We start from the raw sequence: 54,759 nt of genomic DNA, 5'->3' as shown, positions 1-54,759 counted from the left end.
CTGGCGGCCATAGGTGGCTGCGGCGTCCAGCGGCGCGGCTTGGTAGTTGAGCACGAAGCGCGGGCCCAGTTCCTCGAAGGCCTTGGCCTGGCCGGTCGTGGTGCGGCCGGCGCGGCGCACATAGCTCTTGATGGTCTTGGGATGGGCCACGCCCTCGGGCGGCTGGCCGCTACGCGCGGCCGCAGGCGTGGAGGGTGAAGGGCAATCATGCGGCGTGCCGGAGGCAGCGGGCATGGTGTTCGGGATGTCGCCGTCCAGGGACTGCTCGGCGTGGGAGGAAGGAATTGGGTTCACGGGCTCAATTGTATGTATGGCGCCAGCTCCGTACCCAGAACTGCAGCGCTTCGCCCAATGCGGTCTGTGGAGAAGGCTGGGGCAGGCCCAGGTGGGTGGCGGCGGTGCGAAGCGTGGCCAGGGGGACGCTCAGGTCCAGGGCGGGGGCGCCGTGCTGCTTGGAAAGTTTCTCGCCGTCAGGCATGAGCACCAGCGGCGTATGCAGGTACTGCGGGGCGGGCAGGCCCAGGGCGCGCTGCAGCAGCATCTGGCGGGGCGTATTGTCGGCAAGGTCGGCGCCGCGCACCACATGGGTGACGCCCTGCAGGCCGTCATCGACGACCACGGCCAGCTGATAGGCCCACAGGCCATCGGCCCGGCGCAGCACGAAGTCGCCGACGCTGTGGGTCACGTCCTGCTGCTGGGCGCCCATGCGGCGGTCCTGCCAGTGCAGCACGGGGTGGCGGCCGGCAAAGTGGTCCAGCGCAAAGCGCCAGGCGCGGGGGCTCTTGCCATGCAGGCCGTCGCGGCAGGTGCCGGGGTAGGGGCGCTCCACATGGCGTTCATGGATCCAGCCCAGGCGGTCCCAGGCGGCCTCGATGTCCTTGCGTGTGCAGCCGCAGGGATAGGCCAGGCCGCTGGCCTTGAGCTGCTCCACAGCGGCCTCGTAGAGGGCGCCGCGGCGGGATTGCCAGACCGGCTCCTCGTCGGGCAGCAGGCCGCAGGCGGCGAGCTGGCCCAGGATGGCCATGTCGGCACCGGGCTGGCAGCGCGGGGGGTCTATGTCCTCGATGCGCACCAGCCAGCGCCCGCCGTGGGCCCGGGCATCCAGCCAGCTGGCCAGCGCTGCCACCAGGGAGCCTGCGTGCAGCAGGCCCGTGGGCGAGGGCGCAAAGCGGCCCACATAGGGGGAGGCCGCGGTGGCAATGCCGGGATCGGGGGACTGAGGGACGGCGCAAATCATCGGGGCCGGATGTTAAAGCCTCGCGCCGCCCCTTGCCATGACCTGGGAGCCGGACACTGCCCCGGCTCAGTCCGCAACCATGGCCAGCGCCATCTCCAGCCCCGAGACGAAGGCATCCTCGACACGGCGGCCAATGCACCAGTCGCCGCACAGGCCCAGGCCGGCGTCCTTGTTGCGCAAATGGCTGCTGCCCAGCGGCGACAGGGTCTGGGCATGGGGCCAGAGATAGACGCTGGCATGGCGGGGGGGGATGCGGATGCGCGTGATCTCGCCAAAGGCCTTCTGCATCTTGGCCAGCACGCGGGGCGCGTCGTCGGAGCGGTGCTCCTGGGACCATTGGGGGCTGGCCAGCACGGTCCATCGCTCGCTCTGGGAGCGTCCCGGCTTGGACGATTCGCGCGCCACCCAGACTGCACGCTCATGGGTGGTACGGGCTGCATTCCACTGTGGGCCCAGGGTGGACAGGCCGGCCTCGGTGGCCATGGGATAGGACAGCGTCAGCGCCCAGCAGGGTGCCATCTCCACGGCCGCCATGCCCTGCACCAGCGACAGGGCCAGGGGCGTGGTCTGCAGCAGCTGGCGCGCCTGGGGCGCGGGCAGGGCGAGTATCACTTCATCGAATCCCGTGCGGATCTGCGTGGTCGGCTCGGTCGTCTCCACATGCAGGCTCCAGCCGCGCGAGCCGGGCTGGCGTTCGAGCTTGGTCACGCGCTGGCCCAGATGCAGGCGGTCGGCGTCCCACAGCGGCGCGGCCCAGGCCATGGGCAGGGCCTGCATGTCGGGCGTGGCCACCCAATGGGCCTCGGTGGGTGCGGGTGCGGCGCTGGACTGGCGACCCTGCGCATCCAGCACGCGCAGCGTGCTCACGCTCCAGGGGCGGCACAGGCCGGGCACGGTCTGCAGGGCCAGCTCGAAGCGCTTGTCGCGCACGGTGAAATACTGCGCGCCGATGTCGAAGGCGCCATGCGCGGCGTTGACGGAGCGCATGCGCCCGCCCACCTGGGGCAGCCGTTCGTAGACATGGACATCGTGGCCGGCCTGCATCAGCGTGCGGGCGCAGGCCAGGCCCGCCATGCCGGCACCGATCACGGCGATGCGGCGCGCGCCGGCCTTGGGGCGCGCCTTGGAGGCTTCGGGGGGCTTGGTGGCCTTTTTCTTGACCGTGGACTTGGAGGCGGCGCGGGAAGCGTTCATGGAGCAGACCTTTGCGGGCAGTGGCAGATTCCGGGAAGCATGTCCTTGCCGGCCTGCTTCGCCGCAGCGGCGGAGCAGGCCGGGACCTGTAACCACTCTACACCCGCACAGACCGCCCGGCGGCGTGCGCCAGCTCAATGTCGGTGATGATTTTCCATGAGAGCGCGGCGCGTGGCGGGGCTTTCCAGCTGCTGCAGCCACCACTGCAGCGCGCGCGGCGGGTCCTGCTGCGGCGGGCAGGACCATGCGTAGTGCATGCGCACATTGCGCGAGGGCCGGGCGACCTGGCGCGTTACCAGCAGGCCGGCCTGCACATAGACGTCGGCCATGAAATGGGGCAGGAAGCCGCAGCCTATGCCGCGCACCTGTGCCTCGATCTTGGCCTGCATGGAGTCCACGGTGAAGATGTCCTGGCCGCTGAGCAGGCCCATGCTGGCGCTGTCGCGCAGGCCTGAATCGGCCACGGCGATGATGCGGTGCTGCAGCAGCGTCGCGTCGGTGATGGGCTCGGGCGCCGTGGCCAGCGGATGGTGGGGCGCCACGGCAAAGACGAAGTCCAGCTCGCCCAGTTCGCAGGCCTGCAGGCCCGCCACGTTGCTGGAGTTGACGGCCACGCCGATGGCCAGGTCGGCGCGGCCCGAGGTCAGCGTCTCCAGCGTGCCGGTGAGGATGCCGTCGCGCAGCTTCAGCCGCGTGGGCGGCTGCATGGCGTAGAAGGCCTCGACCAGTTCCAGCATGGGCGTGCGCGCCACGGCGCCGTCCACCACGATGGTCAGATGCGGCTCCCAGCCCGTGGCCACACGGCGCACGCGGTGGGCCACGGTGTCGATCTCATGCAGCAGCCGGGTGCCTTCGCGCAGCAGCTCCCGGCCGGCCTCGGTGGGCTGGGCGTGGCGCGAGCGGCGGTCGAACAGCAGCACGTCCAGCGCATCCTCTATCTGGCGCACGCGGTAGGTCAGGGCACTTGGCACCAGGCCCAGCTGGCGTGCGGCGGCGGCAAAGCTGCCGGCCTCGGCAATGGCCTGGAGCATGGCCAGGCTGTCGGGAGTGAGCACGTCGCGGGGGCTGGGCATGGGGCGTTATGGATTCAAAAGCTTTGAATGATGCCATCAATCCCGCTGTGCCTGGCCTGCTACAGCGGCTTCTACAGTGGAGTCACCGACGCAAGAGTTTTGAAGATCTGACCAGTTGAAAGGGACATACACATGATCGCCCTGCGCAAATCCCGCGAACGCGGCCATGCCGACCACGGCTGGCTGCGCTCGCACCACAGCTTCTCGTTTGCGGGCTATCACGATCCGCGCCACATGGGCTTTGGCAACCTGCGCGTGATCAATGAAGACCATATCGCCCCGGGCACGGGCTTTGGCGCCCATGGCCACAAGGACATGGAGATCATCAGCTACGTGCTCGAAGGCCGGCTCTCGCACAAGGACAGCATGGGCAATGAGCAGACCATCTCGCCGGGAGAGGTGCAGCGCATGAGCGCCGGCTCGGGCGTGGTGCACAGCGAGCACAACCACGCACCGGGCCAGACCACGCATTTCCTGCAGATCTGGCTGCTGCCCAGCGAGACGGGCATTGCGCCCGGCTATGCGCAGAAAGCCTTTGCCGACGAGGAAAAGCGCGGCCGCCTGCGCCTGGTGGCCTCGCCCGATGGCGCGGATGGCTCGGTCACCGTCCATGCCGATGCCCGGCTCTATGCCGGCCTGTTCGACGGCGATGAGCACGCCGAAATGGAGCTGCCCCCCGGCCGCAAAACCTATGTGCACCTGGTGCGCGGCGCGCTGAGCGTCAATGGGCAACGGCTGACAACGGGCGATGCGGCCCTTGTGGAGAATGAACCGCGACTGCGCCTGCACGACGGGGAACAGTCCGAGGTCCTGGTGTTCGATCTGCAAGCCTGAGCATTCACGAGGAGTAACCATCATGCTGAACCGTCTGAGCAACCCGCTGGCGCTGGCCGGCCGCATCCTGATCGCGCTGATGTTCGTGCCTGCGGGCTTTCAGAAAATCGGAGGCTTCGCCGGCACGGTGGGCTATGCGGCCTCGGTGGGCATGCCCATGCCGCAGATCGGCGTGGCCGTGGCCCTGGTGGTGGAGATCGTCGGCGGGCTGGCCCTGCTGCTGGGCTGGTGCACGCGCTGGGCGGCCCTGGCGCTGGCCTTCTTCACGCTGGTGGCCAGCTTCTTCTTCCATGCCTACTGGAGCGTGCCGGCTGACGCGGCCATGATGCAGCAGCTGCTGTTCTGGAAGAACATCGCCGTCACGGGCGGCCTGCTGGGCTTTGCCGCCCATGGCGCCGGTGGCTGGAGTGTGGATGCACGGCTCCATTGAGTGGCCCGCGCACTGCCGCCAGCTCCTTTATTTTTGTTAGGCTACCGGCCTGAGTGGGCCCCGCAGCAGCGCTGTGGGGCCTTTTGGCGTGGATGATCGATGAATGTGGCGCCTGCCGGCCTGGAGCCGTGGCCGGCGCCCGAGGATTTCTTGTATGGCAGATATCGTGGTGGTCTACCACTCGGGTTACGGGCACACCCAGCGCATGGCCCAGGCCGTGGCCGATGGCGCGGGTGCGCGCATGCTGGCCATAGACAGCGACGGCCAGCTGCCTGCCGGCGGCTGGGAGCTGCTGGCGGCGGCAGATGCCATCATCTTCGGCTCGCCCACCTACATGGGCGGGCCCAGCTGGCAGTTCAAGCGCTTTGCCGATACCTCGTCCAAGCCGTGGTTCGTGCAGGCCTGGAAGGACAAGCTATTCGCCGGCTTCACCAACAGTGCCAGCGTCAACGGCAACAAGCAGACCACGCTGGACTATCTGTTCCAGCTGGCCATGCAGCACGGCGGGCTGTGGGTGGGCAGCGGCATGCTGCCGTCCAACGCGCGCGCCGCGCAGCGCAACGACCTCAACTGGATAGGCGCCTTCAGCGGCGCCATGGCGCAATCGGCCTCGGATGCCTCGGCCGCCGAGATGCTGCCGGGCGACCTGGAGACCGCGCGCCTGTTCGGCGAGCGCGTGGCGCAGCAGGCGCTGCGGCTGGTGCGCCAGGCCGGCGCGGCTTGATCGGCCGGCTCCACTGAACCTCACGCACCCAGCCGATCCAGCAGGCTGTACCAAGCCACCCCTGCCGCTATGTACAACCGTTGCAACCCATGCAGCGGTATCGGCTGAACCGGCGTTACCGGAAAGGGGCAGGCCGGCGCATTTCCGCCGGCCATCAGCGCGGCCGCCTCCCGCCCCAGCAGGGTGGCCATGGCAATGCCGCGGCCGTTGTAGCCCAGGGCCATGGTGATGCCGGGGGCAGGCTGGTGCAGGTGGGGCATGAAGTCGCGTGTGACGGCGATGCGCCCTGCCCAGCGGTACTCGTATTGGAGGGGGCCCAGTCCGGGGAACATCAGCGCCACGGCGCGTTCCAGGTGGGCATAGTCGCCTGCACCCTGCGGGTCCGCAAAATGTCCGCGCCCGCCCATGAGCAGACGGCCTTGTGCGTCCTTGCGAAAGTACAGCAGCAGGCGCTGCGAGGTCGAGCCTGTCTCGCCCCCGGGCAGGATGTGCGCGCCCGCCTTGCCCAGGGGCTGTGTGGCCACGATGAAGCTGTTGGCTGCCAGTACCGTGCGCGCCAGGCCAGGCCACAGACCATCGGTATAGCCGTTGGTGGCCAGCAGCACCTGCCTGGCCTGTATGCGTTGACCCTGGGCCGTGGTGGCGGCCCAATGGTCCGTGCCCTGCCGCTCCAGTGCCAGCACGGGCGATCCGCTGTGGACCTGCGCGCCCAGGGTCTGTGCGGCGCGCACCAGTCCGCGCACGTAGGCCAGGGGCTGTATGGCGCCGGCGCGGCCGTCCAGCCAGCCGCCGGCAAACGCGGGCGTGCCGGTGCGTGCTGCCGTGGCAGTGCGGTCCAGCAGTTCCACGCGCACGCCGCGCCGCTCCCACTGCCGGGCGCGCGCATGCATGCCGTCCACCGCCTGCTGGGTGTATCCGACCTGCAGCCAGCCGGCGCGCACGGGCGCACAGTCGATGCCGTGGCGTTCGATCAACCCGTACACAAGGTCGGCCGAGCGGGAGACGGCGTCGATCAGCCGCTCGCCACGAGCGGCGCCGTGGATGCGCTGCAGTTCGTCGGGGTCGTACTTGAGGGTGGGGTTCACCTGGCCGCCGTTGCGGCCCGACGCGCCCCAGCCGGGAGCATGGGCGTCAAGCACGCACACGCTGGCGCCGCTTTCGGCCAGGTGCAGTGCTGCCGACAGGCCGGTATATCCCGCGCCGATCACCAGCACGTCGGTGGTGGTCAGCGCTGCTGCCAGCGGTGGCGTGGGCGGTGCGGCGGGTGCAGTGGCCGCCCACAGCGATGGCGCTGACGGGTGCGACAGCACGGGGCGTACCGACGAAGACGATGCGATGGAGGCGGTAGCTGCCATCCTCATGCCGCACCTTCTGATGGCGCACAGTGCTGGTGCAGCACGCGCCGCAGGAAGTCCTGCGTGCGTGCATGGCGCGGTGCGCCCAGCAACTGGGCCGAAGGGCCTTCCTCCACGATGGTGCCGCCGTGCAGAAAGCACACGCGGTCGGCCACCTCGCGAGCAAAGGCCATCTCGTGCGTGACCACGATCATCGTCATGCCTTCTTCGGCCAGCTGGCGCATCACGCCCAGCACGTCGCCTACCAGTTCGGGGTCCAGGGCCGAAGTGGGTTCGTCGAACAGCATGGCCTCTGGCTTCATGGCCAGGGCGCGGGCAATGGCCACCCGCTGCTGCTGCCCGCCCGAAAGCTGTGCGGGCCAAGCCTGTGCCTTGTCTGCCAGACCTACCTTGCGCAGCAGCTCCAATGCCTCGGCATGGGCCTGGCCGGGCGCCTGGCCCTTCACATGGATGGGGCCTTCCATCACGTTCTGCACCACGGTGCGGTGCGGGAAGAGGTTGAAGCGCTGGAAGACCATGCCCATGCGGCTGCGCAGCGCGTGGATGGACGGCGCGCGTGTGTCCACGCGCTCACCGAAGGCGCGCACCTCGCCGCCCTGGTACGACTCCAGGCCGTTGATGCAGCGCAGCACCGTGGACTTGCCTGAACCCGAAGGGCCGATCAGACACACCACCTCTCCACGTGCCACGCGCAGGTTGACGCCCCGCAGCACGCGATGCTCGCCGTAGGCCTTTTCCAGGTGATCGATCTCGATCATGGCGACTTCCTTCCCGCTCCAAAGCGCTTCTCCAGACGCCTGAGCCCCCATATCAGCGGCAGGCTCATGGCCAGGTAGAGCAGGGCGACCAGGGTGTAGACCGTCATGTTCTGGAAGGTGGACGCTGCGATCAGCTGGCCCTGGCGCGTCATCTCGGCCACGGTGATGGTGGAGACCAGGGACGAGTCCTTGAGCATCATCACCAGGGTGTTGCCGTAGGGCGGCAGCGCTATGCGGAATGCCTGCGGCAGCACCACGCGGCGCATGAGCAGGGCCGGTCGCATGCCCATGGCCAATGCGGCTTCCCGCTGGCCTGGGTCCACCGCCTCGATGCCGGCGCGGAAGTTTTCTGCCTGATAGGCCGAATAGGCAATGCCCAGGCCGATCACCCCGGCCTGGAAGGCGGTGAGCTGGATGCCGACCTCGGGCAGCACGAAGTAGATGTAGAACAGCTGCACGATGATGGGCAGGCCCCGTATCACATTGACCACGGTCGACGCGGCCCACGAGACGGCGCGCACGGGTGAGAGCTTGCCCAGCGCCAGCACCAGTCCGATCGCGCTGGACAACAGGAACGACAGCGCGGTGACCTGCACCGTGACCACCGCTCCTTGCAGCAGGATGGGCAGGAACTCTCGCGCGTGCTGCACAAATGCTTGCATGGCGTACTTTCCTCGAAGGTGTCATTGCCGTGCATTGCGCGGCAAAGGGGGTGATGCGCGAGGCGATCCGACGGGCGTCCGATGTCCTCAGATGCCCCACTTCTTGACGATCTGGGCCAGGGTGCCGTCTGCCTTGATGGTGGCGATGGCCTTGTTCAGGCGGGCCAGGGTTTCGGTGTCTCCCTTGCGCACCACCAGGCACACATCCCCCACGTTGGAGGGCTTGTAGCTTTCGGCCAGCTTCACGCCCTGGAAGCTGTGCTGGCGTATCTGGTAGGCAATGATGGGCTGGTCACCCAGCCCTGCCTTGATGCGGCCAAGCGCCAGGTCGCGCGTCATGTCGGCTACCGAGTCGTAGCTGCGCACTTCCCTGAAGATGCCCTTTTTCTGCAGCAGGTCGTAGAACACCGTGCCCACCTGGGCACCGACGACCTCGCCCTTGAGATCGTCCAGTGATACATAGGCCTTGGCATCGTCGGCCTTGACGATCAGGCCCTCGCCGTAGGAGTAGACCGCATCGCTGAAATCGACCACCTGCTGGCGTGCGGCGGTCTTGAGCATGGCCGCCGAGATGATGTCGATCTTGCTGGATGTGAGCGAGGGGATCAGCGCCGCAAAGCTGGTCTGCTGCACATGGGCCTGGAAGCCTCCGGCCTTGGCCACGGCCTGCATGGTGTCGACCATCATGCCCTGGATGCTGTTGCTCTTGACGTCCAGAAAGGTGAACGGAATGCCTGTGGGCGTGGCGCCCACGTTGTAGCTGGCCGGGGCGCTGCCGCCTTGCGCCGCAGCCAGCGCGACGGCGCCGGCGGCACACAGGCCCAAGGCGAGGTGGAGGACGCGGTGGACAAAACCTGGCATTGCCTGACTCCTTGGCGTGAACGACGGAAGGAAAGAGCAGGGACAGGTCACCTTGGGGGCTGCCCCTCGCCTGCAGCGGAGAATTCTCGGAAACGTGCCAATGATCAATGTGGATGAATCTTCAAGAAATAAGAGAAAACCACTAAGCAATTCAAAGAAATCGATATGCGATTCTTTTGATGTGGATGCCTATACTTGCCGCCATGCAAGCACCGTCTCAACCCGCTTCGTCACCGATGGATGACGACGCCAACCCCCTGTTCAACCAGTCGCTGGAGAAGGGCCTGGCCGTGCTCTGCGCCTTCAGCGCGCAGCACCGGAGCATGACGCTGGCCGATGTGGCCGCCGCTGCGGGCATCAACAAAAGCTCGGCGCAACGCATGGTGTTCACGCTGGAGCAGTTGGGCTACGTCCGCAAGCATCCGCAAACCCGGCGCTACCAGCTCGCGCCGCGCGTCATGCGCGTGGGCTACAACTACCTGGCGGCCAACCCGGTGATCGACCTGGCCAATCCGTATCTTTCGGAACTGACCAAGATCACGACCGAGACCACCTGCCTGACCGAGCCCGACGGGCTGGAGATGGTCTATGTGGCACGCTTCATCAGCGCCCAGTTTGTGCCGGTGCACATGCCCATTGGAAGCCGCATCCCCATGTACTGCACTGCCTCGGGGCGTGCCTGGCTGAGCGCACTGCCCGATGAAGAAGCCCTGGCCCTGCTGCGCCAGAGCGAGCGAACCGCGCACACACGTTTCACCATCACGGACGAGGCCGCCATCCTCGATGAGCTGGCCCAGGCGCGTCAGCGCGGCTATGCCGTCAACCGGGAGGAACTCTTTCTGGGCGACATGACGCTGGGCGCGCCCGTCATCGGCAGCCATGGCCGTCCCGTGGCCGCCGTGCACATCGTCGCGCCGACCAGCCGATGGACGGTGGAGGAGGCGCAGGCCCGCCTGGGCCCAGGGCTGCTGGCCTGCGCCCGCTCGCTCAGCAACTCGGTGCGTGCTCTGGGTTGAACGGCAGCCGATGCTGCAGCCGGTATGGCCGCATTGGTGGTGCACGCCGCAAGCGTGGCGTGCATGCCCCGGGCTTCAGGTCAGGGCTGGGGGATCGGCCTATGCAGACGGAGTCTCCTGGGCCTGCGGATGCTCCAGCTGGGGGGCGGCCGCCAGGTCCGCGTCCACGGCGCGGCGCTCGTCGAAGACGAAGCAGCCGCCGTCATAGAAGGCGCCGTCGGTCTCCTCGAAGTACTTGAGGATGCCGCCCTCGAGCTGATAGACATGGTCCAGGCCTTCGTCCTGCATGAGGATGGCGGCCTTCTCGCAGCGTATGCCGCCCGTGCAGTAGCTGACCACGGTCTTGCCGGCCAGTTCGGCCTTGTGGGCACGCAGCGCGGGCGGGAATTCGGTGAACTTGGTGATGCGCCAGTCGATGGTGCCCTTGAAGGCGCCGGCATCGACCTCGAAGTCGTTGCGCGTATCCAGCGTCACCACCTCGCGGCCCTCGTCATCGTGGCCCTGCTGCAGCCAGCGGCGCAGCGTGGCGGGGCTGACAGAAGGCGCGCGACCCTCTGCCGGGCGGATGGTGGGGTGGTCCATGCGGATGATCTCGCGCTTGACCTTGACCAGCATCTTGCGGAAAGGCACGGTGTCGGACCAGCTTTCCTTGGGGGCCAGGTCGGCAAAGCGCTCATCGCTGCGCAACTGATCGACGAAGCTGTGCACCGCCTGGGCGGGGCCTGCCAGGAAGAAGTTGATGCCTTCCTCGGCCAGCAGGATGGTGCCCTTGAGCGCAAGGGCCTGGGCGCGTTCGGCCAGGGTGTCGCGCAGCGCCGCTGCGTCGGGCAGCGGCGTGAACTTGTAGCAGGAAATATTGAGGATATCGGGCACAGGCAGGCAGGCGGGGGGCGGCAAGGGCCGCAGGTTGGATCGGGTCGCCGGCGAGGGGCGGCCCGATCAGCCGCCCGACACCAGCAGGGCCTTGATTTTATTGGCCAGCTGGGCCACGGCCAGCGAAGCCGGTGCACCGGGCATGGATTGCAGCAGCAACTGGCGTCGCATCACGGCCTCGCGCACGGCCGGGTCGGAGGGAATGTCGCCCAGGTGCGTGAGCCGCAATGGCTCGCCGGAGGCCGTGCTGACAAAGCGGTTGAGCACCTGCTGGAGCTGACCCGTGATGGCGCGGCCATCGCCGGGACGCGCGGCCTGGTTGATGGCCAGGCGGATCTGCTGGCGCTTTTGCTGAATGGCAAGCACCTTGATGGCTGCATAGGCGTCGGTCAGCGAGGTGGGCTCGGGCGTGGCGATGACCAGCACTTCGGTGGCCATGGACACCGAGAACAGCACCACGTCGGAGATGCCCGCGCCCGTGTCCAGCAGCACGATGTCGTAGCGAGGAGCCAGCGTCTCGATGGTGTGCGTGAACTGCTGGCGGATCTCGGGCGTGAGCCGCGAGTACTCGATCATCCCCGAGCCGGCCAGCAGCACCGAGTAGCCGCCGGGGGCGGGCAGGATGGCTTCCTCCAGCGTGGAACGGCCGGTGAACACATCGTGCAGCGTGACCTTGGGGTAGAGGTTGAGCACCACGTCCAGGTTGGCCAGGCCCAGGTCGGCATCGAGCACCAGGACCTTGAGGCCATGGCGTGTCAGCGCTGCGGCCAGGTTGGCCGAAACGAAGGTCTTGCCCACGCCGCCCTTGCCGCTGGTCACGGCGATGATGTGTCCGCGCGGCTTGGCGCGCACGGCATCGCTCATCGAAACGGCAGCGGGCAGGGAGGGGTGGGGAATGGCGTTGTCGCTTACCACCGGGCTATCAGCGGAGTCCATCTTCGGGGTCCACATCGGTTGCAATATCTGGATTCAGCCCATTGTCAAACGGGGAGGGGGCATACAAAGGTCCGAAAAGCAGGCTTTTTTCCTCCGCGCTTACCGTACTGTCTGGTTGTTCTTCAATGTGCACGCGGTTGCGGCCGGCAGACTTGGCCAGGTACAACTGTTTGTCGGCACGCTCGGTCCACAAGGTCGTGGTGCTGCGTATCCACTGCAGCGCATAGGCGCCGCCGATGCTGATGGTGATCTGCAGTGTCAACGTGGGTGAGATGACCACCGGCATGCGCTCGATGGCGCTGCGTATGCGCTCGGCCACAGACAGGCCGAACGTCGCAGGGCAGGCCGGCAGCACGATGGCGAACTCCTCGCCTCCGTAGCGGGCCAGCGTGTCCATGGGGCGCACGCAACTGGTCAGGGTTCGGGCCACCGACTGCAGAACCCGGTCGCCGACGATATGGCCGTGCTGGTCGTTGATCTGCTTGAAATGGTCGATGTCCAGCATCAGCATCAGCGCCGCTTCGCCCGAGCGCGCCACGCGGTCGATCTCGCGCTCGGCAATGGTGCGGAAATGGCGGCGGTTGGCCAGCCCCGTGAGCGGGTCGCGCAGCGACAGCGAACACAGTTCGTCGATCAGCGCCTGCAGGTAACGCGTCGGCGAATCCGTGGGCAAATGGACCGCCCCGCCAGCGTGGGTAACCAGCGCGTGGGCTGTGGCCAGGCGCAGGTCGCGCAGGTATACGGATTGGTGGGAGGCGGGGGCAGTCACAGAGGGCTGAATCAAAAGCCGGTGAAGTGTATCAGTGTGTAGGCTCAATTGTCGCCGCGCCGGCGTCGACTTTTGCACCATCGCTGGTAACAGATGTTGATCCCGGCCGAGATATGAAGGGCGGCAGGGCCAGCGCGGCGAGGAATTCCGCATCGGTGCGGTACAGCCGCAGGTGCGGCCCGCGGTGCAGGGCGCCGGCGCGCAGCAGCACCTGCTCGGCCGGCAACTTCAGGCCCACCACGTGCAGCACGCCGCTGCGCTTGGCCACCAGCAGCTGCAGGCGCACGAAGGTCTCCACGCCCGTCACGTCGATGCGGTTGATGGGCTGGGCCAGCAGGCACAGGTGGTGCGTCTCGGGGCGCAGCGCCCATTCGTCGCCGATGCGTCGCTCCAGGGCCGAGGCCGAGCCGAAGTCCAGCTCGGCATCCATGCGCAAGGCCAGCAGGCCCGGCGCCAGCGGTGGCAGCTGCCAGAGGTTGCGGTCGCGCAGACTGCCATCAGGATGCTGGCCCACCTCGATGATGCGCGGGTGCAGGCGCTGGTAGAGGAAGTAGCCCAGGCTCAGCACGATGCCCGCGAACACGCCCCAGTACATGCGCGGCGCCGTGACGATGGTCAGGAGCAGCGTGGCCAGGGCAATGCTGCCCTCCACGCGCGACACCTTGAACAGCTGCAGCAGCACACGCGGCTTGACGAGGCTGACCACGGCCGTGATCACGATGGCCGCCAGCGCCGCCTTGGGCACGTGGTACAGCGCCGGGATGAACCACATCACCACGATGACCACCAGCAGGATGGAGAACACGTTGGACCATCCCGTCTTGGCGCCGGCCAGCAGGTTCACGGCCGAGCGCGAGAACGAGGCGCTGGTGGCAAAGCTGCCGAACAGGCCCGCACTGATCTTGGACAGGCCCTGGGCGACCAGGTCCTGGTTCTCGTTCCAGCGCGTGCCGGCCTGCTGGTGCTCCACCTGGGCGCTGGAGGCCGTCTCCAGAAAGCTCACCAGCGAGATCACCAGCACCGGCATCACCAGGGCGCCGAACTCGTCCCAGCTCAGCAGCCCCGGCAGCTGGAAGCTGGGCAGGCCCGCGGGCAGATGGCCGACCACGGCGCCGCCGTCGTCGGCAAAGTCCGTGGCCCAACTGATCACGCCGGTCAGCGCAATGATGAAGATGGCCGAGGGAAAGGCCGCACGCCAGCGCTTGGCGAGCACGAGCAAGGCAATGCTGGCCATGCCGTAGACGATGGACTGCCAGTCGAAAAGCTGCAGCGACGGCGTGTTCCAGACGGCACCCCAGGTCGAGCGCAGGCCCAGCAGCGTGGGCAGCTGCGAGGCCAGGATCAGCAGCGCCGCAGCCTGCGTGAAGCCGGTGAGCACGGGCGAGGTCACCAGGTTGAGCAGCCAGCCGGCGCGCATCAGCCCCAGCGACCACTGCACCAGGCCCGACAGAATCGCCATCCATGCGGCCAGCGCCACCCAGTGCGCGGAGCCTGGCTCGGCCAGGCCTGTGAGCGAGGCGCCGATCAGCAGCGCGCTCAGGGCGGTGGGTCCCACGCCCAGACGGGGCGAGCCGCTGAACAGCACGGCCACCAGGGCCGGAACGATGGATGCGTAAATGCCCGTGATCAGCGGCATGCCCGCAAGGGCAGCATAGGCCACGCCCTGGGGCAGAAGCATCAGACCAACGGTGAGACCTGCCCAGAACTCCCCGCGCAGCACGGCTGCCGAAGGTTTGGGCCATGCCAGGAAGGGAAACCAGCGCGCCAGGGAATGCATGGCCGCTATTGTCATGCTAACTGGATGGTGCCGGGATGTTCGGGCTTGTCCTACAGGCGCTTGCGTCGGCGTCGTATGGGTTTGTCCCAGGGCCATAAATAAAGTCGAGGCCTGTGTTGACCGCCTCACAACTATTCAAGGAGTAACCGCATGACTTTCATCACCCAACGCTGCTGCCAGATCCTCGCCGTGTCTGCCCTGGCCTTCGGCCTTGCCGCCTGCGGCAAGACCGAAGACACTGCGGGCCAGAAGCTCGACTCTGCGGTTCAGCAGTCCCAGCAGGCCGCGCAAAGCGCCGGCCAGAAGATCGACAACGCCATGAGCAGCGCCGGCACCAAGATCGAGGAAGGTGCTGCCAAGGCCGAAGCGGCCACCAACAACGCCATGAGCCAGGCAGGCGCCGCACTCGACGACGCCGGCATCACCGCCCAGATCAAGGCCGACCTGATCAAGGAGCCCGATATCTCCGCCCTCAAGATCGACGTGGACACCAAGGCAGGCGCCGTGACGCTGACCGGCTCGGTCCCCAGCGAAGCACTCAAGATGCGCGCAGGCGACATTGCCAAGTCCGTCAAGGGCGTGAACAACGTCAGCAACATGCTGGAGATCAAGGCCAGCTGATCGCAGCCACCGGCTCCGTTGCCCTTGTGAAAACCAGGCGGATTCCCCGCCTGGTTTTTTTATGCCTGAACGCTGCAGCCCAGCGCATAAGATGCGCTGCATGACCACACCCGACCTGCAGATCAGCACCCATCTCATCCACCATCCCTACCAGCCGCCCGAGGGCTTTGTTGCGCCGCAGCCGCCCGTGCACAAGGCCTCGACGGTGATCTTCGAGAACGTGGCGGCCATGCGCCGGCGCCAGTGGCTGGACAAGAGCAGCTATACCTACGGCCTGCACGGCACGCCCACCACCTTCTTGCTGGAAGAGCGCCTGAGCGCGCTGGAAGGCGGCCTGCAGTGCCTGCTGGTACCCAGCGGCCTGGCTGCGATTGCGACCACCTCCCTGGCCCTGCTGCGCACCGGCGACGAGATGCTGCTGCCCGACAACGCCTACGGCCCCAACAAGACCTTGAGCGAGGGAGAGCTGGCCCATTTCGGCGTGCGCCACCAGTGCTATGACGCCATGGATGTTGCCGACCTCGAAGCCAAAATCACGCCCAAGACGCGTTTGGTCTGGCTGGAGGCGCCGGGCTCGGTGACCATGGAGTTCCCCGACCTCATCGCCATGGTGCGCCTGTGCCGCGAGCGGGGCGTCACCACCGTGCTGGACAACACCTGGGGCGCGGGCCTGGCCTTCAATCCCTTCGATCTGCTGGCCGATGGAACGCACAGCCTGGGCGTGGATGCCACCGTGCATGCGCTGACCAAGTACCCCAGCGGCGGTGGCGACGTGCTCATGGGCAGCATCATCACGCGCGACCAGGCGCTGCACATGCGCATCAAGCTGGCGCACATGCGCCTGGGCCTGGGCGTGGGCGGCAACGACACCGAGGCCGTGCTGCGCTCCCTGCCCAGCATCGCGCTGCGCTACCACGCCCAGGACCGCGCCGCGCGCGAGCTGGCGCGCTGGCTGCAGCAGCAGCCGGCCGTGGCCCAGGTGCTGCACCCGGCGCTGGAAGGCGCTCCGGGCCACGAGAACTGGAAGGCGCTGTGTGGCGCAGCCGCAGGCGGCGAGGGCGTGGCCGCCGGCCTGTTCAGCGTGGTCATCGATCCGCGCCACGGCCAGCAGGCCGTGGACCGCTTCTGCGACAGCCTGCGCCTGTTCAAGATCGGCTACAGCTGGGGCGGTCCCATCAGCCTGGTCGTGCCCTATGAGCTGTCGTCCATGCGCAGCTGCCCCACGCCCCAGCTGCGCAGCGGCACCGTGGTGCGCTTTGCCATCGGCCTGGAAGCGGTGCAGGACCTGCGTGCCGACCTGGAGCAGGCCCTGGCCGCCGCGTTTGCATAGTTGAGCGCCAGGCGCAGGTGACATCTGCCTGTCACCTGCGCCGCCGATGCTCGCTGGCTTCATACCACCCCACGGAGGCCTTCGGGCCCCGGTCCAGCATGAAGCACAAAGAGAGCATCACCAACATCCTGCAGCAGGCGAAAGCCGGCTCCCGCGAATCCGGCCTCGTGGCCAGCCGCCGCCATTTCGTGCGCGGCATGGGCGCCTCGGCCCTGGCGCTGCCACTGGCCGGCTGCGGCGGGTCGGATGGCGACAGCCGCATTCCCGTCGAGTTCCGCCACGGCGTGGCCAGCGGCGACCCGTTGAGTGACCGCGTCATCCTCTGGACCCGCGTGACGCCGCCGCAGGGCCATTCCAGCGACATCGAGGTGGAGTGGGAAGTGGCATCGGACGCCGACTTCAAGACCCTCGTGACTTCGGGCAAGGCCATGGCGCGCGCCACCCAGGATTTCACCTTCAAGGCCGATGCCACGGGCCTCAGGCCCGCCACGCGCTACCACTACCGCTTTCGCTGCCAGGGCATGACCAGCGCCACGGGCCGCACGCGAACCCTGCCCGTGGGCGCCGTGCAGCAGGTCAAGCTGGCCGTGTTTTCCTGCGCCAACTACCCGGCCGGCTACTTCAATGTCTACGCGCATGCGGCACGCCAGGGCGACCTGGACGCCACCGTGCATCTGGGCGACTACATCTACGAATATGCGCGCGGCGGCTATGCCAACGGCAAGGCCGAAGCCATGCAGCGCCAGAGCCTGCCGGCCAACGAAATCGTCAGCCTGGCCGACTACCGCCAGCGCCATGCCCAGTACAAGAGCGATGCCGACCTGCAGGCCCTGCATGCGGCAGCGCCCATGATTGCGGTCTGGGACGACCACGAAGTCTCCAATGACACCTGGATGCACGGCGCCGAGAACCACCAGCCGGCCACCGAAGGCGACTTCGAGCTGCGCAAGGTGGCCGCGCTCAAGGCCTATCACGAGTGGATGCCCACGCGCAACGCACAGCCCGAGATCATCTACCGCAGCTTCGCCTTCGGCGACCTGCTGGCGCTGCACATGCTGGACACGCGCGTCATCGGCCGCGACGAACAGCTGGACTACGCCGACTATTTCACGGCCCAGGGGCTGGACGCGGCGCGCTTTTCCTCCGACATGTCCAATCCCGCACGCCAGCTCATGGGCGCCACGCAGACCCAGTGGCTTGGCCAGCAGATGGCGGCCTCGCAGGCCACCTGGCAGGTGCTGGGCCAGCAGGTGCTGATGGGGCGCATGGAGCTGCCGGCGCCCTTGCTGATGGACATCCTCAGCCCCGGCAGCGGTGTCTCGCTGCCGGCCTACGCGGCGCTGCTGGCCAAGGCCCAGGCCAACCCGGCCAGCCTGACGGCGGCGGAAAAGGCCATCCTGGCCCAGCCCAGCATTCCCTACAACCTCGATGCCTGGGACGGCTACGCCGTGGCTCGCGAGACCGTGCTGGCCACGGCGCGCAGCCTGGGCAAGAACCTGGTCGTGCTGGCCGGTGACACCCACAACGCCTGGGCCAGCGAGCTGCGCGACCGCAGCGGGCAGGGCGTGGGCGTGGAGTTCGCCACCTCGTCCGTCAGCTCGCCCGGCTTCGAGGACTACCTGCCCGGCCAGGATCCGGCCCAGTTGCGTGGCGCGCTGCTGCAGTTCATCAACACGCTCAAGTACTGCGATACCTCCCGCCGCGGCTACATGATCGTCACGGCAACCCCCCAGGCCTGCCAGGCCGAATGGATCTATGTGGATACGGTGTTCAGCCGCCAGTACCAGACCGTGCGGGACGCGGCCTGGAAGGTGCTGCCCGGCCAGCCGGGCAAGCTGGTGCAGGCCTGAGGGCGGACCGGGGTGCGGGCCTGCGCGGTCTGGGCGGGGGCCCTCGGTAGTTTCCGCCATGGCAGCGCGGCCATGGCTGCGCTAACTTGGGGCTCGCTGATCCAGGAGGTCCAGGCATGCAGGCATCCCCCGCTCCCGAGAAAGCTTCCGACCACCCGGCTGGCGCGCTGCAGGTGCAACCGCTGCGCATGGCCGATCCCTGGCGCTGGCTGGCGCTGGGCTGGCGCGATCTGCGGCGGGCGCCGGGCGTTGCGCTGTTCTATGGCCTGTGCTTCTGGGCCATGGCCCTGCTCATCGGCTGGGTGTTCCGTGCCAGCCCTGAATACAGCATGGCCATGGCCAGCGGCTGTCTGCTCATCGGCCCCTTCCTGGCCATGGGCCTGTACGACACCAGCCGCAGGCTGGAGCGGGGATTGCCGCCGGAGCTTGGCAGCTCGCTGACCTGCTGGGACACGCAAATGGGCAGCATGGGCATGCTGGTCATGGTTTTGCTGGTGCTGGAAATGCTCTGGGCGCGCGCCTCCATGGTGGTGTTTGCCGTGTTCTTCGATACCGGCATGCCCACCACGGCCGGCATGATGCAGGCCGTGGCACGGCCGGAGAATTGGGAGTTCCTGGCGATCTACGTGCTGGTCGGCGGCGCCTTCGCGGCCCTGGTGTTCGCCAGCATGGTGGTGGCGCTGCCGGCCATGCTGGACCGGGGCAGCGATGCGCTGACGGCCTGCATCACCAGCATGCGCGTGGTCGGCCTCAACCTGGCCGTCATGCTGCAATGGGCCGCGATCATCACCGTGCTGGTGGCTGCTGCGCTGTGGTGGCACGGCGTGGGCCTGCTGCTGGTGGGGCCTTTGCTGGGCTGCGCCAGTTGGCATGCTTACCGCTGCAGCGTGGGTGAATCTGCCGACCCTGCGTCCCCCCTATCCTGAGGTTTTACGGCCGGGCCCCGTCTTGCGGCTACAGTGGGGCTTGCAACAACAGAGGAGTCCACCTGTGGCGACACCCAACTACGCCTATGAAAAACGCCAGCGCGAACTGGCCAAGAAGCAGAAGAAGCTTGAAAAGGAGAAGGCCAAGGCCGAAAGAAAACCCGACGACCATGAGGGCGGCGGTATGGCGGGTGAAGACCAGGCATCCCCCGCAGCGGCGCATTCCGGCGAGGAAGGCCGCAGCAGCTGACAGCCTGGCTGCCCTGTGCTCAGGGCAGCAGTTTGCTGAGCTGTGGCCAGACGTTGTCCAGCATGCGCGGCTGGGCCTTGGCCGTGGGGTGGATGCGGTCAGCCTGGAACCACTGGGCCGAGTCGGCCGCATCGCCTATACCGGCCAGCAGGAAGGGCACGAGCGGTACCTTCTGCTCTTGCGCCACCTTGGAGAACAATTGCTCGAACTGGCGCGTGTAGCCGCTGCCGTAGTTGGGAGGCACCTGCATGCCCACCAGCAGCACCTTGGCCCCGGCATCACGGGCCGCGCGTACCATGGCGTCCAGATTGCCCTGCGTGCTTTGCAGCGGCAAGCCGCGCAGCGCATCGTTGCCTCCCAATTCGATCACCACCACCGACGGCTTGTGCTGCTTGAGCAGGGCCGGCAGGCGCGAGCGGCCGCCCGAGGTGGTCTCGCCGCTCACGCTGGCGTTGACCAGCGGCACATTTTTCTGGCTCTCCTGCAGGCGCTTTTGCAGCAGCGCCACCCAGCCCGTGCCGCGGGCCAGACCGTACTCGGCACTCAGAGAATCGCCCAGCACCAGCAACGGGCCGGCGTCTGCAGCCCGGGCGGGCATGGCCGTCCAAGTACCCAGCAGACCGAAGGCCAAGCCGGCCGAGATAAAGTGGCGGCGTCGGCGCATTGCGCGCAGCTTGTCTTGCATCGTCTTCCCATCCTCCATGTCACAAAGCACTGCCCAGCCCCTGATCGAAGTCGAGCATGTCTTCAAGTCGGTCAGCGATTCGACCGGAACACTGGATATTCTGAGGGATATCGATCTGCGCTTCGCGGCAAGGGAAACCGTGGCCATCGTCGGTGCCTCGGGCTCGGGCAAGAGCACGCTGCTGTCCATACTCGCAGGCCTGGATACGCCCACGCGCGGCACGGTGCGGCTGCAGGGCCAGGACATGTTTGCGCTGGACGAGGATGCGCGCGCTGCCGTGCGTGCGCAGAAGCTGGGCTTTGTCTTCCAGAGCTTCCAGCTGCTGGGCAATCTGACGGCGCTGGAGAACGTGATGCTGCCGCTGGAGCTGGCCGGCAGCCGCGACGCCCGCCGCCGCGCCACCGAAATGCTGGAGCGCGTGGGGCTGGGCCAGCGCCTGGGCCACTATCCCAAGCTGCTGTCGGGCGGTGAGCAGCAGCGTGTGGCGCTGGCCCGCGCCTTCGTGGTTGAGCCCGCCGTGCTGCTGGCCGACGAGCCCACGGGCAGCCTGGACTTTGCGACCGGCGAAACCATCATGGAGTTGATGTTCGCGCTCAACCGTGAGCGCGGCACCACGTTGGTCATGGTCACGCATGACCGAGCCATCGCCGCGCGCTGCGAGCGGCGCGTGACCATCGAGGCCGGCCGCGTCGCCAGCATCGAAGAGGGGCAGGCGCTGGCGGCTTGATCTCAGGCGGCGACAGCTTCGCGCCGCCCGGCCGCCTCGCAGGCCGCGGCCGTGAAGATCACGTCCGTGGAGGAGTTGAGTGCGGTTTCGGCCGAGTCCTGGATCACGCCGATCACAAAGCCCACGCCCACCACCTGCATGGCCAGATCGTTGGAGATGCCGAACAGGCTGCAGGCCAGCGGAATCAGCAGCAGCGAGCCACCGGCCACGCCCGAGGCGCCGCAGGCGCACACCGCGGACACCACGCACAGCAAGATGGCGGTCAGCAGATCGGCCTGGATGCCCAGGGTATGGGCCGCAGCCAGCGAGAGCACGCTGATGGTGACGGCGGCGCCGGCCATGTTGATGGTGGCGCCCAGCGGGATGGAGACGCTGTAGGTGTCCTCATCCAGGCCCAGGCGCTTGGCCAGCGCCAGGTTCACCGGGATGTTGGCGGCCGAGCTGCGCGTGAAGAAGGCCGTGACCGCGCTCTCGCGCAGGCAGGTCAGCACCAGGGGATAGGGATTGCGGCGCGTCTGCGTCCAGACGATGAACGGATTGACCACCAGGGCCACGAAGAGCATGCAGCCCAGCAGCACGGCCAGCAGGTGGGCATAGTCCAGCAGCTTTTCCAGGCCCGACTGGGCAAAGGTGCCCGCCACCAGGCCGAAGATGCCCAGCGGCGCCAGGCGGATCACGCCCTGGATCACGCGGGTGATGGCCTGGCCCAGGTCATGCATCACGGCGCGCGTGGTCTCAGAGGCGTGGCGCAGGGCCAGGCCCATGGCCACTGCCCAGGCAAGGATGCCGATGTAGTTGGCATTCATCAGCGCGCGTACCGGGTTGTCGAAGGCGCTTTGCACCAGGGCCATCAGCACTTCACCAATGCGCCCAGGCGCGCCCTGGGCGGGGGCGGCGTCCTTGAACTGGATGGTGGACGGGAAGGCCATGCTGGCCACCACGGCCACCACGGCCGCGGCAAAGGTGCCCAGCACATACAGCCACAGGATGGGCCGTATCTGCGTGGCGTGGCCGGGCCGGTGGTTGCTGGTGGCCGAGACCACCAGCAGCAGCACCAGGACAGGGGCAACGGCCTTGAGGGCGGAGATGAACAGCGTCCCCAGCAGGGATACGGACTGGGCGGCCTCGGGCCAGAGCCAGGCCAACAGGCCGCCGGCGACCAGACTGATGGCGATCTGGCCCACCAGGCTGGTGCGGGCAAGCCAGGCAAGAAAGGCTTTGAGCATGATGGTTGAGAAAGAAATGGAAAAACAGGGCGATGAAAAATGCAAAGCGGCATGCCCGTGGCTTCGGTGCATGCCGCAATGAGAGGGGCCCGCTGGAAAGCGGCCAACCCGCGCAGTGTAGCGGCTACGTAAAAACCACAGGAGCCGTTGCGTGCAGACGGGCTTCGTCCGGCGGGTGCCGGGGCTGCGCCCAATTGGCGGGATAATCGCGCCCCATGTCGTCCCCCAAAGTTCTCTTCGGCTTCCACGCCGTCGGCGTGCGCATGAAGACCGCGCCCCAATCCATCATCGAGGTCTACTACGAGGCCACGCGCCGCGATGCGCGCATGCGCCAGTTCCTCGACCGCGCCAAGTCGGCCGGCGTCCGGCTGATCGAGGCAGACGGCGAACGCCTGGCCAAGCTCGCCGGCAGCCATGGCCACCAGGGCGTGGCCGCGCGCGTGGAGGCGGTGGCCCAGGTGCATTCGCTGGATGAACTGCTGGAGCAGCTGGAGGCCGACGGCGTCAGCAACCCGCTGCTGCTGGTGCTGGACGGCGTGACCGATCCGCACAACCTCGGCGCCTGCCTGCGCGTGGCCGATGGCGCAGGCGCCCATGCGGTGATTGCGCCCAAGGACCATGCGGTGGGCGTGAACGCCACCGTGGCCAAGGTGGCCAGCGGCGCGGCCGAGACCGTGCCCTATTTCATGGTCACCAATCTGGCGCGCACGCTCAACGAGCTCAAGGAGCGCGACATCTGGATCATCGGCACCAGCGACGATGCGCCCAAGACCCTGTACGAAGTGGACCTCAAGGGCCCCACGGCCCTGGTGCTGGGCGCAGAAGGCGACGGCATGCGCCAGCTCACGCGCAAGACCTGCGACGAGCTGATCGGCATTCCCATGATGGGCGCCGTCTCCAGCCTCAATGTGTCCGTGGCCAGCGGCGTGTGCCTGTACGAGGCGCTGCGCCAGCGCGGCCTGGGCACCACGCCTGCCGTATCCGCCGCCCCGGCCGACCAGATCTAGGCTGGCGCGCCGTCGGCGCCCAGCTCCACCACGCTCTCGAAGCCGCCCCAGAACATGCGCTTGGCGTCGAAGGGCATGGTGGCCGGGTCCATGGTGGCAATGCGCGGGTCCTTCATGACGGCGGCATTGATGCGGTCGCGCTCCGCGCGCGAGGCATAGACGATCCATGAAAAGAACACGATCTCGCCTTCCTTGAGCTGCACGGCCTGGGGAAACGAGGTCAGCTTGCCCATGGGCACGTCGTCGCCCGCGCATTCCCAGTACTGCAGCGCTCCGTATTCCATCCAGACCTTGCCTGCGGCCTCGGCCACCTCGCGGTAGGCCTGCAGGTTGGCCCGGGGAACGGGCAGTACGAATCCGTCGATGTAGTGCATGGTGCTCTCCTGGTGAAAACCGGCGTCAGAGCCGGGCTGCGAGTTCCGCCAACTGGTCTGCGCACTGGCCCCAGCCGCTGTGAAAGCCCATGGCCTCGTGCTGGGTGCGGTCGGCGGCATTCCAATGGCGCACCCGGGCGGTATAGCGGGTCTGGCTGCCTTCGGGGTCGAAGGTGACGATGCCCGTCATGAAGGGCTTGTCGGCTGGCACCCAGCCTTGGGTGAAGGCGTCGGTGAAGACCAGGCGCCGGTTGGGAATGACTTCCAGGTAGACACCGCTGCCGGGCATCTCCTGGCCTTCGGGGCTGCGCATGACGATGAGGCTGTGGCCGCCGGGCCGCACGTCGTTGTCCACCCGGGCCACGCTCCAGGGGCTGGGTGCAAACCATTGCTGGATCAGCGCCGGCTCGGTCCAGCAGCGGTAGAGCCTGTCGGCGGGGATGTCGAACAGGCGCGTGAGCACCAGGTCGTTGGCGTGTTCGGGAAGGTCTTGTGCTGTCATGGTGCTCCTCATTGCATGGAGTGCAGGCCGATGCGGTTGCCCTCGGTGTCCACCACGACGGCGCAGTGGCCGTGGGGGCCGATGGAGAATTTGGCCTGCTCGATGCGCCCGCCTGCGGCCTCGACGCGGCCCTGTTCTATGGCGCAGTCCTCGCAGCCGAAATAGACCAGCGTGCCGCCGCCGCCGGAAGGTGCGCCGTCCATCCGCACCAGCATTCCGCCCGCGCCGGGGCCTGTCATGTCCATCGGAAAGGACAGCATCTCCTGGCTGTCGGAGCCATCGGGCGCGGGCAGGTGCTCCAGCTTGCCCTGGAAGACGGTTTCATAGAACCGGCGCGCACGCGCCATGTCCTGCACATGGATCTCGAACCAGACGACGGGATTGGCGTTCATGAGGACTCCTTCTTGGGTGACAGAGGCAATGTGTCGGCCGGCCTTGTTCAGGCCTCGCCCTTGACGTTGACCATCCAGGGTGTGTTGAAGCGGTCCGTCACCATGCCAAAGCCCGGCGACCAGAACGTGGCCTGGAAGGGCATGGTCACCTTGCCGCCTTCGGCCAGCGCGTTGAAGATGCGGCCGCCTTCGGTGGCGTCGTCCACGCCGATCGAGATCCACATGCCCTGGGCCTGCTGGTAGCCGCCGCCACCGCAGTTGTCGGTGGCGTCCGAGGCCATCAGCGCCTGGTCCTTGATCTGCAGGTGGGCATGCATGATCAGGCGCTTGTCGGCCTCGGGCATCTGCTCCATGCCCGGCGTCTCGCCAAAGGTGCTCTGGTGCACGATGGTGCCGCCGAACAGCCTGGCGTAGAAGGCGAAGGCCTCGGCGCAGTTGCCGTTGAAGTTCAGATAGGGGATGAATTGCATGGAACGCTCCTGGGAGGGACGGTGGCGAGGGGAGTGGAGGAACGGGAGGACGGGAGGAGGGGACCAGGAGGCTTCAGCCGCCGTCATGCGCGCGCTCAAGAGCGGCGATGTCCAGCTTTTGCATGCCCAGCAGGGCCTGCATCACGCGCTGGGCGGCGGCCATGTCGGGGCCTCCCATCCAGCTCGCCATCTGGGACGGAACGATTTGCCACGACAGGCCATGGCGGTCCTTGAGCCAGCCGCATTGACGCGCCGCCGGGTCGCCGCCCTCGGACAGGGCGCCCCAGTAGTGGTCTATCTCCTCCTGTGTATCGCAACTGACCATCAGCGAGACGGCCTCGTTGAAGCGGAACATGGGGCCGCCGTTGAGTGCCAGAAAGGGCTGGCCTTCCAGCTCGAATTGCACCGTCATCACGCTGCCCGCCGGCCTGCCGTGGATGTCGTGGCCTGCTTCGCCGTAGCGCGCAATGGCCGTGATGCGGGAATCGGGAAAGACTTCGGTATAGAAGCGCGCCGCCTGCTCGCCCTGGTTGTCGAACCAGAGGCAGGGCTGTATGCGGCCGGTGTGCAAAGCCATGCTTGTCTCCTTGGTGACGGTGATAACCGTTTTATGCCGTTCGATGCCGGCTTTTTATCGATTTCTGCCCGGCGTGTGTACGCCGTTCACATATGCTAGGGACTAAAATGGACGCTGTCCACATCAGGCGCTGTCAGCTTCGGTGTCAAGCTGTAAATCGGCGGGGCAGGGCTGTCTTCCCTCTCGGGTGATGTGGCCACGCAGAAAAAAGGAAGCAAAACAGTGACGCAGCGACGTGTCAGGCGTGAGTCATATCACCACGGCGACCTGCGCCAGGCCCTGGTCGAGGCTGGCCTGGCGCTGGCGCGTGAAGGCGGTCCCCAGGCGATCGTGCTGCGCGAGGCCACGCGCCGGGCGGGCGTGGCGCCCAATGCAGCCTATCGTCACTTTGCCAACCGCCAGGCGCTGTTTGATGCCGTGCGCGCCGCGGCCCTGGGCGCACTGGCCGCAGCCATCGAGGCCGAAATGGCCCAGGCGCGCACCCTGCCCGATGTGCTGCAGCGCTCACGCGCGCTGCTGGCTGCCGTGGGGCGCGGCTATCTGGGCTTTGCCCAGACGGAGACCGGCTGGTTTCGCACGGCCTTTGCTTCGGTCGAGTACGACGTGGACCTGCCGCCCGACACCACGCGTGCAGCGGCCATGGGACTGAACCCGTTCGAGCTGCTGGGCTATGCGCTGGACAGCATGGCCGAGGCCGGCGTGCTGCCTGCCGAGCGCCGGCCCCAGGCCGAGTTCCTGGCCTGGTCCGCGGTGCACGGCATGGCCTTGCTGGTGATAGACGGGCCGCTGCGCCACGCCACCGCCGAGCAGCGGCGCGCGCTGGCGCTGCGCCTGCTGGAGATGGTGGAAAAAGGCATTTGATGCGTGGCGGGGCGACACTGCCTCACAATGGCCTGCCATTTTTTTCCATCGCCGCCCCGATGCCCGACGAACATTCCCTTTCCTCGCCTTCCCCCGCCGAGCCTGAACTGGCCGGCCAGGGCGAGCTGCGCGACCGCATCGCGCGTGCAGCCCATATCGCGGTGCTCACGGGCGCAGGCGTCAGCGCCGAATCCGGCGTACCCACCTTTCGCGACGACAAGAACAGCTACTGGGCACAGTTCAACCCGCAGGACATGGCCAGCGAGGCAGGCTTTCGCGCGCATCCGCAGCGCGTCTGGCAGTGGTATGCGCACCGGCGCGAAGCCGTGGCTGCGGTGCAGCCCAACGCCGGCCACCATGCGCTGGCGCAATGGGCCTTGCGCCACCCGGGCCGCATGACGCTGGTCACGCAGAACGTCGATGGCCTGCACCAGCGCGCAGGCAGCCCCGGCGTGCTGTGCCTGCATGGTGAGCTGATGCGGGACCGATGGCTGGAAAGGCCGCGCGCATGCTGCGATCTGGCCCAGGTGAAGCCGGGCGAGCCGCCGCAGTGCGCCGTCTGCGGCAACCTGGTGCGCCCGGGCGTGGTCTGGTTCGGCGAGTCCCTGCCCATGGGCGTGTGGCAGGCCGCCGAGGCGGCGGTGCAGCACTGCGATGTGCTGCTGGTGGTGGGCACATCGGGCGCCGTGTACCCGGCTGCAGGGCTGGCGCGAATCGCACGCAGGGCGGGCGCGCATGTGGCCGTGATCAATCCCGCACCGTCCGAGCTGGATGACGCGGCCCACCAATGCCTGCGCGGCCCGTCGGCACAGGTGCTGCCGCTGCTGCTGGGCGACTGAAGGCGGAGGGGCAGGCCGCCCGACGCGGCCCAGGGGGAGGGAAGGGGCTTGCGCCATGGCGGCTCCTTTTGACCCACAACCGGGGCAGTCCCCTCCCTCTCGCGCATCCGCTCAGATCCAGCCCAGCGCTCCCAGCGCCGCGCCGGCGCCCAGCAGCCACAGCAGGTGGATGCGCGTGCGCCAGACCAGCAGGGCGCAGACCAGGGTCAGCAGCCACAGGCGCCAATCCTGGGCGGGGCGGCCGCTGCCCGTGCCCAGCAGCCAGCCCGTGGCCAGCAGCAGGCCGATGACCAGAGGGCCCATGCCCTGCTTGAAGGCCCGCACGCCGCGCCGGTTCCTGTTGCGCTGGCCCCAGCGCGATGCCTGCCAGGCCAGCAGCGAACTGGGCAAGAGGATGCCCACCATGCAGATGGTCACGCCCAGTGCTCCAAAGGCCCAGGCCAGCAGGCCCGTGCCTCCGCCTGCGTTCAGGCCCAGGTTCCATCCCAGCAGGGCGATGAACAGCACATTGGGCCCGGGCGCCGCCTGGGCAATGGCGATGGAGGAGCTGAACTGCGCCTCACTGAGCCAGCCATGGCCATCGACCAGAAAACGGTGCATGTCGGGCGCCGTGGCAATGGCCCCGCCCACGGCCATCAGCGACAGCGTCAGGAAATACAGCAGCAACTGCAACCAGTCGGCGGGCTGCAGGCTCAGTGCAATCTGGTGGGCAGCATTCATGGCGTGAGCTTTCTCCAGGTCAGCACGCAACCCGCGCCGCCGACCACCAGCAGCACCCAGGCCAGCGGAATGCGCATCACCGCCATGGCAATGAACGAGGCCAGCGCCAGCCCCGCGCTGCACCAGCGCCCCAGCGGGTGGCGGCTCAGCGTGCTGGCCAGCTTCAGGCCCATGCCCGCCACCAGGCCGGCTGCGACGGCGCCCATGCCGCGCAGCGCGCCGGCCACGGCGGGGTGGTCGGCCAGCTGGGAATAGATCACGGTCAGCGTCAGCACCAGCAGCATGGGAAAGCACAGCATGCCGCACACGGCCACCACGGCACCGCGCCAGCCGAAGTAGCGCTCGCCAATGGTGATGGACAGGTTGACCACATTGGGGCCGGGCATGATCTGGGCCACGGCCCAGTCCTCCACAAACTCTTCATTGGTCAGCCAGCGCTTTTTCTCGACCAGCTCGCGCTGTACCACGGCCAGCACACCGCCAAAGCCCTGCAGGGCCAGCCATGTGAAGGACCAGAACAGATCGCGCAGATTGGCGGGGGCGGGGCGCCGGGCCGGCACATCGGCGGGGTCGTGTGGCGGGTGGGCCTGGGGCGGCGATGCGGGCATGTTCTGGCTTGTGTCTGAGCCGCCCGGGCAGGGCCCCGGGAGGGCATCGCTGTTGTCGTGGGGGGAACCGCGCGGGCCGGTCCTGTCTTCGTGCCTGCCGCCGGGGCGGCACGCACGGAATGTTAATCCTGCGCAGCGGCCTTGTCGGCAGCGGCCCCATCGGCAACGGCGATGGGGGCATTGCAAGCGCAGATGGCTTGCTGCCGGCATGCGCCCAGGCCTGCCCGCCGGCCTGTCTGAACAGGAGTAGATTCTCTCCACCCACACAACCCGAGGATCTCCGACATGGACATGGATTGGAGCAAGGCGCTGCAGGAAAGCCTGGTCTGGCTGGCGGCGGCCTCAGTGATCACCGTCGTGGCTTTCGCGGCCGTGGCGCTGCTGGTGGTTCGATTCACCCGCTGGGGTCGGCAGTTCTGGCAGCTGGCCGGCCCGTTCCTGCACCCCAGAAACAGTTGGTGGCCGCTGCTGGTGTTCACGCTGCTGCTGGTGCTGGCCCTGGTCTCGGTGCGCATGAACGTGCTGTTTTCCTACTGGTACAACGGCTTCTACAGCGCGCTGCAGGAACTGGACCAGAAGGGCTTTTGGCGCTTCCTGGGTATCTTTGCGGTGCTGGCCACGGTCCACATCCTGCGCGAGCTGTTCAATTTCTATGTGAACCAGGCGTTTCGCATCCGCTGGCGGGTCTGGCTCAACGAGCGCGTGACCACCGACTGGATGCGCGGCGATTCCTACTATCGCAGCCACTTTCTGGACGAGCCGGTGGACAACCCCGACCAGCGCATCGAGCTGGATGTGAACACCTTTGTCTCGAACTCGCTGACCCTGGCGCTGGGTGCCGTCAGCGCCGTGGTCTCGCTGGTGGCGTTCACGGGCATTCTCTGGGGGCTGTCCGCGCCCATCGCGGTGGCGGGCGTGGAGGTTCCGCGGGCCATGGTGTTCGCGGTCTACCTCTATGTGATCGTCGCCACGCTGATCGCCTTTCGCCTGGGCCAGCCGCTGATCCGGCTGAACTTCCTGAACGAGAGGCTGACTGCCAACTTCCGCTACGCCCTGGTGCGCGTGCGCGAATACGCGGAGAACATCGCCTTCTACCAAGGCGCCGCCATCGAACGCAACACGCTTTTGACGCGCTTTTCGGCGTTGATCGCCAATGTCTGGGCGCTGGTCTACCGCAGCCTGAAGTTCGACGGCTTCAACCTCACCGTCAACCAGGTGGCCGTGGTCTTTCCCTTTTTGCTGCAGGCGCCGCGCTTTTTCAGCGGTGCCATCAAGCTCGGTGATGTGATGCAGACCTCGCAGGCCTTCGGGCAGGTGCAGGATGCGCTGTCCTTCTTCCGAACCTCCTACGACACTTTCGCCCAGTACCGCGCTGCGCTTGATCGCCTGTGCGGCTTTCTGGATGCCAATGCCCAGACCCGCGAACTGCCCCAGGTCGTCCACAGAGAGCAGCCCGGCGCCCTGGACATCGAGGACCTGCAGGTCAGCCGCCCGGACGGCCACCACCTGCTCAGCGGCCTGCAACTCAAGCTCATTCCCGGCCAGGCGCTGCTGATCAAGGGGCCTTCGGGCAGCGGCAAGACCACCTTGCTGCGGTCCATTGCCGGCCTGTGGCCGCATGCCCAGGGCACGGTGGGCCGCCCGGGCGGCCACCAGGCGCTGTTCCTGTCGCAGCGCCCGTATCTGCCGCTGGGGGACCTGCGCACGGCCATTGCCTATCCGATGGATGCTTCACCGCAGGACGACGAGCGCCTTCAACAGGCGCTGCGCCAGGTCAGCCTGGCCCATCTGGCCGACAAGCTGGATGTCAACCAGGATTGGTCCCGCATCCTGTCGATTGGCGAGCAGCAGCGCCTGGCCTTTGCGCGCGTGCTGTTCAACCGGCCCGCCATCGTCTTTCTCGATGAATCCACCTCGGCCATGGACGAGGGCCTGGAGCATGCGCTGTACACGCTGCTGCGCGAGCAGATGCGCTCGACCATGCTGGTGAGCGTGGGCCACCGCAGCACGCTGGCGGGTTTCCATACCCACGCGCTGGCGGTCGATGGCAATGGCGGGTGGACGCTGTCGGAAGTAAGCGCACCGCAGAGCGCCCCCCAGGCTTGATCCGCGTGCGGCCCTGGGCCGCGCGCGATCAATCGTCCATGGGCAAAGAATCGCAGTTGCCCAGGTCGGAGGGCGGCTGCTGGGGCAGCTGGCGCACCGCGTCGCGCAGGGCGGTGCGCAGGCCCTCTTCCAGCACGGGGTGATAGATGGGCGCACGCAGCAACTCATGCACGGTCAGTTGCTGCTGCACGGCCAGGGCCAGCAGATGGGCCAGATGCTCGCCGGCCGGCGCGCACATTTCCGCGCCCAGCAGCCGGCCGCTGGCCGGGTCCGCATAGACGTGAAGCAGGCCCGCGTTGTGCTGCGCAGCGCGCGCACGCCCCTGGTGCGCGAAATCCACGCGGCCCACCACGAAGTCCTGCCCCAGCAGCGCCTTCATGGGCTGGCCCACGACGGCCGCGTTGGGCGAGCTGAAGACGATGGACAGCGGCGTGCGCCGCTCGAAGCAGGCCACGTTCTCTGCCATGGCGTTGGTGCCCGCGATATGGCCTTCGTCCACGGCCTCATGCAACAAGGGGCGGTCGCCATTGGCATCGCCCGCGAGGAACAGCGGCAGCTCGCCGACCTGCAGTGTCTCGCGGCTCACGGGCGGCTGGCCGTGTTCGTCCAGCTCAAGTCCCAGCGTCTCCAGCCCCAGGCCTTCCAGCTGCGGGCGTCGGCCCATGGCGGCCACCACGTGGTCCACGACGATGCGGGCATCGCCTGCGCGCACGACGATGGTGTTGTCAGGACCTTTGCTCAATTGCGCCGCGTGGTCGGTGATCACCGTCATCTCTTTCTCAAGCAGATGCCGCAATGCGTCGGTGACATTCGGGTCGGACAGGCCGGCAAGCTTCGGGCCGCGTCCCAGTGCGGTGACTTCCAGTCCCAGCCGCGCCAGCGCCTGTGCAATCTCCACGCCCAGCGGACCCAGGCCGACGACGGCCACGCGCGGGCCCAGCGTCTTGCGTTCGAACAAGGTGTCGGTGGTCAGGATGCGCTTGCCAAAGCGCTTCCATTCCTCCGGCACCACGGGGCTGGAGCCCGGAGCGAGGATGAGCTTGCGCGCAGCCAGCACCTTGCCATTGACCTCGATCCGATTGGCCGCCAGCAGCCTGGCACGCCCGTCGATGGCCCGCCAGCCCAGGCCCTCCGTGGCCTTGATCGTGCTTGCCACGAACTCGTCGCGCAGCTTGCGCACGCGGCGCAAAACGGCGGGCAGGTCCAGCTGCAGCCCGCTCGCGCCGCGTATGCCGAAGGCATCGAAGTGATGGCGTGCATGGAAGGCGTTGGCCGCCTCGATCAGGAGCTTGGACGGCATGCATCCCACCCGCGCACAGGTCGTCCCCCAGGGCCCGTCGTTGACGATGGCGAAATGCTCCGTGTGCTTGCGCACCTCGCGCAATGCCGACAGTCCGGCCGATCCGGCACCGACGATGATCACGTCGAGGGCGGTGGTGGGTGGGTTTTTCATGCTGTCTGATTCCTTTGACTGTGGCACCAGGTCCCGTGGAGGTCTCCGCTGCCGGTGGATGTGCCGAAAGGTGTGCCGACGGGAGTGCTGACTGAAGTGCCGACTGAAGTGCCGACAGATGGTCGAGATGACTGCCTCGCCTGCCATGGGACATGCGTGCCAGTCTGCATGCTGGCGCTCGCGGCAGTCGTAGGCGAAGGGCCGAAACCGCTGCTGGACATTCAGGCTCGGCCCGTGCCGCGCAGGGGCTAGCCGGATGCCCAGTGTTGCCATGCCGCGTCCGTGCGGCTGCCTGATGCGCCGAAATCCGCTTCCCGCGCAAAGCGCCTGAGGGATGTCTCGGTAACCCTCAAATGGCTGACACGGCACAAGCGGCTTTGTGCCGTCTGCAGCCAGCGGCGCAGGGACCAATCAAGCTGCGCCACCACCCCGCCGTGCACCTGTGCGCTGTGCAGGCGCAGGCGGCCATCGAGGATGAAGGCCTTCACCGTCCGGGCGGACAACTGCAGGGCCTCGCAGACCTGCCGCAGCCCGACGCCCTCGCGGACCCGGGTGCTCAGGCCGCGCCTGTGCATCTGGCAGCGAACGGCGCGCTCGCTGCGGTCCAGCCGGCGGCAGATCACCTGCACGGGCAGGACGCCAGCCCATCGTTCGAGTGCCAGCAGTTCTGCCGGACTCCAGCGGCGGCGAATTGCGCCATTCGGCCATGCGCTGTCGGATGTCAGGCAGTGTTTGATTGCCATGGAAAGCTCCCATTCATATGGCGCTGCGCTGTGGCATGGCCTGAATCCCGGATGCCGATGAGACAATTATTGATGGGGGATTCTTTTGCAAGCTTTTGATTTTGTTGATTGTTTTTGTTGTTTTGATTGCTGCTCGGATGGACGGCTCCATACCGCGATGCCTATCGTGGGGCCGGGACGCGGATCACGGAAATAGCGTCTGCACCGGCGCGCATATGCCAAGCCCCATGCGGATTTCCTGTTCGGCGCCCGATTTCCATGAACGACTTCTTTGCTTTTTCAGGAGAACCCTTCATGCGCCTTCAGCCAAAGCATTTGAATTTTTCCGTTGCGTGCCTTGCGTTGCTGGCACTGCCGGCCGCGCAGGCGCTGCCCATGCAGGACGTGGGCACGTCGGCAGGCCCGCAATGCGTGGGCCTGGACATCAACAACAGCGGCCATGTCGTGGGCGCCTGTGCAGAGAGCGACGGCTCGTCCGCAGGCTTCGTGTCGCTGGCGCCGGGCAGTGCGGCAGACCTTGTGCGCCTGTCGCCGGGGCGCAACTGCAACGCGGCGGCCATCACCAATAGCGGCCAGGTGGTGGGCAGCTGCCTGGACGGCAATTCGGTGTCCGTGGGCGTGTTCTGGAATGCGGCCACGCCGGCCACGGTGCAGACACTGCAGCCGCTGACGCTCGATGTGCGCAGCATGCCCACGGCATTCAACCAGGGCGGCTATGTGGCAGGCGTCAGCCTGAGCGGCAGCAACACGGCCCGCCCTGTCATGTGGCGCAACAATGAAACCACGGCACGCGCGCTGCCGGCGGGCCTGCTGGGCCTGAACAGCACCAACTGCGTGCCGTCCGATGTCGACAATTTCGTGGTGGGCGGCAACATGCCGGGCATCGTGGGCAACTGTCCCGACAACAGCGGGCATCCGCGTCCTGTCTATTGGTCTGCCGCAGTTCTGGGCGGCTATATGGCCACGGCCCTGAACCTGCCTCTCAATGCCGTCTTCTGCCGCGCAAAGACCGTCGTCAATACCCGCATCATGGGCTACTGCGATTTTGGTGCCCAAGGTGGACGCACCGTCGTCTGGCTCAACTCGTCCTCCAGTCCGCAGGTGCTGTCCATATCGTCCCCGCCCGCGCGAAACAGCGGCGTCGATCTCAACATCCTCGGCGAGGTGATTGGGCACTACCAGTTGGCATACGGGCGCAGCATGCCCTATTACTGGAACAGCCAGACCGGTGTCATCCGCGATATTCCTCCGCTGCCTGGCGGCATGAATGCACGTGTGGTGGATATCGGTGACAACGGAACGGTGGCGGGCCACAGCGAACTGGCCGACGGAAGTTCGCACGCCATCACCTGGACCCCCTTGGGCGGCACGGTGGACCAGGGAACCCTCGCAGGCGGCGAGAACAGTGCGGCCTCGGCACTGAGCCAGGATGGCTGCTATATGACAGGCAAAAGCGAAGTCACGCAGCTTGCGACGCACGCTTTCATACAGAACCTGTGTGCGCCATGAAAGCCTGAAATCATTTCAAATCCAAAAAAGGTGATTTTATGAAAAAGCGATATGCAAGATTTACAGCGGCAGTGTCAGTTGCCATTGCGGCTTTTTGGTCATGTGGAGTCCAAGCAAATAGTATAGGGATGTGGTCATTGGAAAATCCAATTTACTCTTTTGGTGGATATTCTTCATTGGTTGGAATGGGTAAAGATGTCCAGCAAAAACTGATCGATGATCATTTTCTGTTTTGAGCACAACTGCCTTCGTTTCAAGCCGATTTCGCATATCCCTGGTGGCCGACCCAAGACTGCCGCTGAAGCGCTACCTGTGGTCCTTGTCGGCCCTTGCAGAGGCCTCAGCCTGGCCGGGCAGGGCAGGGCAGAGGCCTTGCCTATGCGACGGCTGGAGGGCCATCGCACATCAAATCGACCATCAGCCCTCGCAGGATTGCCAGCGTCGGCGCCTCGCTGCGCTGACGCAGCGTGACCAGCCCGAAGCGGGCGGTGCTGCGCATGGGCGGGTCCATGGGCAATTCGGCCAGGTCCGGGGCGACGGCGCGCACGGCCAGCAGCACGGTGTCGCTGTTGCGCGCAACGTCCACGAGGCTGGGCAGCTCCTCGCACTGCAGTGTGACGAACCGCGTCGGGTGGGCCGTGGCGCCATAGGTCTCCACCAGCAGCCAGGCCACCTGGTCGCTCAATGGGGTGGAGGCGACGGGGTAGCGCTGCACATCCTCGAAGCGCAGATCCCGCTGCAGGCGGGCCAGTGGATGGTCGGTGCGGCACATGAAGGCGGCGCGCATTTCGTGCACGACGTCCAGCGCAAGGTCGGGTGCGGGCCGCAGCGCGCGCAGGTCCACGACCAGGGCGTCGAGCAGGCGCTCGCGTAGCGAGTGCACCAGCAGATCGGTGCTGCCGCGCGCCACCTCGGTTCGCACGCCGGGATGGTGCACGGTCATGTGCTGCAGGAACGGCGTCATCAATATTGCGCCGGGGCCCGATCCCAGGCCCACACGCACGGTGCCGGCCGCACCCTCGCGCAATTGGCGCCCCCTGTCACGCAGCTCGTCGGCCTCGGCCACCAGGGCGCGCGCCCGTCCCAGCATCTCGCGGCCGAAGGCTGTGAGTTCGCTGTGGCGGCCGATGCGGTCGAACAAGGGTATGCCCAGCTCCTGCTCCAGCGCGCGCACGCTGCGGCTGAGGGCCGGCTGTGTCAGATGCATGGCCTCGGCCGAGCGGCTGAAGGAGCCGGTCTGCGCCACCGATATGAGATGCCTGAGCTGCACCAGCGTCATGATTTTTCGCGCCCTGAAGTCTGCATGAAACTCATGCTAATGCAGCCAACAATGCATTGGACGTTCGATGACCCGGCTCCTAGGATGCCGCGTATCCGGCCGACCGAGCCGGAGCCATCCACCAAGGAGACATGATGAGATTTTTGTTCCAGCGCGTTTGGCTGACGGGCGCCGGCCTGTTGCTGAGCGCGGCCCTGGCCTGTGCGCAGAGCCCGTCCTCCAGGCCCGTGAGCCTGATGGTTCCCTATCCGGCCGGCGGCCCTTCGGACGCCATTGCCCGCATCTTCAGCGTGCCGCTGTCCAAGGCGCTGGGCCAGCAGGTCATCGTGGAGAACCTGGGCGGCGTGAGCGGCGCCATGGCCGCGCAGAAAGTGCTGGCCGCTCCGCCTGACGGGCACTACGTCTTCCAGGGCTCGCCCAACGAGGTGATCCTGTCGCCGCTGGCCAATGCCGCCGTGCGGCTCAAGGCCGAGGATTTCCGCCTGGTCCATCCCGTGGCCGAGGCCGTGATGGTCTTCGTCGCTCGCAAGGACCTGGAGGCCGGCAACGTGGATGAGCTGATCGCGCTGGCCCGCAAAAGCGCCAGCCGGCCGCTGTCGTACGGCAGTGTCGGCATTGGCTCGCTCTACCACCTGATCCTGGAGAAGGTGCAGCAGGACGCCGGCATACAACTCATGCATGCGCCCTACAAGGGCAATGCGCCGCTGCTGCAGGACATAGGCAGCGGGCAGGTCGATTTCGCTGTGCTCGTCTACAGCGCTGCCATGGGCGCGCTGGCCGAGCAGGGCCGGCTCAAGATCCTGGGCCAGCTGGGGGAGCAGCGATCGGAGCTGCTCAAGAATGTGCCCACGGTGCGTGAGGGCCGGGAGCTGAAAAACTTCGCCTACAAGACTTGGACCAGCTTCCTGGTGCGCAAGGACACGCCGCAGGAGGTGGTGAAAAGGCTGCACCAGGCGATAGGCGCCATGCTCAAGGACCCGGGCGTGCGCGAGCAACTGGCCCTGCAGACCCAACTGGCCGCGGCGCCCATGTCGCTGGCCGAAGCGGCGCAGTTCTATGAGGCCGAGACGGCCCGCTACCGCAGCATTGCCCGCTCCATCCGCCTGCAACCCCAGTGAGACGCCGCACATGAACACCCTTCTGGACACTTTGCGCGGCTCGGCCGCAGCCTTCGTCGAGCTGCGCCGCGACATCCACAGGCACCCCGAGCTCGGCTTCGAGGAACATCGCACCAGCGCCCTGGTCGCGCAGCAACTGGAGCAATGGGGATACGAGGTGGAACGCGGCCTGGGCGGCACGGGCGTGGTGGGGCGGCTGGTGCGCGGCAGCGGCAGCCGGCGTCTGGGTCTGCGCGCCGACATGGATGCGCTGCCCATCACCGAGGCCAATGCCTTCGCCCACGCCAGCACGCATGACGGCGTGATGCATGCCTGCGGGCATGACGGCCATACCGCCATGCTGCTGGCGGCGGCCCGGCATCTGGCCGAGCACGGCGGCTTCGACGGAACGCTCACGCTGATCTTCCAGCCTGCGGAGGAGGGCGGCGGCGGGGCCTTGCGCATGATGGAAGACGGGCTGTTCGAGCGCCACCCCTGCGACGCCATCTTTGCCATGCACAACATGCCGGGCATGCCCCAAGGGAGGCTGGCGCTGCGCGAGGGCGCAGCCATGGCGTCTTCCGACTACGCCACGCTCACGCTCACCGGGGTGGGCGGGCATGGTGCCATGCCGCACCGCGCGGCCGACCCCATCGTTGCGGCCGCCAGCATCGTCATGGCCTTGCAGACCATCGTCTCGCGCAACATCGATCCGCTGCAGATGGCGGTGGTGACCGTGGGCGCCATCCATGCGGGCAAGGCCAACAACGTGATCGCCCACAGCGCGGTGCTGGAGTTGAGCGTGCGTGCGCTGGATGCCGATGTGCGCAGGCTGCTGGAGCAGCGCATTCGCGACCTGGTGAGTGCGCAGGCCGAGAGCTTCGGCGTGCAGGCGCAACTCGACTGGCGACCCGGCTATGCCGTGCTGGTCAACACGCCCAAGGAGACGGACTTCGCGCGCCAGATCGCGCTGGAGCTGCTGGGCCCGGAACATGTCACGCTGCAGGCGCCACCCTTGCCGGGCAGCGAAGACTTTGCCTTCATGCTGCAGCGCGTGCCAGGCAGCTATCTGCTGATTGGCAATGGCGAGGGAAGCGAGCAAGGCGCCTGCATGGTGCACAACCCGGGCTATGACTTCAACGACGACAACATCGCCGTGGGAGCCGCCTATTGGGTGCTGCTGGCGCAGCGGTTTCTGGTGGCCGGTTGAACTGCTTGAGCCCGGCGCATCTCATTCGCTGGGGTGGACTTCCAGCCAGCCCACGCGTCCTTGACCGCTCTCGTTGAGGCGGCTCACAAAGCCTTCAGCCTGCGACTGCGGCAGGCGCAGATCGAACTGCACCAGCGATCCATGCTCGACCTGGAGCAATTCGGCGCCTGCCGCCTCGATCTCGCGCCGCACCAGGCCTTCGAGCGCATAAGGGACACTGCAGCGCAGCAATTGCATGCGCTGCAGCGTCACCTTTTCGGCGGTCAGCAAGGCCTGGGCCACGGCATCGGTGTAGGCACGGACCAGGCCGCCGGCGCCCAGCTTGACGCCGCCGAAGTAGCGCACCACGGTGGCCAGCACGCCTTCCAGGTCCTGGTGGCGCAGCACGTCCAGCATGGGGCGGCCTGCCGTGCCGCTGGGCTCGCCGTCATCGACGGCTGCCGACTGACCGCCTGCCAGCAGCGCCCAGCAGACATGGGCGGCGCCGGGGTGCTCGCGCCATAGCGCATCGACCACCGCCTGGGCGCTGGCGCGGTCGGCCATGGGCTGCACGCAGCCGATGAAACGGCTTTTCTTGATGAGGAGTTCGCTGTGCGCAGGCGCGCGGAGTGTCTGTGGCATGGAGGGCGGCAAGCTTACCCGATTGCCCCTGGCTCGGTGTTTGGCGCATGGATTTATTACGCCTTTATTACGAAGCGCTACACATTTGTGAGCATGCGTACCTTGTGTCATTTCAGCTTCAGAGGGTTGCATCCAGGTTTGTCCTACAGAAATCGTGAAAGATTCGCAGTAAGCTTTCTGTCAAGGAGGCGCAACCATGAACACCCCACCTTCCCGCGATCCCGTTCTCACCGAACACACCTTTGGCCGCGATCATTTCAGTCCTCCGCCCATGGCGTTGGAGCAGGCAGGCCAGGACCATGAAGCCGCCGGTGGCGGCCTTCCTCTGGACCTGGACCAGCGCATTCGCAACGTAGGCGAATGGTGATGGCTGCAGCCGTGCAGCCAAGGGCCATCCGGCCAGGTTGAGCGGCTCCAACGACCGTCGACAGGAACGCAGCAGGCAATGGCCTCGCTGCGCTGGATTTATCATTCCAACATCTTCACCCAGGCCGGCTGCGCAATGCACCGGCCTTTTTGCATTCCTGCCACAGCCTGTTCCCGCACCCATGAGCAATGACACCGTCCGCAGCCATTGGCTGCTGGCACCTGCCTGCGCCAGCGATGCCAGCCTGCCTGTGCCGCTGGGCGATGTGACGGCGCTGCTGGAGCAGGTGGGCCGCTCCAGCGCCAGCAGCGACGAGGTGGCCGGGCAACTGCTGCACCTGCTGGGCCGGCATGTGCCGTTGGCGCAGTGCACGATCTTTTCGTTCCAGGGGCGATCTCGGCCGCGCATCGTGGGGTTCGGGGACCGGGCACGCACAGGCGCACTGCCTTTGATTTCCCAGGATTACAGCGAGCGCTTCTATCCACTGGACGGCGCGCAGCGCGTGATGCAGGCCGAGCTGGCGCGGCAGCAGCGCAATCCCCAGGCGCCAGCGCGCGTCTGGCTCCATCGCCAGAAGCCTTCGGACGTGAGCCATCCCGAGTACCGCCGTGTCTGCTATGACCTGCCCCGCCTGGTGGAGCGGCTTTCGCTGCTGACCCTGCAGACCGGCGCACGCTGGCTGGCGGTGAATCTGTACCGGGGTGAGGAGCACGGCGGCTTTGACCCGCAGTCCATTGCACGCATCGAGGCTTTTGCTCCGCTGGTCATGCAGGCCATGCGCCTGCATTACGCGGGCCAGGCCCTGCAGGACGATCTGGCGGGCCTGGTGCTGGCGCGCCTGGCGCGGCGCTTTGCGCATCTCACGCAACGCGATATGGACGTGGTGCGCTGCGTGGTCGAGGGGCTGGACACCGAGCGGCTGGCGCAGCGCCTGGGCATCACGGTGGCCAGTGCCCGGACCTATCTCAAGCGCGTCTGCGGCAAGCTGGGCGTGCAGGGGCAGCGCGAGCTGTTTGCCTTGCTGATGGAGCCCGAGGCGCTGTCCTGAGCCTGGGGGCTGAAGGGTCCTGTCTGTCCCCATCCGGGGACATTGCCGGAGCGGGGGCTGCCTACACTGCGGCCTCACAAAGACGCAAGACGCAAGACGCAAGACGGAGACATCCATGCACCAGCCCCATGCCCAGCCGCGGCATTCCATCTACTACCGGTACCGGGTGCACCAGCCCTGGCTGCCTTCGCAGCATCCAGGGGTGCAGCGCCATCCTGTCGTCATCGTCGGCACGGGCCCTGTGGGGCTGACCACGGCGCTGGAGCTGGCGCGCCACGGCCAGCGCTGCGTGCTGCTGGAGTCCGAACTGCAGGTGTCCGAAGGCAGCCGCGCCATCGTCTTCACGCGCCGCTCCATGGAGATCCTGCAGCAGGTGGGCGTGGCCGAGCGGGTCATGGCGAACGCCTTGCCCTGGCGCTGTGGCAACTCGTTCTACCGGGGGCAGCGCGTGTTCCGCATGGAGGCGCCGCACAGCGATGACGATCGCTTCCATCCCATGACCAATCTGCAGCAGCAGTACCTGGAGGAATACCTGGTCGATGCGGTGCTGGCCCATCCGCTGATCGAACTGCGCTGGGGCAACCGCGTGGACCGGGTGGAGCAGGTCGGCAGCGACGCCGCCGCAAAGGCGCGGCTGGAAGTGGACACGCCGCAAGGCCCGTATGCGATGGAGGCCGACTGGCTGGTCGCCGCCGATGGCGCCCGCTCCGGCATACGCACGGCCATGGGCCTGGTGATGGAGGGGGCGTCGTACGAGGGCCGCTTCGTGATCGCCGACATCCGCATCGACCTGCCACTGCCCACGGAGCGCCTGGCCTTCTTCGACCCGGTCTGGAACCCCGGCAACACCATCCTGATGCACCGCGAGCCGCATGGCATCTGGCGCGTGGACTACCAACTGCCTGCGGGCGAGGACGCGCAGCAGGCGCTGCAGCCCGAATCGCTCAAGGCGCGCATCGACGCGCAGCTGGAGATGATCGGCTTCGGCGGCACGCCCTGGGAAATGGACTGGAGTTCGGTCTACTCCGCCCGCGCGCTGACCTTGCCGGACTATGTGCACGGCCGCGTGATCTTCGCGGGCGATGCGGCCCACATGCTGCCCATCTTCGGCGTGCGCGGTGCCAACACGGGTTTTCAGGATGCCCAGGCCCTGGCCTGGCGGCTGGCCCTGGTGGCGCGCGGCGTGGCGCCGGTGAGGCTGCTGGACAGCTACAGCGGCGAGCGCGTGGGCGCGGCGCGCGAGATTGTCGAAGAGGCCGGCAAGAGCACGCGCTTCATGGCGCCGCCCTCGCGCGGCTTCCGGCTGGTGCGCGATGCCGTGCTGTCGCTGTCGCTCACCCAGGAATTCGTGCGGCCGCTGTACCACTGGCGCACCTCCCGGCCGCACGAATACGCGCACTCGCCGCTCAACAGCGCGGATGACGACAACCACCTGTTTGAAGCCGGCCCTGGCCATGGCGCACCGCCGCTGAACCTGCGCCTGGGGCCCGATGACTATCTGCTGGACCACCTGGGCGGTGGATTCGACCTGCTGTATTTCACCGATGGCACGCCCGTGCCTGCCCAGTGGTGCGAAGTTGCCAGGATGGCGCGCGGCCGTGGCGTGGGCCTGCGCATCGTGGCCATCTCCAGCCAGGCGGCCGCGCAGCCGGTCCAGGGTGCCGATCTGACCCTGGCCGATGCAGATGGCCGCTGCCGTGCACGCCATGGCGTGCCGGCAGGGCACCCGCCCGGCGCCGCCTATCTGCTGCGGCCCGATCAGCATGTCTGCGCGCGCTGGCTGGCGCTGGATGCCCGGCGCCTGCAATCGGCCATCGACAACGCCACCTGCACGCAAGGAGTTCCGGCATGAGCCAAGAACAGACATCACCCCACACCCTCGATATCGCCGGCCTGGAAACTGTCTACGACCAGCTGGCCACAGCCATCGACACGGCGGGCCCGCAGCGGTCTGAGCTGTTCCTGGTCAAGCTGGCGCTGCTGGCGGCCGAACGGCTGGGCAGCGCGTCCGTGTTCTCGGAGCTGGTGCAGGCGGCGCAGCAGGATCTCTAGTGCGTAGTCGCGCTCCAGGGAAAACCGCTATCGCTGTCGGGGTGCCGACGGGCCGTGGCATGGCCGGCACTGGCTAACATCGGCCCGAAAACAAGGGTCCCGCGAGCCATGGATGTACTCAGTGAAGTTCTCGATATTTGCCGCTCGGAGCGCGCCGTCACGGCGCGCTTTGCGCTGACGGCGCCGTGGAGCCTGAAGTCCACGGGCGTCACCGGCGCCATGATCCGCATGGCGCGCGGCGCGCCTTACTGGATCCAGGTGGAGGGCATGCCGGCGCTGCGGGTCGACCCCGGCGATCTGGTCATGCTGCCCATGGGCGCCGCGCATGTGGTGGCGTCCGACATGGACGTTGCCAGCGAGCTGTTCTCGCGCATGATCGCCCGCCACGCCGAAGGACCGCGGGACGAGAATCCCCTGGTCTTCAGCCATGGCGGCGGCGGCGAGGCCACGGACATGTTTTCGGCCCTGTTGTGGTTTTCCGCCTACTGCCGTCATTCGGTATTCCGCATCCTGCCGCCGCTGATCCACATCCGGGCAAGCGACCTGCCGCTGGCCGACTGCCTGGCCACCACCATGGAGTCGCTCACGCTGGAGACGCTGGCGCGGCGCCCGGGCTGGCGCCTGTCGGCCGCGCGCATGGGCGAACTGCTGCTGGTCAACATCCTGCGCGAGCACCTGGCGCGCGAGGCCGCCGTGGGTGAAGGCTGGCTGCGGGGCCTGGGCGATGCCTGTGTTGCGCGTGCCCTGGTGTGCATGCACCGCGAACCGCAGCGGGCCTGGAGCGTGGAGACACTGGCCATCGAGGCCGGCATGTCGCGCACCCGCTTCAGCATGCGTTTCAAGGAGCTGGTGGGTGCCACGCCCATCGGCTACCTGACGGCGCACCGCATGGCGCTGGCGGCCCAGCAGATGGAGGCCGGCGGGCTGTCATCGGCCCGCATCGCCGAGAACGCGGGCTACGACTCGCCGAAGGTGTTTGCGCGGGCATTTCGCCGTTGGTCAGGGCACACGCCCAAGGCCTGGCTGGCGCAGGAGGTCGCAAAGAGGTCGGGCTGGCAGCAGCAGGAAGGCCGTATCAGGGGGCTGGAGCAAGACCCTTGACCAGCAGGGTTGAGTGCCGAAACGTACACTGGCCGGTTCCTTCCGCACAGGCTCCCAGAAGCCGAACCGCCCATCATGAACGCCCCCGTTGACGTTTCCTTCTTCCATCGCGCCGCCAAGCCGCTGACCAGCTATCGTCCTTACTGGGCCAAGCGCTTCGGCACGGCCCCGTTCCTGCCGATGAGCCGGGCCGAGATGGAACAGCTTGGCTGGGACAGCTGCGACGTGATCCTGGTGACGGGCGACGCCTATGTGGATCACCCCAGCTTCGGCATGTCGGTGATCGGCCGGGTGCTGGAGGCACAGGGCTTTCGCGTGGGCATCATTGCCCAGCCTGACTGGCAAAGCGCCGAGGCCTTCAAGGCCCTGGGCCGGCCCAACCTGTTCTGGGGCGTGACGGCGGGCAACATGGATTCCATGATCAACCGCTACACGGCCGATCGCAAGATCCGCTCCGACGATGCCTATACGCCGGGCGACGTGGGCGGCAAGCGCCCGGACCGCGCGGCCATCGTCTACAGCCAGCGCTGCCGCGAGGCCTACAAGGACGTGCCCATCGTGCTGGGCGGCATCGAGGGCAGCCTGCGCCGCATCGCCCATTACGACTACTGGAGTGACAAGGTGCGCCGCTCCATCGTCGTGGACAGCAAGTGCGACATCCTGCTGTACGGCAACGCCGAACGCGCCCTGGTCGAGGTGGCCCACCGCCTGGCTGCGCGTGAGCCCGTGGAAAGCATTACCGACGTGCGCGGCACGGCCTTCTTCCGCCGTGAGTCGGAGGCGGGCTGGTTCGAGCTGGATTCCTCCGTGGTGGACGAGCCCGGCGTGGTCGAGCCCCACATCAACCCCTACATGACCACCAGCGAGCAGGCCGAGGCCCAGGGCCAGACCTGCTCCAAGGAAGAGGGTGATGCCGACGCGAAGCCGGACGGCGCCTCGGTCGCCGCCGTTCAGACCATCCAGTTCGTGCCCAACCCGTCGCTGCGCGGCAAGGGCAAGCAGCCGCCGCGCGACAAGACCGTGCTGCGCCTGCCCAGCTACGAGCAGGTCAAGGCCGATCCCATCCTCTACGCCCACGCCAACCGCGTGCTGCACCTGGAGACCAATCCCGGCAACGCCCGCGCCCTGGTCCAGGCCCACGGCGAAGGCGTGACCGCGCGCGATGTGTGGCTGAACCCGCCCCCCATCCCGCTGACCACGGCCGAGATGGACTGGGTCTTTGGCCTGCCGTATGCGCGAAGCCCCCATCCCAGCTATGCCGACGCCAACGGCAGCCATGAGGGCGAGACCAAGATCCCGGCCTGGGAGATGATCCGCACCTCGGTCAACATCATGCGCGGCTGCTTCGGCGGCTGCACCTTCTGCTCCATCACCGAGCATGAAGGCCGCATCATCCAGAGCCGCTCCGAGGAGTCCATCATCCAGGAGGTCGAGGACATCCGCGACAAGGTCAAGGGCTTCACCGGCACCATCTCCGACCTGGGCGGCCCCACGGCCAACATGTACCGCCTGGGCTGCAAGAGCCCCGAGATCGAGGCCGCCTGCCGCAAGCCCAGCTGCGTGTTCCCCGGCATCTGCCAGAACCTGCACACCGACCATGCCCCGCTGGTCAAGATCTACCGCCGCGCGCGCAATCTGCCGGGCATCAAGAAGATCCTGATCGGCTCGGGCCTGCGCTACGACCTGGCCGTGAAGTCGCCCGAGTACGTCAAGGAACTGGTGCAGCACCATGTGGGCGGCTACCTGAAGATCGCGCCCGAGCACACCGAATCCGGGCCGCTGACCAAGATGATGAAGCCGGGCATAGGCAGCTATGACCGCTTCAAGCAGATGTTCGAGCAGTTCAGCGAGGAAGCGGGCAAGAAGCAGTACCTGATTCCCTACTTCATCGCCGCCCACCCGGGCACCAGCGACGAGGACATGATGAACCTCGCCATCTGGCTGAAGAAGAACGGATTTCGCGCCGACCAGGTGCAGACCTTCTACCCCAGCCCCATGGCCACGGCCACGGCCATGTACCACTCGGGTCGCAACACCCTCACCAAGGTGCGTCGCCAGATGCGCGACGTGAACGAGGAGTCGGTGGACATCGTGCGCGGTGAAAAGCGCCGCCGCCTGCACAAGGCCTTCCTGCGCTACCACGACCCCAACAACTGGCCGCTGCTGCGCGAGGCCTTGAAGGCCATGGGCCGTGCCGACCTCATCGGCAACGGCAAGCAGCACCTGATCCCCACCTTCCAGCCCCTGGTCGATGGCGGCTACCAGAGCGCGCGCCGCAAGAACAGCACCCAGGGAACGGGCGTGGCCGCGCGTGCCGTGGTCTCCCAGCAGGGCAAGGCCTATGCCCTCAACAAGGCCGGTGGCAAGAGTGCGGGGCCGGGCAAGGCACAGGCCCGGGACCCCGGAGGCGACGTGCGCTTGCGCTCCAGCCAGCCCAAGCCCGGCCGCATGCTGACCCAGCACACGGGCCTGCCACCGCGCCCTGGCGTGGGCGGCTCCGCAGGCGCTGCCGGGGCCGGCCGCAAGGCCGCGCCGGGCGGACGCAAGCCGCGCTGACGCGCCTCAGCCGACTGCCGGCGCCAGCGTGCCCTGCCATTCGCGGCGGGCGGCCTGGGCACCGCTTTCGAAGTACTGCGTGTCCAGCGGCACGGGCCGCGCCAGGGCAAAGCCCTGTGCGTAGTCCACGCCCACGGCCTGCAGGGCCTGGGCGATCTCCCGGCTTTCCACATACTCGGCCACCGTGCGCTTGCCCAGGATATGGCCTATGCGGTTGATCATCTCCACCATGGCGTGGTTGCTGGGGTCCTGCAGCATGTCGCGCACGAAGCCGCCGTCGATCTTCAGATAGTCCACGGGCAACTGCTTCAGATAGGTCAGCGAGGACATGCCCACGCCGAAGTCGTCCAGCGCAAAACGGCAGCCCAGCGTGCGCAGGGCCTGGATCAGCCGGGTGGCGCTGGACAGACTGGCGATGGCGCTGGTCTCGGTGATCTCGAAGCACAGCAGCTGCGGCGCTATGCCGTGCGTGCTCAGCTGCGCTTGCACAAAGTCCAGCAGCCCGTCGTCGTCGAGGCTGGGGCCTGACAGATTGATGGCGCAGGTGTCGATATGGCGCAGCGCGGCCGGATGCTCGGCCAGCGTGGCCAGCGTTCTGGCGATCACCCAGCGGTCGACGGTGGGCATGATGCCGTAGCGCTCTGCCGCGGGTATGAACGCGGCTGGCGAGATGATCTGGCCCTGCTCGTCGCGCAACCGCAGCAGCACCTCGAAATGCAGGCCGCGCTGGCCATCGGGCTGCAGTGGTGCAATGCTTTGTGCGTACAGGCAAAAGCGCTCCTGCTCCAGCGCCGTGCGTATGCGCGTGACCCATTCCATCTCGCTGACGTGGCGGGTGTATTCGCCGTCGTCGCTGCGGTAGACATAGATGCGGTTGCGGCCGCGCTCCTTGGCGCGGTAGCAGGCCATGTCGGCCATGCGCAGCAGGTCCTGGGCCGACTGGACCTCGCCGCCGATGTGGACCAGTCCAATGCTCAGTCCTGTGCGCAGCACCTGCTTGCCCCAGTGCACGTGCAGGGCTTCGGCAGCCTGGCGCAGCTTTTCGGCAATGCGCAGCGCGGGCTCGGGCGGACAGTTCTCCAGAAGAACGCCGAATTCGTCGCCGCCCAGGCGTGCCAGGGTGTCTGTCTCGCGCAGGTTGTGCAGCAGCAGACGGCTGACCTCGCACAGCATTTCATCGCCCGCCGGATGGCCGCAGGTCTCGTTGATGAGCTTGAACTGGTCCAGATCCATGTACAGCAGGGCTGCGGGCCGCAGCCTGTGCTGGCCCTGGTTGAGCAGGCGCTGCAGGCGGCGCTCGAATTCCACGCGGTTCTCCAGCCCGGTCAGGCCGTCATGGCTGGCATGCCAGGAAAGCTGGTCCAGATACTGCTGCTCACGCGAGACATCCCTGAGCACGATCACCGCACCTGCCGGGCGCTCCCCGCCGCCGCTGATGGCCGAGCCCATGAGCTTGACCGGCACGATGCTGCGGTCATGGCGCCGCAGCCACCGCGTGTGCTCTTCGCGCAATTGCCGACCCGACAGCAGATGGGTCAGCAGGCTTTCCGCCGTCTGGGTGGTGTCGATGCTGTTGAAATGCAGGCCCTTGGCCAGGTGCCGTCCCTTGAGTTGCTGCTCGCTGCTGCCCAGCAGGCCCAGCGCGGCAGGGTTGGCATAGTCCACCACGCCCTGGGCGTCCGTGGTGATCACGGCATCGCCCAGCGATGCCAGCGTGGTCTGGGCCCTTTCCTTTTCGGTCAGCAGGTCGTTTTGCACCTGCTGGCGCTGCTGCAGCATGCGCCGCGTATGCCAGAGCGCCACCAGGATCAGCGCCACGCCCAGCATCAGGTGAATGCACTGCAGCCACATCACCATCTGCCGGGAGCTGCGGCCCAGCGAGGCGCTGAACTGCTGGGTGGCGGGTGTGACGCCGGCGTTGATCTGCTCGATCTCGCGCTTCCAGGTGATGACGTCCTCGGCGCTCACGCTTCCCACGGTGTGGCGCTGCTCTATCTCCTGCGCCAGCCGGTCGAGCTGCTGCAGGTACTGGTCGCCCTGCTTCCAGTAACGATAGGGCTCCTCCAGCAGTTCGACATGGCGAAAAGTCTGCATCAGCCAGATCAGCGCGTCGGCATCGTCCGGGTGGTTGCCTCCCAGCAGAATGCCGGCGCGCGCGTCCTTGACCCTGGCCGGCACATCGTCCAGCGCCATGCGGGCCTGCCAGTCGCCTGCAGGAACGATCATGGCCTGCTCGAAGCGCGCCAGGTCGCGCGCCGAGCCGCTGTCCACATAGCGGCTCAGGGCGTAGATGGCATCCTTCTGTGCCTTGGACCACAGGCTTTCTCCGGCCACGAAGGCGCGCACCGCAGACACAAGGTAGAGGCTGCCGCTGGCCATGACCACCAGCACCACGACCACCAGCACCAGGGGCCAGATGCGCTGCACCAGCTGCAGTACCGGCACATGGGCTGGGGGCTGGCTTTGCATAGGCGGTGGACGGAAGGGGGACCCAGCGGCGGCCTTAGGCGCTGGCGCCGATGCGCTGCAGGCCAGGCGCTGAGTGGCTAGGTGGCTGACGCATCCCGGATAGCGGGGCGGTCGATGGATGTTCTCGAACCATGGGGCTGCCTCCAGATGAGCCGATTATGGGTGTTTCCAGATGTGTTCGGGTTGTCTGGTTGTATGCGCAGCTCTGATTTAAGAGGAGCAGGCTATCGCGGTAAAGAGGGTCGTCGGCAGCAGCATGTTCATACTCGGCGGGCAGCCGCGACCCAGGCGGCTTGTAGGCCGTGCGCAGATGCTGCCTTTCGGCATTCGCCTACAAGCGGCGCGAGACCGCTGGCTGAGCGGCAAGCGGATGCAGGGGCAGGTCGTGGCGCTCGGCCAAGTCTGCCAGTTCGGCGCAGGACAGGGCAGCCAGGAAGGCTTCCAGGGCCGCATGCGTGGCCGGGTTGCGCATGCAGGCGATGCTGCCATCGCCCGGCACCGATGCTGCTGCGCACAGGCGTGCCGCGAAATGCGGCTCCAGTGCCGCCACGGCCACCGAACCGTCGGCGCAGGCATAGACGCGATAGCCTGCGTGTGCTCCGCCCACATCTCCGTCGGGCCGGGTCAGGCCCCAGTGCCAGGGCAGGGCCAGCCATTGCGCGGCCTGTGCCAGTCCTGTTTCCTGCAGGTTGCCGTGGCCGCTGCGCTGGCGCAGCAGCCAGGCCTTGAGCACGGCCTCGCTGGCCATCAGCGCGCCAGCCATGTCGGCAAACAGGCTGGGTGGCATGGCGCCGCCCTGTACCAGCCCCGCCTCGGCCTGATAGGTCAGGTCATGGCCCGGCACATCGGCCAGGGCTCCCGCGCTGCCGACGATGCGCACCAGCGACAGCTGCGGATGGCGCTGCTGCAGCGACGCCCAGTCCAGCCCCAGCTTGGCCAGCGCGGCGGGGCGGAACGAGGTCAGCAGGATGTCGGCGCTGTCCAGCGCCTTGTGCAGCGCGGCCTGTCCGTCCTCGGTCTTGAGCTGTGCCTGCCAGACTGCGATGCCCTGGTGCATGTCGGAATAGGCCTGCGGGCTGTAGAGCGCCATCGGGTCCGCGCCGGCAGGCCGTGGCTGCGCAGAGGGCGGCTCCAGCTTGCTGCACTGCGCGCCCATGGCCGCGCAGCGCATCAGGGCGGCGGGACCCGGCAGGTTCAGTGCCAGGCTCAGAATGCGTACGCCGGACAGGGGCAGCCCGTCTGCAGGCGAGGAGGTGAAGGGAGTGAGGCAGGCGTGATCTGGCATGGGAATGGAGCGTCTCGTTCTTCATTCGATGTTTCGGCTGCCCGCATGATCGCACCGGTACCCGCGCAGCCCTGGCGCATACCGGACTGCCAGGATGCAAAAATCGCCCGCACAAAGAAAATGCCGCCAGGGCAGGGAGCGCTGGCGGCATGCCTTCTCACCCGGCGCAGGGCCAGGTGGCTGGAGTGGCGGTCAGACCACCTTGGCGATCGACTGGCAGACGTAGTCGATATTCTTGCTGTTGAGCGCGGCCACGCACATGCGGCCCGTGTCCGTGCCGTAGACGCCGAACTCGGTGCGCAGGCGCACCATCTGGTCCTTGCTCAGGCCGGAGTAGCTGAACATGCCGATCTGCGTGGTGATGAAGCTCATGTCCTGCTGGACGCCGGCAGCCTTCAGGCCATCCACCAGCTTCTGGCGCATGGCCTTGATGCGCACGCGCATCTCGCCCAGTTCCTTTTCCCACAGGGCGCGCAGCTCGGGGTTGTTCAGCACGGCCGCCACCACGGCGCCACCATGGGTGGGCGGGTTGGAATAGTTGGTGCGGATCACGATCTTGAGCTGGCTCAGCACGCGGGCCGCCTCTTCCTTGTCGTTGGCGACCACCGACAGTGCGCCCACGCGCTCGCCGTACAGGCTGAAGCTCTTGGAGAACGAGGTCGAGACGAAGATGTTCAGGCCGGCGGCCACGAACTTGCCGATCACGGCGCCGTCTTCGGCAATGCCGTGGCCAAAGCCCTGGTAGGCCATGTCAAGGAAGGCCACCAGGCCCTTGGCCTTGACGGCGGCAATCACCTGGTCCCACTGCTCGGCCGTGATGTCGTAGCCGGTCGGGTTATGGCAGCAGGCGTGCAGCACCACGATGGTGCCAGGGGCCGCTGCGTTCAGGTCGGCCAGCATGCCTTCGAAGTTCACCTTGCGGTTGACGGCGTCGTAGTAGGCATAGGTGCCCACCTCGAAACCGGCGTTCGTGAAGATGGCCTTGTGGTTTTCCCAGCTCGGGTCGGAGATCAGCACCTTGGCAGCGGGGCTGATCTTCTTGAGGAAGTCGGCGCCGATCTTCAGGCCGCCGGTGCCGCCGATGGCCTGCACCGTGGACACGCGGCCGGACTTGACGACGTCGGACTCGGCGCCGAACACCAGGCCCTTGACTGCGGCATCATAGGCAGCGATGCCGTCGATGGGCAGGTAGCCGCGGGCCGTGGGCTTGTCCATCATCGCCTTCTCGGCGGCCTGCACGCACTCGAGCAGGGGCAACTTGCCGTTGTCGTCGAAGTACACGCCCACGCCCAGATTCACCTTGCTGGGGTTGGTGTCGGCAGCGAACTGCTCGTTCAGACCCAGGATGGGGTCGCGGGGGGCCATTTCGACGGCGGTAAACAGAGACATGAAGCGTCCTTGGGATGTCTTGGGAGGTGGAAAAAACGCGGCTAGCCCCAAGCTGCGGTAGGCTTTCGGGTTAACCCATGAATTCTAGCGATCTCGCCGGCCGATACCCACTTTTGCGAACCCACGTCATGCACGAAGTCTCTGATTCCTCTCCAGCACCTGCGGCCTCGGGCCAGTTCGTGCATTTCGCGGACTCCCCCTTCGAGCTGTTCCAGCCCTATCCGCCGGCCGGCGATCAGCCCGCCGCCATTGAAAAGCTGGTCGAAGGCATCCAGGACGGCGAATCCTTCCAGACCCTGCTGGGCGTGACGGGCTCGGGCAAGACCTTCACCATGGCCAACGTGATCGCCCGCCTGGGTCGTCCGGCCATCGTCTTCGCACCCAACAAGACACTGGCCGCACAGCTGTACAGCGAGTTCCGCGAGTTCTTTCCCAAGAACTCCGTCGAGTACTTCGTCAGCTACTACGACTACTACCAGCCCGAGGCCTACGTGCCCCAGCGCGACCTTTTCATCGAAAAGGACAGCGCCATCAACGAGCACATCGAGCAGATGCGGCTTTCGTGCACCAAAAGTCTCATGGAGCGGCGCGACGTGGTCATCGTGGCCACGGTCTCGGCCATCTACGGCATCGGCGAACCCGAAAGCTACCACCGCATGATCATGACGCTGCGTACCGGCGACCGCATCAACCAGCGCGACGTCATCGCGCAGTTGATCCGCATGCAGTACCAGCGCAACGACCAGGACTTCAGCCGCGGCAAGTTCCGCGTGCGCGGCGACACCATCGATGTCTTCCCCGCCGAGCATTCCGAGCTGGCCATCCGCATCGAACTCTTCGACGACGAGGTTGAAAGCCTGCAACTGTTCGACCCGCTCACGGGCCGCGTACGCCAGAGCATTCCGCGCTTCACTGTCTACCCCAGCAGCCACTACGTCACGCCGCGCGACAAGGTGCTGGCCGCCGTGGAAACCATCAAGCTGGAACTGGCCGAGCGGCTCAAGCAACTGGTGGGTGACGGCAAGCTGGTCGAGGCCCAGCGCCTGGAGCAGCGCACGCGCTTCGACCTTGAAATGCTCACCGAGGTCGGCCACTGCAAGGGCATCGAGAACTACACGCGCCACCTCTCCGGCGCAGCCCCGGGCGAGCCCCCCAGCACATTGACCGACTACCTGCCCAGCGACGCGCTCATGTTCCTGGACGAGAGCCACCAGATGATCGGTCAGCTCAACGCCATGTACAGCGGCGATCGCTCGCGCAAGACCACGCTCGTGGAGTACGGCTTTCGGCTGCCGTCGGCGCTGGACAACCGGCCGCTGAAATTCGAGGAATTCGAGCGGCGCATGCGCCAGGTCATCTTTGTCTCGGCCACGCCGGCAGACTACGAAAAAACCCACTCAGGTCAGATCGTGGACCAGGTTGTGCGCCCGACGGGGCTGATCGACCCCGAAATCGAAGTGCGCCCAGCCACCAACCAGGTGGATGACGTGCTGCAGGAAATCCGCCTGCGCGTCGAGCGCGGGGAGCGTGTTCTCATCACCACGCTCACCAAGCGCATGGCCGAGCAGCTCACCGACTACCTGAGCGAAAACGGGGTCAAGGTGCGCTATCTGCACTCCGACGTGGAGACGGTGGAGCGCGTGGAGATCATTCGTGACCTGCGTCTGGGCGTCTTCGACGTTCTCGTGGGCATCAACCTGCTGCGAGAGGGCTTGGACATCCCTGAAGTCTCGCTGGTCGCCATCCTCGATGCCGACAAGGAAGGCTTTCTTCGCGCCGAGCGAAGTCTCATCCAGACCATCGGCCGCGCAGCACGCAACCTGCACGGCAAGGCCATCCTCTACGCGGACAGGATCACGGAGTCGATGAAGAAGGCCATCGGCGAGACCGAGCGCCGCCGCGCCAAGCAAATGGCGTTCAACGAGGAAAACGGCATTGAACCCAAGCAGATTGTCAAGCGGGTGAAAGACCTGATTGATGGTGTCTACAGCGAAAAAAGCGGCAAGGAAGCGGAACGTCTGGAGGCCAATCAGCTCGAAAGAGCGCGTGTCGAGGACATGTCCGAAAAAGATGTGGCCAAGGAAATCAAGCGTCTGGAGAAGCAGATGCTTGAACATGCGCGCAGCCTGGAGTTCGAACAGGCGGCGCGGGTGCGCGATCAGCTGGCACTGCTCAAGGAGCAACTGTTCGGAGGCTCTTCCGCGCAGGTTTCCTGAGGCGGTGCCTTGTCTGAAGCCTGTTGGCTCTTGTTACCCGACAAAATTGATGGGGAATGTGGTACACTCAGGGTCAACACTCAACAACAACAAAAACTTCGATGAAAAGAAGGGCTCTGAACCTTTTGAACAGGACGGAGTAAGGGCGGAGACTGTGCCCAACTCCAGTCAAATCGCTGGAGCGGGTGTTTCTGTAACGTACAAGCCTGACTGAAGGAGCTCGTAATGCGTCTCACCACCAAAGGCCGTTTTGCGGTCACTGCCATGATCGATCTGGCCCTGCGCCAGAACAATGGCCCTGTTACGCTGGCTGCCATCAGCCAGCGACAGCAGATTTCCCTGTCGTATCTCGAACAGCTGTTCGGCAAGCTGCGCCGCCATGAACTCGTCGAGTCCACCCGTGGACCCGGCGGCGGCTACACGCTGGCCCGCAAGGCTGGCGACATCACCGTGGCCGACATCATCGTTTCCGTTGACGAGCCCATTGACGCCACCCAATGCGGCGGCAAGGAAAATTGTCTGGGCGAAGCAGGCCGCTGCATGACGCATGAACTGTGGGCGGCATTGAATCAGCGCATGGTCGAGTTCCTCGATTCCGTGACGCTGCAAAAGCTCGTCGACGAACAATTGGCCAAGGGCATCCAGATCGAGGACAAGCCCGTAGTGCGTCGTGCGATTTCCACGGCTCCCGTGGTCAAGCCCATCCGCGTGAATGCACCGAACTCGGTATTCGCGCTGGGCAACGCCTTCGCCAAGTCCTGATCGACTTTTGACACCCTGAGGGCAGGGCGCCGCTGCGCATGGCTGTGTGGCGCGGTGCTGCCCGCCCGGATGGATTCACCGGAGTTCATCGCCTTCCCGATTTTTGCCAGCCGGAACTTTGATAAGAGCCAGTCATGGACATGACCCCGCATTTCCCCATCTATCTCGACTATGGCGCGACCACTCCCGTGGACCCTCGCGTGGTGGACGCCATGATCCCATGGTTGCGTGAGCACTTCGGCAACGCTGCATCGCGCAGCCATGCCTGGGGTTGGGAGGCCGAAGAGGCCATCGAGAAGGCCCGCGGCCAGGTGGCGGATCTGATTGGCGCGGATCCCCGTGAAATTGTGTGGACCAGTGGCGCGACCGAGTCCATCAATCTTGCCATCAAGGGTGCGGCGCACTTCTATCAAGGCAAGGGCAAGCATCTGATCACGCTCAAGACCGAGCACAAGGCCGTGCTCGACACCATGCGTGAACTCGAGCGCCAGGGGTTTGAAGTGACCTACATGGACGTGGAGCCTGATGGTCTGCTCGACATTGAGGCATTCAAGGCCGCGCTGCGTCCCGATACTATCTTGGTGAGCGTGCTCTTCGTGAACAACGAAATCGGCGTCATCCAGGACATTCCCACGATTGGCGCGCTGTGCCGCGAGAAGGGCATCCTGTTCCATGTGGATGCTGCGCAGGCTACGGGCCGCGTGGAGATCGACATGTCCAAGTTGCCGATCGACCTGATGAGCATGACCGCGCACAAGACCTACGGTCCCAAGGGCGTGGGTGCCCTGTACGTGCGCCGCAAGCCGCGTGTGCGCCTGGAGGCGCAGATCCACGGCGGTGGTCATGAGCGTGGCATGCGTTCGGGTACGCTGCCCACGCACCAGATCGTCGGCATGGGCGAGGCTTTCCGCATCGCCAAGGAAGAGATGGTCGAGAGCAATGCCAAGGCCTATGCGCTGCAACAGCGCCTGCTCAACGGTTTGAAGGATCTGGAACAGGTCTTCATCAACGGCAGCATGGAGCACCGTGTGC

At 66.7% G+C, this 54,759-nt stretch carries 55 protein-coding genes (2 of these 55 cut by a window edge); 27 read left to right on the top strand and 28 right to left on the bottom strand.

What is annotated here, in order from left to right; all coding sequences use genetic code 11:
- The 4 genes from trmB to ACF8ML_RS16500 form a co-directional block, all read right to left on the bottom strand.
- Positions 1 to 234 carry the 5' end (the start) of a tRNA (guanosine(46)-N7)-methyltransferase TrmB gene (gene trmB / locus ACF8ML_RS16515; RefSeq protein WP_392407569.1) on the bottom strand. Its footprint begins 522 nt before the window's first position, so the window shows 234 of its 756 coding nt (coding positions 1-234); its start codon is at positions 232 to 234; its stop codon lies off the left edge, out of view.
- 64 nt (positions 235 to 298) lie between these two features.
- Entirely contained in the window at positions 299 to 1,237 is a 939-nt protein-coding gene (gene gluQRS / locus ACF8ML_RS16510) for a tRNA glutamyl-Q(34) synthetase GluQRS (protein WP_016447174.1), read from the bottom strand.
- Between the two features lie 66 nt (positions 1,238 to 1,303).
- Positions 1,304 to 2,431, bottom strand: a complete 1,128-nt coding sequence (locus ACF8ML_RS16505; protein ID WP_016447173.1) for an NAD(P)/FAD-dependent oxidoreductase — start codon at positions 2,429 to 2,431, stop codon at positions 1,304 to 1,306.
- Between the two features lie 134 nt (positions 2,432 to 2,565).
- Positions 2,566 to 3,504, bottom strand: a complete 939-nt coding sequence (locus tag ACF8ML_RS16500) for a LysR family transcriptional regulator (protein ID WP_016447172.1) — start codon at positions 3,502 to 3,504, stop codon at positions 2,566 to 2,568.
- A 132-nt stretch (positions 3,505 to 3,636) separates the two neighbouring features.
- Between ACF8ML_RS16500 and ACF8ML_RS16495 the strand changes: the two genes are divergently transcribed.
- From ACF8ML_RS16495 to ACF8ML_RS16485, 3 genes are all read left to right on the top strand, one after another.
- Positions 3,637 to 4,338 (top strand): pirin family protein, encoded by a 702-nt coding sequence (locus ACF8ML_RS16495; RefSeq protein ID WP_016451660.1) that lies wholly within the window; start codon positions 3,637 to 3,639, stop codon positions 4,336 to 4,338.
- A gap of 22 nt (positions 4,339 to 4,360) precedes the next feature.
- Positions 4,361 to 4,768 carry a DoxX family protein gene (locus ACF8ML_RS16490; RefSeq protein ID WP_126311443.1) on the top strand — a complete coding sequence of 136 codons (408 nt, stop codon included), beginning with the start codon at positions 4,361 to 4,363 and terminating at the stop codon, positions 4,766 to 4,768.
- Positions 4,769 to 4,922: 154 nt separating this feature from the next.
- Positions 4,923 to 5,492, top strand: coding sequence for a flavodoxin family protein (locus ACF8ML_RS16485; RefSeq protein WP_392407430.1), 570 nt, complete (start codon positions 4,923 to 4,925; stop codon positions 5,490 to 5,492).
- 20 nt (positions 5,493 to 5,512) lie between these two features.
- Here ACF8ML_RS16485 and ACF8ML_RS16480 read toward each other — a convergent pair whose 3' ends face one another.
- From ACF8ML_RS16480 to ACF8ML_RS16465, 4 genes are all read right to left on the bottom strand, one after another.
- Complete coding sequence (locus ACF8ML_RS16480) at positions 5,513 to 6,847, bottom strand: NAD(P)/FAD-dependent oxidoreductase (RefSeq protein WP_392407567.1); 1,335 nt, start codon at positions 6,845 to 6,847, stop codon at positions 5,513 to 5,515.
- Positions 6,848 to 6,849: 2 nt separating this feature from the next.
- Positions 6,850 to 7,605 carry an amino acid ABC transporter ATP-binding protein gene (locus ACF8ML_RS16475; RefSeq protein ID WP_046239829.1) on the bottom strand — a complete coding sequence of 252 codons (756 nt, stop codon included), beginning with the start codon at positions 7,603 to 7,605 and terminating at the stop codon, positions 6,850 to 6,852.
- Complete coding sequence (gene ehuD / locus ACF8ML_RS16470; protein ID WP_392407429.1) at positions 7,602 to 8,267, bottom strand: ectoine/hydroxyectoine ABC transporter permease subunit EhuD; 666 nt, start codon at positions 8,265 to 8,267, stop codon at positions 7,602 to 7,604. The genes ACF8ML_RS16475 and ehuD overlap by 4 nt, the downstream gene beginning before the upstream one ends.
- An 87-nt stretch (positions 8,268 to 8,354) precedes the next feature.
- Complete coding sequence (locus ACF8ML_RS16465; protein ID WP_016451665.1) at positions 8,355 to 9,128, bottom strand: ABC transporter substrate-binding protein; 774 nt, start codon at positions 9,126 to 9,128, stop codon at positions 8,355 to 8,357.
- A gap of 236 nt (positions 9,129 to 9,364) precedes the next feature.
- Here ACF8ML_RS16465 and ACF8ML_RS16460 point away from each other — a divergent pair, with 236 nt between their 5' ends.
- Positions 9,365 to 10,144 carry an IclR family transcriptional regulator gene (locus ACF8ML_RS16460; RefSeq protein WP_392407565.1) on the top strand — a complete coding sequence of 260 codons (780 nt, stop codon included), beginning with the start codon at positions 9,365 to 9,367 and terminating at the stop codon, positions 10,142 to 10,144.
- A gap of 99 nt (positions 10,145 to 10,243) precedes the next feature.
- Here ACF8ML_RS16460 and ACF8ML_RS16455 read toward each other — a convergent pair whose 3' ends face one another.
- From ACF8ML_RS16455 to ACF8ML_RS16440, 4 genes are all read right to left on the bottom strand, one after another.
- Complete coding sequence (locus ACF8ML_RS16455) at positions 10,244 to 11,017, bottom strand: sulfurtransferase (protein ID WP_046239833.1); 774 nt, start codon at positions 11,015 to 11,017, stop codon at positions 10,244 to 10,246.
- A 66-nt stretch (positions 11,018 to 11,083) separates the two neighbouring features.
- Positions 11,084 to 11,953 (bottom strand): MinD/ParA family protein, encoded by an 870-nt coding sequence (locus tag ACF8ML_RS16450; RefSeq protein WP_016447162.1) that lies wholly within the window; start codon positions 11,951 to 11,953, stop codon positions 11,084 to 11,086.
- Positions 11,940 to 12,722, bottom strand: a complete 783-nt coding sequence (locus ACF8ML_RS16445) for a GGDEF domain-containing protein (RefSeq protein WP_017403908.1) — start codon at positions 12,720 to 12,722, stop codon at positions 11,940 to 11,942. The genes ACF8ML_RS16450 and ACF8ML_RS16445 overlap by 14 nt, the downstream gene beginning before the upstream one ends.
- A gap of 31 nt (positions 12,723 to 12,753) precedes the next feature.
- A complete protein-coding gene (locus ACF8ML_RS16440) occupies positions 12,754 to 14,499 on the bottom strand; it encodes a SulP family inorganic anion transporter (RefSeq protein ID WP_047327363.1) in 1,746 nt (581 codons plus the stop codon).
- Between the two features lie 150 nt (positions 14,500 to 14,649).
- Here ACF8ML_RS16440 and ACF8ML_RS16435 point away from each other — a divergent pair, with 150 nt between their 5' ends.
- The 5 genes from ACF8ML_RS16435 (at position 14,650) to ACF8ML_RS16415 (ending at position 19,476) form a co-directional block, all read left to right on the top strand.
- A complete protein-coding gene (locus ACF8ML_RS16435; RefSeq protein WP_016447159.1) occupies positions 14,650 to 15,120 on the top strand; it encodes a BON domain-containing protein in 471 nt (156 codons plus the stop codon).
- Between the two features lie 100 nt (positions 15,121 to 15,220).
- The gene (locus ACF8ML_RS16430) at positions 15,221 to 16,450 is read left to right on the top strand and encodes a PLP-dependent transferase (RefSeq protein ID WP_312840339.1); all 1,230 of its coding nucleotides are present in this window, start codon (positions 15,221 to 15,223) and stop codon (positions 16,448 to 16,450) included.
- A 98-nt stretch (positions 16,451 to 16,548) separates the two neighbouring features.
- Positions 16,549 to 18,300: an alkaline phosphatase gene (locus ACF8ML_RS16425; RefSeq protein WP_074921312.1), complete on the top strand. Its 1,752-nt coding sequence runs from the start codon at positions 16,549 to 16,551 to the stop codon at positions 18,298 to 18,300.
- Between the two features lie 116 nt (positions 18,301 to 18,416).
- Entirely contained in the window at positions 18,417 to 19,226 is an 810-nt protein-coding gene (locus ACF8ML_RS16420) for a DUF2189 domain-containing protein (RefSeq protein WP_392407427.1), read from the top strand.
- Between the two features lie 64 nt (positions 19,227 to 19,290).
- Positions 19,291 to 19,476, top strand: coding sequence for a hypothetical protein (locus tag ACF8ML_RS16415; protein ID WP_016447155.1), 186 nt, complete (start codon positions 19,291 to 19,293; stop codon positions 19,474 to 19,476).
- A 19-nt stretch (positions 19,477 to 19,495) separates the two neighbouring features.
- Here the strand turns inward: ACF8ML_RS16415 and ACF8ML_RS16410 are convergent, their stop codons facing one another.
- Entirely contained in the window at positions 19,496 to 20,161 is a 666-nt protein-coding gene (locus tag ACF8ML_RS16410) for an arylesterase (RefSeq protein ID WP_016447154.1), read from the bottom strand.
- 16 nt (positions 20,162 to 20,177) lie between these two features.
- Between ACF8ML_RS16410 and ACF8ML_RS16405 the strand changes: the two genes are divergently transcribed.
- A complete protein-coding gene (locus tag ACF8ML_RS16405; RefSeq protein WP_017403911.1) occupies positions 20,178 to 20,888 on the top strand; it encodes an ABC transporter ATP-binding protein in 711 nt (236 codons plus the stop codon).
- A 2-nt stretch (positions 20,889 to 20,890) separates the two neighbouring features.
- Here ACF8ML_RS16405 and sstT read toward each other — a convergent pair whose 3' ends face one another.
- Positions 20,891 to 22,114, bottom strand: a complete 1,224-nt coding sequence (gene sstT / locus ACF8ML_RS16400; RefSeq protein ID WP_392407425.1) for a serine/threonine transporter SstT — start codon at positions 22,112 to 22,114, stop codon at positions 20,891 to 20,893.
- A 215-nt stretch (positions 22,115 to 22,329) separates the two neighbouring features.
- Here sstT and rlmB point away from each other — a divergent pair, with 215 nt between their 5' ends.
- Positions 22,330 to 23,121: a 23S rRNA (guanosine(2251)-2'-O)-methyltransferase RlmB gene (gene rlmB / locus ACF8ML_RS16395; RefSeq protein WP_016447151.1), complete on the top strand. Its 792-nt coding sequence runs from the start codon at positions 22,330 to 22,332 to the stop codon at positions 23,119 to 23,121.
- Here rlmB and ACF8ML_RS16390 read toward each other — a convergent pair.
- The 5 genes from ACF8ML_RS16390 to ACF8ML_RS16370 all read right to left on the bottom strand — a co-directional run bounded on the left by ACF8ML_RS16390 (position 23,118) and on the right by ACF8ML_RS16370 (position 25,436).
- Positions 23,118 to 23,495: a DUF1428 domain-containing protein gene (locus ACF8ML_RS16390; RefSeq protein ID WP_392407424.1), complete on the bottom strand. Its 378-nt coding sequence runs from the start codon at positions 23,493 to 23,495 to the stop codon at positions 23,118 to 23,120. The two genes, rlmB and ACF8ML_RS16390, sit on opposite strands and share 4 nt — an antisense overlap.
- Positions 23,496 to 23,520: 25 nt before the next feature.
- Positions 23,521 to 23,997, bottom strand: a complete 477-nt coding sequence (locus ACF8ML_RS16385) for an SRPBCC family protein (protein ID WP_392407422.1) — start codon at positions 23,995 to 23,997, stop codon at positions 23,521 to 23,523.
- Between the two features lie 8 nt (positions 23,998 to 24,005).
- On the bottom strand, positions 24,006 to 24,389 hold the full coding sequence (locus tag ACF8ML_RS16380) for a VOC family protein (protein WP_013802186.1): 384 nt from the start codon (positions 24,387 to 24,389) through the stop codon (positions 24,006 to 24,008).
- A gap of 47 nt (positions 24,390 to 24,436) precedes the next feature.
- Positions 24,437 to 24,859 (bottom strand): VOC family protein, encoded by a 423-nt coding sequence (locus ACF8ML_RS16375; protein WP_034365141.1) that lies wholly within the window; start codon positions 24,857 to 24,859, stop codon positions 24,437 to 24,439.
- Between the two features lie 73 nt (positions 24,860 to 24,932).
- Complete coding sequence (locus tag ACF8ML_RS16370) at positions 24,933 to 25,436, bottom strand: VOC family protein (RefSeq protein WP_392407421.1); 504 nt, start codon at positions 25,434 to 25,436, stop codon at positions 24,933 to 24,935.
- 222 nt (positions 25,437 to 25,658) lie between these two features.
- Between ACF8ML_RS16370 and ACF8ML_RS16365 the strand changes: the two genes are divergently transcribed.
- Positions 25,659 to 26,297 (top strand): TetR/AcrR family transcriptional regulator, encoded by a 639-nt coding sequence (locus tag ACF8ML_RS16365; protein WP_016447146.1) that lies wholly within the window; start codon positions 25,659 to 25,661, stop codon positions 26,295 to 26,297.
- Positions 26,298 to 26,356: 59 nt separating this feature from the next.
- Positions 26,357 to 27,136 carry an NAD-dependent deacylase gene (locus ACF8ML_RS16360; RefSeq protein ID WP_026062008.1) on the top strand — a complete coding sequence of 260 codons (780 nt, stop codon included), beginning with the start codon at positions 26,357 to 26,359 and terminating at the stop codon, positions 27,134 to 27,136.
- A 111-nt stretch (positions 27,137 to 27,247) separates the two neighbouring features.
- Here ACF8ML_RS16360 and ACF8ML_RS16355 read toward each other — a convergent pair whose 3' ends face one another.
- Positions 27,248 to 27,856, bottom strand: coding sequence for a chromate transporter (locus tag ACF8ML_RS16355; protein ID WP_017403920.1), 609 nt, complete (start codon positions 27,854 to 27,856; stop codon positions 27,248 to 27,250).
- Positions 27,853 to 28,464, bottom strand: coding sequence for a chromate transporter (locus tag ACF8ML_RS16350; RefSeq protein ID WP_017403921.1), 612 nt, complete (start codon positions 28,462 to 28,464; stop codon positions 27,853 to 27,855). The genes ACF8ML_RS16355 and ACF8ML_RS16350 overlap by 4 nt, the downstream gene beginning before the upstream one ends.
- 285 nt (positions 28,465 to 28,749) lie before the next feature.
- Between ACF8ML_RS16350 and ACF8ML_RS16345 the strand changes: the two genes are divergently transcribed.
- Entirely contained in the window at positions 28,750 to 30,570 is a 1,821-nt protein-coding gene (locus ACF8ML_RS16345; protein WP_392407420.1) for an ABC transporter ATP-binding protein/permease, read from the top strand.
- Between the two features lie 28 nt (positions 30,571 to 30,598).
- Here the strand turns inward: ACF8ML_RS16345 and ACF8ML_RS16340 are convergent, their stop codons facing one another.
- Positions 30,599 to 32,023 carry a dihydrolipoyl dehydrogenase gene (locus ACF8ML_RS16340; RefSeq protein ID WP_392407418.1) on the bottom strand — a complete coding sequence of 475 codons (1,425 nt, stop codon included), beginning with the start codon at positions 32,021 to 32,023 and terminating at the stop codon, positions 30,599 to 30,601.
- A 248-nt stretch (positions 32,024 to 32,271) separates the two neighbouring features.
- Positions 32,272 to 32,766 carry a hypothetical protein gene (locus tag ACF8ML_RS16335; RefSeq protein ID WP_392407417.1) on the bottom strand — a complete coding sequence of 165 codons (495 nt, stop codon included), beginning with the start codon at positions 32,764 to 32,766 and terminating at the stop codon, positions 32,272 to 32,274.
- Positions 32,767 to 33,060: 294 nt separating this feature from the next.
- Here ACF8ML_RS16335 and ACF8ML_RS16330 point away from each other — a divergent pair, with 294 nt between their 5' ends.
- Positions 33,061 to 34,275, top strand: a complete 1,215-nt coding sequence (locus ACF8ML_RS16330; protein ID WP_392407415.1) for an HAF repeat-containing protein — start codon at positions 33,061 to 33,063, stop codon at positions 34,273 to 34,275.
- Between the two features lie 38 nt (positions 34,276 to 34,313).
- Positions 34,314 to 34,511 carry a hypothetical protein gene (locus ACF8ML_RS16325; RefSeq protein WP_133073094.1) on the top strand — a complete coding sequence of 66 codons (198 nt, stop codon included), beginning with the start codon at positions 34,314 to 34,316 and terminating at the stop codon, positions 34,509 to 34,511.
- 140 nt (positions 34,512 to 34,651) lie between these two features.
- Here ACF8ML_RS16325 and ACF8ML_RS16320 read toward each other — a convergent pair whose 3' ends face one another.
- The gene (locus tag ACF8ML_RS16320; RefSeq protein WP_392407413.1) at positions 34,652 to 35,554 is read right to left on the bottom strand and encodes a LysR family transcriptional regulator; all 903 of its coding nucleotides are present in this window, start codon (positions 35,552 to 35,554) and stop codon (positions 34,652 to 34,654) included.
- 134 nt (positions 35,555 to 35,688) lie between these two features.
- On the opposite strand from ACF8ML_RS16320, the gene ACF8ML_RS16315 reads away from it, so the two are divergent.
- Entirely contained in the window at positions 35,689 to 36,672 is a 984-nt protein-coding gene (locus ACF8ML_RS16315; protein WP_047327354.1) for a tripartite tricarboxylate transporter substrate binding protein, read from the top strand.
- Between the two features lie 10 nt (positions 36,673 to 36,682).
- On the top strand, positions 36,683 to 37,861 hold the full coding sequence (locus ACF8ML_RS16310; RefSeq protein WP_209669037.1) for a M20 aminoacylase family protein: 1,179 nt from the start codon (positions 36,683 to 36,685) through the stop codon (positions 37,859 to 37,861).
- Positions 37,862 to 37,882: 21 nt separating this feature from the next.
- Here the strand turns inward: ACF8ML_RS16310 and ACF8ML_RS16305 are convergent, their stop codons facing one another.
- Complete coding sequence (locus tag ACF8ML_RS16305) at positions 37,883 to 38,482, bottom strand: YigZ family protein (RefSeq protein WP_016451681.1); 600 nt, start codon at positions 38,480 to 38,482, stop codon at positions 37,883 to 37,885.
- Positions 38,483 to 38,678: 196 nt separating this feature from the next.
- Here ACF8ML_RS16305 and ACF8ML_RS16300 point away from each other — a divergent pair, with 196 nt between their 5' ends.
- The 6 genes from ACF8ML_RS16300 (at position 38,679) to ACF8ML_RS16275 (ending at position 45,606) form a co-directional block, all read left to right on the top strand.
- Positions 38,679 to 38,849, top strand: a complete 171-nt coding sequence (locus tag ACF8ML_RS16300; protein WP_016447134.1) for a hypothetical protein — start codon at positions 38,679 to 38,681, stop codon at positions 38,847 to 38,849.
- A 181-nt stretch (positions 38,850 to 39,030) separates the two neighbouring features.
- Positions 39,031 to 39,897 (top strand): helix-turn-helix transcriptional regulator, encoded by an 867-nt coding sequence (locus ACF8ML_RS16295; RefSeq protein ID WP_047472808.1) that lies wholly within the window; start codon positions 39,031 to 39,033, stop codon positions 39,895 to 39,897.
- A 115-nt stretch (positions 39,898 to 40,012) separates the two neighbouring features.
- Positions 40,013 to 41,749 carry an FAD-dependent monooxygenase gene (locus ACF8ML_RS16290; RefSeq protein WP_392407412.1) on the top strand — a complete coding sequence of 579 codons (1,737 nt, stop codon included), beginning with the start codon at positions 40,013 to 40,015 and terminating at the stop codon, positions 41,747 to 41,749.
- Complete coding sequence (locus tag ACF8ML_RS16285) at positions 41,746 to 41,949, top strand: hypothetical protein (RefSeq protein WP_016447131.1); 204 nt, start codon at positions 41,746 to 41,748, stop codon at positions 41,947 to 41,949. Before ACF8ML_RS16290 ends, ACF8ML_RS16285 begins: the two co-directional genes overlap by 4 nt.
- 108 nt (positions 41,950 to 42,057) lie before the next feature.
- Positions 42,058 to 43,050, top strand: coding sequence for an AraC family transcriptional regulator (locus ACF8ML_RS16280; RefSeq protein WP_392407411.1), 993 nt, complete (start codon positions 42,058 to 42,060; stop codon positions 43,048 to 43,050).
- Positions 43,051 to 43,125: 75 nt separating this feature from the next.
- Complete coding sequence (locus ACF8ML_RS16275; protein WP_392407410.1) at positions 43,126 to 45,606, top strand: YgiQ family radical SAM protein; 2,481 nt, start codon at positions 43,126 to 43,128, stop codon at positions 45,604 to 45,606.
- Positions 45,607 to 45,612: 6 nt separating this feature from the next.
- On the opposite strand, the gene ACF8ML_RS16270 is transcribed toward ACF8ML_RS16275, so the two are convergent.
- From ACF8ML_RS16270 to ACF8ML_RS16260, 3 genes are all read right to left on the bottom strand, one after another.
- Entirely contained in the window at positions 45,613 to 48,075 is a 2,463-nt protein-coding gene (locus ACF8ML_RS16270) for an EAL domain-containing protein (protein WP_017403936.1), read from the bottom strand.
- A gap of 331 nt (positions 48,076 to 48,406) precedes the next feature.
- Positions 48,407 to 49,360, bottom strand: coding sequence for a CoA transferase (locus ACF8ML_RS16265; RefSeq protein WP_392407409.1), 954 nt, complete (start codon positions 49,358 to 49,360; stop codon positions 48,407 to 48,409).
- A 192-nt stretch (positions 49,361 to 49,552) separates the two neighbouring features.
- Complete coding sequence (locus tag ACF8ML_RS16260; RefSeq protein WP_016447126.1) at positions 49,553 to 50,749, bottom strand: amino acid aminotransferase; 1,197 nt, start codon at positions 50,747 to 50,749, stop codon at positions 49,553 to 49,555.
- Between the two features lie 128 nt (positions 50,750 to 50,877).
- Between ACF8ML_RS16260 and uvrB the strand changes: the two genes are divergently transcribed.
- The 3 genes from uvrB to ACF8ML_RS16245 form a co-directional block, all read left to right on the top strand.
- Positions 50,878 to 52,965, top strand: coding sequence for an excinuclease ABC subunit UvrB (uvrB, locus tag ACF8ML_RS16255; protein WP_034365932.1), 2,088 nt, complete (start codon positions 50,878 to 50,880; stop codon positions 52,963 to 52,965).
- A gap of 225 nt (positions 52,966 to 53,190) precedes the next feature.
- Positions 53,191 to 53,727: a Fe-S cluster assembly transcriptional regulator IscR gene (iscR, locus tag ACF8ML_RS16250; protein WP_012205825.1), complete on the top strand. Its 537-nt coding sequence runs from the start codon at positions 53,191 to 53,193 to the stop codon at positions 53,725 to 53,727.
- A gap of 134 nt (positions 53,728 to 53,861) precedes the next feature.
- Positions 53,862 to 54,759, top strand: partial view of an IscS subfamily cysteine desulfurase gene (locus tag ACF8ML_RS16245; RefSeq protein WP_392407408.1) — the 5' portion only. 323 nt of this gene lie beyond the right edge of the window; the window shows 898 of its 1,221 coding nt (coding positions 1-898); the start codon lies at positions 53,862 to 53,864; its stop codon lies beyond the right edge, outside the window.

It is taken from the genome of Delftia sp. WSY_10 (assembly GCF_043104705.1).
Taxonomy (GTDB): Bacteria; Pseudomonadota; Gammaproteobacteria; order Burkholderiales; family Burkholderiaceae_C; genus Comamonas; species Comamonas tsuruhatensis.
The sequence above is the reverse complement of the archived record's forward strand: the minus strand, read 5'-3'. Positions and strand labels throughout refer to the sequence as shown.

Coding starts and splice junctions, on each gene's coding strand:
- gluQRS (WP_016447174.1), bottom strand. CDS start 1,237: ATGATTTGCGCCGTCCCTCAGTCCCCCGATCCCGGCATTGCCACCGCG.
- ACF8ML_RS16505 (WP_016447173.1), bottom strand. CDS start 2,431: ATGAACGCTTCCCGCGCCGCCTCCAAGTCCACGGTCAAGAAAAAGGCC.
- ACF8ML_RS16500 (WP_016447172.1), bottom strand. CDS start 3,504: ATGCCCAGCCCCCGCGACGTGCTCACTCCCGACAGCCTGGCCATGCTC.
- ACF8ML_RS16495 (WP_016451660.1), top strand. CDS start 3,637: ATGATCGCCCTGCGCAAATCCCGCGAACGCGGCCATGCCGACCACGGC.
- ACF8ML_RS16490 (WP_126311443.1), top strand. CDS start 4,361: ATGCTGAACCGTCTGAGCAACCCGCTGGCGCTGGCCGGCCGCATCCTG.
- ACF8ML_RS16485 (WP_392407430.1), top strand. CDS start 4,923: ATGGCAGATATCGTGGTGGTCTACCACTCGGGTTACGGGCACACCCAG.
- ACF8ML_RS16480 (WP_392407567.1), bottom strand. CDS start 6,847: ATGGCAGCTACCGCCTCCATCGCATCGTCTTCGTCGGTACGCCCCGTG.
- ACF8ML_RS16475 (WP_046239829.1), bottom strand. CDS start 7,605: ATGATCGAGATCGATCACCTGGAAAAGGCCTACGGCGAGCATCGCGTG.
- ehuD (WP_392407429.1), bottom strand. CDS start 8,267: ATGCAAGCATTTGTGCAGCACGCGCGAGAGTTCCTGCCCATCCTGCTG.
- ACF8ML_RS16465 (WP_016451665.1), bottom strand. CDS start 9,128: ATGCCAGGTTTTGTCCACCGCGTCCTCCACCTCGCCTTGGGCCTGTGT.
- ACF8ML_RS16460 (WP_392407565.1), top strand. CDS start 9,365: ATGGATGACGACGCCAACCCCCTGTTCAACCAGTCGCTGGAGAAGGGC.
- ACF8ML_RS16450 (WP_016447162.1), bottom strand. CDS start 11,953: ATGGACTCCGCTGATAGCCCGGTGGTAAGCGACAACGCCATTCCCCAC.
- ACF8ML_RS16440 (WP_047327363.1), bottom strand. CDS start 14,499: ATGCATTCCCTGGCGCGCTGGTTTCCCTTCCTGGCATGGCCCAAACCT.
- ACF8ML_RS16435 (WP_016447159.1), top strand. CDS start 14,650: ATGACTTTCATCACCCAACGCTGCTGCCAGATCCTCGCCGTGTCTGCC.
- ACF8ML_RS16430 (WP_312840339.1), top strand. CDS start 15,221: ATGACCACACCCGACCTGCAGATCAGCACCCATCTCATCCACCATCCC.
- ACF8ML_RS16425 (WP_074921312.1), top strand. CDS start 16,549: ATGAAGCACAAAGAGAGCATCACCAACATCCTGCAGCAGGCGAAAGCC.
- ACF8ML_RS16420 (WP_392407427.1), top strand. CDS start 18,417: ATGCAGGCATCCCCCGCTCCCGAGAAAGCTTCCGACCACCCGGCTGGC.
- ACF8ML_RS16410 (WP_016447154.1), bottom strand. CDS start 20,161: ATGCAAGACAAGCTGCGCGCAATGCGCCGACGCCGCCACTTTATCTCG.
- ACF8ML_RS16405 (WP_017403911.1), top strand. CDS start 20,178: ATGTCACAAAGCACTGCCCAGCCCCTGATCGAAGTCGAGCATGTCTTC.
- sstT (WP_392407425.1), bottom strand. CDS start 22,114: ATGCTCAAAGCCTTTCTTGCCTGGCTTGCCCGCACCAGCCTGGTGGGC.
- rlmB (WP_016447151.1), top strand. CDS start 22,330: ATGTCGTCCCCCAAAGTTCTCTTCGGCTTCCACGCCGTCGGCGTGCGC.
- ACF8ML_RS16390 (WP_392407424.1), bottom strand. CDS start 23,495: ATGCACTACATCGACGGATTCGTACTGCCCGTTCCCCGGGCCAACCTG.
- ACF8ML_RS16385 (WP_392407422.1), bottom strand. CDS start 23,997: ATGACAGCACAAGACCTTCCCGAACACGCCAACGACCTGGTGCTCACG.
- ACF8ML_RS16380 (WP_013802186.1), bottom strand. CDS start 24,389: ATGAACGCCAATCCCGTCGTCTGGTTCGAGATCCATGTGCAGGACATG.
- ACF8ML_RS16375 (WP_034365141.1), bottom strand. CDS start 24,859: ATGCAATTCATCCCCTATCTGAACTTCAACGGCAACTGCGCCGAGGCC.
- ACF8ML_RS16370 (WP_392407421.1), bottom strand. CDS start 25,436: ATGGCTTTGCACACCGGCCGCATACAGCCCTGCCTCTGGTTCGACAAC.
- ACF8ML_RS16360 (WP_026062008.1), top strand. CDS start 26,357: ATGCCCGACGAACATTCCCTTTCCTCGCCTTCCCCCGCCGAGCCTGAA.
- ACF8ML_RS16355 (WP_017403920.1), bottom strand. CDS start 27,856: ATGAATGCTGCCCACCAGATTGCACTGAGCCTGCAGCCCGCCGACTGG.
- ACF8ML_RS16350 (WP_017403921.1), bottom strand. CDS start 28,464: ATGCCCGCATCGCCGCCCCAGGCCCACCCGCCACACGACCCCGCCGAT.
- ACF8ML_RS16345 (WP_392407420.1), top strand. CDS start 28,750: ATGGACATGGATTGGAGCAAGGCGCTGCAGGAAAGCCTGGTCTGGCTG.
- ACF8ML_RS16340 (WP_392407418.1), bottom strand. CDS start 32,023: ATGAAAAACCCACCCACCACCGCCCTCGACGTGATCATCGTCGGTGCC.
- ACF8ML_RS16335 (WP_392407417.1), bottom strand. CDS start 32,766: ATGGCAATCAAACACTGCCTGACATCCGACAGCGCATGGCCGAATGGC.
- ACF8ML_RS16330 (WP_392407415.1), top strand. CDS start 33,061: ATGCGCCTTCAGCCAAAGCATTTGAATTTTTCCGTTGCGTGCCTTGCG.
- ACF8ML_RS16325 (WP_133073094.1), top strand. CDS start 34,314: ATGAAAAAGCGATATGCAAGATTTACAGCGGCAGTGTCAGTTGCCATT.
- ACF8ML_RS16320 (WP_392407413.1), bottom strand. CDS start 35,554: ATGACGCTGGTGCAGCTCAGGCATCTCATATCGGTGGCGCAGACCGGC.
- ACF8ML_RS16315 (WP_047327354.1), top strand. CDS start 35,689: ATGAGATTTTTGTTCCAGCGCGTTTGGCTGACGGGCGCCGGCCTGTTG.
- ACF8ML_RS16310 (WP_209669037.1), top strand. CDS start 36,683: ATGAACACCCTTCTGGACACTTTGCGCGGCTCGGCCGCAGCCTTCGTC.
- ACF8ML_RS16305 (WP_016451681.1), bottom strand. CDS start 38,482: ATGCCACAGACACTCCGCGCGCCTGCGCACAGCGAACTCCTCATCAAG.
- ACF8ML_RS16300 (WP_016447134.1), top strand. CDS start 38,679: ATGAACACCCCACCTTCCCGCGATCCCGTTCTCACCGAACACACCTTT.
- ACF8ML_RS16295 (WP_047472808.1), top strand. CDS start 39,031: ATGAGCAATGACACCGTCCGCAGCCATTGGCTGCTGGCACCTGCCTGC.
- ACF8ML_RS16290 (WP_392407412.1), top strand. CDS start 40,013: ATGCACCAGCCCCATGCCCAGCCGCGGCATTCCATCTACTACCGGTAC.
- ACF8ML_RS16285 (WP_016447131.1), top strand. CDS start 41,746: ATGAGCCAAGAACAGACATCACCCCACACCCTCGATATCGCCGGCCTG.
- ACF8ML_RS16280 (WP_392407411.1), top strand. CDS start 42,058: ATGGATGTACTCAGTGAAGTTCTCGATATTTGCCGCTCGGAGCGCGCC.
- ACF8ML_RS16275 (WP_392407410.1), top strand. CDS start 43,126: ATGAACGCCCCCGTTGACGTTTCCTTCTTCCATCGCGCCGCCAAGCCG.
- ACF8ML_RS16270 (WP_017403936.1), bottom strand. CDS start 48,075: ATGCAAAGCCAGCCCCCAGCCCATGTGCCGGTACTGCAGCTGGTGCAG.
- ACF8ML_RS16265 (WP_392407409.1), bottom strand. CDS start 49,360: ATGCCAGATCACGCCTGCCTCACTCCCTTCACCTCCTCGCCTGCAGAC.
- ACF8ML_RS16260 (WP_016447126.1), bottom strand. CDS start 50,749: ATGTCTCTGTTTACCGCCGTCGAAATGGCCCCCCGCGACCCCATCCTG.
- uvrB (WP_034365932.1), top strand. CDS start 50,878: ATGCACGAAGTCTCTGATTCCTCTCCAGCACCTGCGGCCTCGGGCCAG.
- iscR (WP_012205825.1), top strand. CDS start 53,191: ATGCGTCTCACCACCAAAGGCCGTTTTGCGGTCACTGCCATGATCGAT.